Source organism: Micromonospora sp. NPDC005979 (genome assembly GCF_040614415.1).
Lineage (GTDB): Bacteria > Actinomycetota > Actinomycetes > Mycobacteriales > Micromonosporaceae > Micromonospora.
In genome coordinates, this window is sequence record NZ_JBEXUR010000024.1 from 1 (window position 1) to 57,520 (window position 57,520).

Genomic DNA, 57,520 nt, shown 5'->3' on the forward strand with positions numbered 1-57,520 from the left:
CTGGGCCCGGTCGGCCAGTTCTGCGCCCGCATCGGCCGCCACCTCGGGGACGAAACCGCGCCTTGCCGGATCGCCGCCCGGACTCCGCCTCGGCTCGACCGCCCTTATGAAACAGGGCCTAGCAGGTCGATCGGCCGGGTCAAGGTGAGGCACCGGCTGGCATGGTCGGAGAGCTTCGATGATCTCGCGAAGGGTCCAGCTGAGCGCCGGGCCGGGAGGTGCGCGAACGCCCGACGTGACCTGGGCCGATTCGCCGAGGAGGCGCGGCGGACAGTTCGTTCCGCGTGGATCCTTAGCTGAGGGTTAAGACGCGCTTACGGAAAACTGTCCTACCGACGGCGTGCCCTGGTCATCGATACGCTGCTCACGGTTATCGCAGCAGACACAGGGAGTTCTCCTTGACCAGGCACGGACTACACCGCATCACCCGGTTCCGCAACGGCCCCCGGCGCAAGGCGATCGCCATCGGCGTCGTCGGCGGCTCGGTGGTGGCCGGCATCGTGGCGACCATGATGCCCCTGTTGGCCAGCGACGACCTGTCGATCCGCGCGGTGGCGGACACCACCGCGACGATCGTCTCGCAGGACGGTGACAACTCCACCAAGGGGACCCTGGCGACCTGCCCGGCGCGCTGCGACGGCAACCCGCGCGGCGGCCGGGAGGCGGTCGTCGAGTTCGCGGTGACCAGGCTTCCCGCCGCCGCCGTCAACGTCCGGGCGACCCTGCGCATGCACGCCTGGCAGCAGTTCGCCGCCACGGTGACCGCGCACGCCTCGTCGGTGAGCGCCCGCGAGGCGCGGCCGGCCCCGGCGCAGGCGGGAACCGTGTTGGACTCGGTGACCGGTGTGGCCAAGGGCGTCAACGAGTGGGACGTCTCCAAGCTGGTCACCGGAAACGGCACCTGGACGGTGTCGCTGGCCCAGACCGGCCTGGAGACCCGCGTCTACTGGGCGTCGGTCGAGAACCGCAACGCCGACCTGCGGCCCAGCCTGGTGATCAGCTACGACCTGGGTAGCGGGCCGACGTCGGCGCCGACCACCCGACCCGCGCCGACGCCCACGGTCGCGCCGACCACCGCCGCGCCCCGGCCCACGCCGACGGTCGCGCCGACCCGTACGCCGACCCCGACCCAGAGCCCCACCCTCCCGTCCGGCAAGTGCGGCCAGGTGTCCGACACGCTGGTGCCCTCCTGCGGCGCCTGGTGGGGGATGTACTCACCCGCCAACGCCGGCAGCGGCTGGGACCACGGCAAGGCGATCACCGACGTGGAGGCCCAGGTCGGGCGCAAGTTCGACATCGTGCACCGCTACCACGACTTCTCCAACGCCGGCAGCAACGGCGCGTTCCCGGACGACTACGAGCAGGACCAGATGCGCCAGGGCCGGCTGATGTTCTTCGCCTGGGAGTCGCGCGACTTCTCCGCCGGTACGACGCTGAAGTGGTCCGACGTCTACAGCGGCCGGCAGGACGCCACCATCGATGCGGTCGCCGGTCGCATCCGGGCCGCCAAGGTGCCGGTGTTCATGGGCTTCGACCACGAGCCGGAGGACGAGCCGGGCAAGGGTAGCGACGCCGACTTCGTCCGCGCCTGGAAGTACGTGTACGAGCGGTTCGCCAAGGCGGGCGCGGACAACGCCGTCTGGGTCTGGACGATGATGGGCTGGTCCGGGCACTACTCGCGGTACGCCGGCCTCTACCCCGGCGACCGGTACGTCGACTGGGTCGCCTACGACCCGTACAACTTCCACGTCTGCAACGGCAGCACCGTGTGGAAGAGCCCGAGCACGACGATCGGCGGCTTCTACGACTGGCTCGACCAGAACGGCATCGGTGCGGGCAAGCCCCGGATGCTCGCCGAGTTCGGCACGAACTTCGACGCCAAGGACCCGGGCGCGAAGCAGCGCTGGTTCCAGGAGTTCCCGGCGGCCCTGAAGGCGCACCCGAAGATCAAGGCCGCCATCTACTTCAATTCGCCGGGCATGACGACCCGCACGGCGACCTGTGACATGACGATGAACCACGACGCCTCCGCCGTGGCCGGGTTCACCCAGGCCGGCAAGGACGCGTACCTGCGGCAACCCACCGGAGGGAGCCGCTGACACGTGTGACGACACTGTGAACACAGCCGCCGTTCATCGGAGATCCACCAGCTGATCTTCCGGCGTTCTGTCGGCTAGCAGATTCACGCACCGCCCAATCGGCGGATGCGCCTACCAGGCTGGGCGAGGCACGCTACCTCGGGTTCTCATCCATCTTGGAGGCGTAGCGTGCCCACACTCTCGCACTCATGGCGTTTGTCAGGACGACGTCGTACCCGGGCGGGGGTGATCGCGCTGGCGGTCCTCGCCGCGGTGCTCAGCGCCCCCACGGCCTCCTCGGCGGCGGTGGTGCCGGTCCCCGGGACCGCGACCCTGGTGTCCGCGAATCCCGCCGACCTCACCCCGCACGCCCGCGACGGTGAGACCCGCGCCTTCGCGCAGGTCGGCAACACCGTGTTCGTCGGCGGCAGCTTCACCCAGCTCCGGCAGACCGCCACGTCCGCGTGGGTCACCCAGCGCTACCTCTTCGCGTACGACCGCACCACGGGCGCGATGTCCACCAGCTTCCTGCCGGTGCTCGACGGCGCGGTCAACACGCTGCTGGCGGGCCCCGGCGGCACGCTGATCGTCGGCGGCGCCTTCAAGAACGTCAACGGGGTCTCCCGCAAGAACCTGGTCGCGTTGAACCCGAGTACCGGCGCGATCATCGACAGTTGGGTGGGGCGCTCCGACGGCGGCACCGTCCGGGATCTGGCGCTGTCGGGCAACTGGCTCTACGTGGCCGGCGCGTTCAACTGGCTCAACGGCACCGCGCACGCCGGTCTCGGCCGGCTGAACGCGACCACCGGGGCGATCGACCCGACCTTCTCCATCGACGCCACGGTCGGACGGCACGGCACCACCTCGTACGTGTGGACCATCGACGTCACTCCGGACGGCAACACCCTTGGCGTCGGCGGCAACTTCACGCTCCTCAACGACCTGCCGCGTAACCAGATCGCGCTCGTCGACGTGTCCGGCACCCCGGCGGTACTGGACTGGAGCAGCGAGAAGTACGTCGCGCCGTGCGCCGCCCCGACGACGTTCGTGCACTACGTGCAGGACCTCAAGTTCGGCGAGGACGGCACCTGGTTCGTGGTCGGCAGCAACGGCGGCGCCGGCTGGCCAAGCGCGTACTGCGACGCGCTGGTCCGGTTCGAGACCGCAGCCCGGGGCACCGGCCAGGTGGGCACCTGGGTCGACTTCACCGGCAACGACACCATCACCTCGGTCGAGGTGGCCGACAACGTCATCTACCTGGGCGGTCACTTCCGCTGGTTGAACAACCCGAACGCCAGCGACAACGCCGGCCCGGGCGCGATCGACCGACTCGGTATCGGCGCGGTCACCCCGGCCACGGGTCTGCCGGTGAACTGGAACCCGCGGCGCAGCGGCAGCGCCTCGATGCCGTCCGGCACCACCGCCTGGGGTTCGGCGGTGCCGGTGCTCTGGCGCGGCTCCGACGGTCTCTACTTCGGCCACAACTCCGACGGCATGGGCGAGGAGTACCACGGGCGGCTCGGTATGTTCCCGCTCGCCGGCGGTCGTACCTTCACGGCGAAGAACCCGCCGAGTGGCAGCAGCGGCAACCTCTACCTGGGCACCGGAGCGGGCGAGGTGTCCAAGGTGCCGTTCGACGGCGTGACGCTGGGTACCCCCACCACCGTCAGCCAGCCGGCCTACACCGCGTCCGGCGCGACCTGGCGGGTGGACGACCGGATCTACTGGTCGCACACGGTGGCGGGTACGCCCACCGGCAGCCGGATCGACGTCTCGCTGTTCAACGGCGGCGCGATCGGCTCGTCGTGGGAGGCGTCCGGCTACAACGACTGGTTCAACCCGGCGAGTCTCACCGGCGCCTTCTACCTCGACGGTCGGCTCTACTACACCCGTACCGGCGCCAACAGCCTCTACTACCGCTACTTCGAGATCGACGGCAACTACCTCGGCGCGACCGAGTTCGCGCTGCCGACGAGCGGTGTCACCTGGTCGAGCGTGCGTGGCATGGCCTGGGTGGACGGTCGGATCGTCTACGGTGCCACAGACGGCGGGTTGCGCAGCGTCCCGTTCGACCCGACGGCCGCGCCGACCGCGGTGGTCAACGGCATGGCGACGACGCTCATCGCCGCAGCGACGCCCGAGTTGTCGTGGTCTATCCCCTCAATGTTCTTCTCCGTGCAGTGATGGTCAACCGTTCGTAACGGAGGATCGGTAGATTGTTCACGTCGGGTCGGCGGCGGTACCACCGCCGCCGGCCCCGCGATGTGGGGAGGGGTCGTTGGTCGGCGGCGCTGGATTCCGCGCGAAACGCGCGGTCCACCTGGTCTTCGCGCTCAAACGTGCCTGGTACGGGTTGCGCTACCGGCGGCTGACCCTCGGACGGGACGTGCAGATCCGCGGCCGGATCCGGCTGCGTCGGGGCGTACGGGTCACCATCGGCGACCGCACCCGCATCAACAAGCTGGTCCGCTTCGCCGGCCCCGGCGAGGTACGCGTCGGCGCCGACTGTCTGCTCAACGCCACCTGGATCGGCACCTGGACGTCGGTGACGGTCGGCGACAGGTGCCTGTTGTCCGACTGCGAGCTGCTCGACAACGACTTCCACAACCTGCCGCCCGACCAACGGCACGCGCCGCCCGGCCCGGCCACCCGCGCGCCGATCGTGCTGGAGGACAACGTCTGGGTCGGCGCGCACGCCCTGGTGCTCAAGGGGGTCCGGGTCGGCCGGGACAGCGTCGTGGGCGCGGCCTCGGTGGTGCGTACCGACGTGCCGCCGGGCGTCGTCGTCGTGGGCAATCCTCAACAGACGGTGAAGAAGTTCCATGACTGATGCGACGCCCGCTCCCTGGCCACCCGACTCGTCGAGCTCCGGCGGCACCCGGGTGGTGACGCTCTCCGACCTGGTGCGGGTGCCGATGCACCGGCTGCGGCTGGTGGTCGCGGTCGCCCTGGTCGGCCTGCTCGCCGCCCTCGGTTACGTGCTGCTGGTCCCGGCGGCGGTGACCGCCCGCGCGGTCGTGGCGGTCCGGCCAGTCGTCACCGACGCCTTCACGCCCAGCGGCGCGGGCGCCGACCGCGCCGTCAACATGAACGTGGAGAGCGGCCTCGCCACCGGCACCGAGGTGGTTCAGCGGCTCGCCGACGCCGTCGGTGGCGAGCCGCGCGACGTCCGCAACGCCCTGGAGGTCGAGGTGCCGACCGGCGGGCAGATCCTGCGCTTCACCTACCAGACGCACGACGCGCAGCGGGCGGTGCAGGGCGCCAACCTCGCCGCGCGGGCCTACCTCGACGTGCGGCGGGCCATGTACGAGCAGCAGCGCGCCGAGATGCTGCGCTCCTACGACGCGAGCATCGCCAAGGTCGTCGCCCAGCAGACGGCGGTGCAGAAGCGCGCGAGCAGCGCCAAGGGCACCGCCGCCGGTGACGCCGCGCTGGCCGAGCTGTCCGGCATCAACAACCAGCTCACCCAGCTCAACACGGCCCGCACCGAGATCGCCGCGGTCGACGTCAACCCCGGCTGGGTCACCCAGACCGCCGAGCGGGCGCTGGTGACCTCCGCCGGGCACCGGCCGCTCTACCTGGTCGCCGGCCTGCTCGGCGGCGCGCTGATCGGCGTCGTGCTGGCGTACGCGTGGGAGTCGGCGGACCGGCGGGTCCGCTCGGTCAACGACGGCCGGGACGCCACCGGCCTGCCGCTGCTCGGCACGGTCCGTCGGCCGCCCTTGCGGGGCAGTCCACGGGCGGTCGACGCGGACATCCGCTACGTGGCGATGGCGGTCGCCGAGCGGGTACGCCAGCCGGCCCGGGTCGCGCTGGTCACCTCCCGCGAGGACGTCACGGCGCTCACCGCCGGGCTGGCCGTGGCGCTCGCCGCCGACGGTCGGGAGGTCTTCGTCGCCGACGACAGCGGCCGCGTCGAGCGCCTGCGTGCCGCCGTCCTCGCCGACCGGGGGCGGCTGCCCCTCGACCCGTCCCGCCCGCTGGTGCCCAAGCCGCGTCCGGCCGGCACGCCGACGGCGGGCGGTGCTCCCGCCGATACGCCGGCGACTCGTCGGCCGTCCCCGCACCCGCCCGGCAGCCGCCCGTCCACCGACCCGGACGCGACGCTCACCCTGCCCCGGGTGGCGTCCGCCCGGACCGACAACGGCCGTCCGGCGTCGGCGGACGAGGTGACCGTGGGGGTGGGCAGCGTCCGCTTCGGCACCTGGCGGCAGGGCGCCGACCACGGTCTGGTGCTGTTCAACGCGCCACCGGCCGAGTCCGACGAGCGCGGCGTCGCGGTCGCCCGACAGGGCAGCGCGGTGGTGGTCATCGAGCGGGACCGTAGCCGCCAGAGCGACCTGCGGCGGCTCGTGGAGCGGCTGCGCGCCGCCGGGGTCACCCCGCTGGGCTTCGTCCTCACCCGCAACGGCCGGGCCTGATCGGTGTCGGTCACCCGCGCCCCGGCGACCGAGCCGCCACCCGGTGACACACCGGCCGCCGTCGCGGTGACGCCGCCGACACCGCCACCCGCGCGGCTGCCGCTCTGGCCCCTGGCGGTGATGTTCGGCCTCGTGCCGCTCTGGTGGGCGCTCGGCGCGTTCTACCTGGGCTGGTCCCTGCTGGGCGCGCTGCTGCTGGCGGTGCTGCTCACCCGGGGGCGGGTGCCGCTGCCCCCGGTGGCCGGCATCTGGCTGCTGTTCCTGGCGATCGTGGTCGTCAGCGCCACCCAACTGTCCTCACCGGCGTCGCTGCTGACCTTCGCCCTGCGCCTCGCCTTCTACCTGACGGCGCTGGTGGTCGGCGTCTACGTCTACGCCGCCGCCCGGGAACGTGCCGACCTGGTGGCGGTGCTCACCCCGCTCTGCGCGTTCTGGTTCGCGCTGGTGGTGCTGGGCTGGCTCGGGGTGCTCGTGCCCCGGTTCGCGCTGGCCACCCCGATGGAGGTGCTGCTGCCCGCCGGCGTCGCCCGTACGCCGTTCATCCAGGACATGGTGCACCTGACCACCGCGGAGTACAGCCCGCGCTCGCTCAACCCGATCTATCGGCCCGCCGCGCCGTTCGCCTACACCAACAACTACGGCAGCGCGTACGCGATGACGTTGCCCTGCGTGGTGGCGTACACCATGTTGCGCCGTCGCGGGCTGCTGCGGTGGGCGCTGCTGGCGTCGCTGCCGCTGTCGCTGGCCCCCGCGTTCCTCACCCTGAACCGGGCGATGTTCCTGAGCCTCGGCGCGGGGCTCGCCGTGCTCGGAGTGCGGGCCAGCCTGCGGGGCAACGTCCGCGTCGCCGCGTCCATCGTCGGCGTGGTCGTGACCGGAGCGGTGGCCACGCTCTTCATCCCCATCACCGAGTTGATCAGCAATCGGGTCGACTCCAGCGACACCAACACCGACCGGTTGTCGCTCTACACGGAGGTGATCCGCCGCGTGCAGGACTCGCCGTGGCTTGGCTACGGCGCTCCGGTGAACGTGGACACCGTCTCCGCGGACGCGCCGATCGGCACGCAGGGGCAACTGTGGATGGTGCTGTTCAGTCACGGCGTACCGGCGCTGCTCTGCTTTCTGGGTTGGTTCGTGGCCGCCGCGGTGATCTGCGCGCGGGCGACGTCGGCGGCCGGTCAGTGGTTGGCCGTCGTGCCGGTGGTCTGCCTCGTGCAGATCCCGTTCTACGGCATGGCCAACCAGAACCTGACTGTCGCGTTCTTCGCGGTCGGCTTCGCCATGGCGCTCACCGAACGCGAACGCGCGCCCCGCCCGTACCGGTGGCATCCGCCGCTCGTCTCCACCACGGCGGTGCCGGCATGACCGCCGCCACCCGACCGCCGGCCGACGCCGGCCGGGACGGCCCGCCGAGCGCGGTGACGGACGCCGGCGCGGTCGAGACGCGCCGCAGCGCCCGCAGCGGGGTCGCCGGGTTGCTCGGCGCGGCCGTCAGCGGCCTGTTCGGGTTCGTGCTGGCCGTGGTGATAACCCGGGGGTACGGGACGGCCGGCGCGGGTGCGTTCTTCGCCGCGATCGGCGTGGTCACCGTGGCCACCGCGGTCTGCACGCTCGGCGCGGAGACCGGGCTCATGTGGGCCGTCCCCCGGCGGCGTCTCGGCGTCCGGGGTGACGCGGCCCGGGTGCTTCCGGTTGCGCTGATCCCACCGCTGCTGGCCGGCGTCGCCGTCGCCGTCGCGGGAGCGCTGAGCGCGGACGCGCTCGCCCCCCGCCTGCTGCGCGGCTCGGGCGACGCGGCCCACGGGTTGCTGACGCTGACCTTCGCCGCCGTGCCGGTGGTGGTGGCGATGACCCTGCTGCTGGCCGCGTTGCGCTGCGTACGGCCCATCCGCGCGTACGTCGGCGTCCAGTTCCTCCTGCTGCCGGTGGCCCGCCCGGCGCTGGTCGGCGCCGCCGCGCTGGCAAGTGGCGGGCTGCTCGCCGGCATGACCGGTTGGCTGGTGCCGGCGGCGCTGGCGTTGCTGGCCTGCCTGGTGCTGGTGGCCGGGCCGCTCGGGTTGGGCCGGGGCGCGGATCTCCGGCCGACCAGGTCCGACTGGTCGACGTTCTGGCGCTTCGCCCTGCCCCGGGCCGCCTCGGCAGCCATCGACGCGGGCAGCATGTGGGTGGGGGTGCTGCTGACGTCGGTGCTGGCCGGACCGGCCGACGCGGGCGTGTTCGGCGCGGTCGGCCGCTACGTGCTGGCCGGACAGCTCGCCATGCAGGGCCTGCGGGTCGCGGTGTCACCGCAGCTGTCCCGGCTGCTCGGGCGCGGTGAGCGGGCCGCCGCGGCGGCCGTGCACCGGCAGTTGACCATCTGGGGGCTGGTGCTGTCCTGGCCGGTGTACCTGCTGCTGGCGGTGTTCGCGCTCGCGTTCCTGCAGTTGTTCGGCCGGGAGTTCACCGCCGGCGTGCCGGCGATGACGGTGTTGGCGCTGGCGATGCTGGTGAACACCGGCGTGGGCAACGTGCAGAGTCTGCTGCTGATGGGCGGACGCAGCGGCCTGCACCTGGTCTCCACGCTGGCCGGGCTCACCGTGACCGTCTCGCTCGGACTCTGGCTGATCCCCGGTCACGGCGCGACGGGCGCGGCGCTGGCGTGGGCCGCCGGCATCGCCACCGAGAACCTCACCGCCGCCGGCTTCGCCCGGTCGGTGGTCGGCGAACCGCTCGTCGGCAGGGCGACGCTGCGCGCCGCGGCGGCCACCGTCGGCGGTGTGGGCGTCGCGGCGGCGGTCGGCGTGCTCGCCGGGGGGCGTGGCCTGCCCGGCCTGGCGGTGGCGCTCGCCGTGCTGGTGGCCGGCTGCGTCGGCTTGTTGACGTTGCCCCGGGTGCGCGCCGGCATCCGGGTGACCATGAGGCAGATCCGTGGGTCCGACGAGACGGCCACGGCCGCCGGGCCGGCCCCGGCATCGACGAGAGGTAGGTGAGGGCCGTCGTGGCGTCCATCCGTGACCGGGTCAAGCAGTTGGTGCCGACCCAGGTGACCACCCGGGTGAAGGATTCCCTGGTCGACTACGGGGTGCGCACCAGTGACCGGCGACCCCTGCCGGACTTCTTGATCATCGGCACCAAACGGGGTGGCACCACCTCGCTGTGGAACTACCTCATCCAGCATCCGCTGGTGCCCCGGCTCTTCCCCGCGTGGAACACCAAGTCCGCGCACTACTTCGAGGAGCACTGGGGTCGCGGCGAGGCGTGGTACCGCTCGCACTTCCCGACCGAACGGCAGCGCGGTGCCCTCGCGAAGCGGCACGGCGGGCCGGTCCGCGTCGGCGAGGCCGCGCCGCTGTACATGTTCCACCCGCTCGCCGCGCAGCGGGTCGCCGCGCTCATGCCGACCGTGAAGCTGATCGTGCTGCTGCGTGATCCGGTCGAGCGGGCGTACTCGCACTGGAAGGAACGTCGTACGCACGGCATCGAGCCGCTGGACTTCGCGGACGCGCTGGCCGCCGAGCCGGAGCGTACGGCGGGGGAGCGGGAGCGGCTCATCGCCGAGCCGGAGGCGTTCAGCGAGGCGTACGACTGGTACACGTACCGGGCGCGCGGGCGTTACCTGGAGCACCTGGAGCCGTGGCTGGACCGCTTCGACCCGGCCCAGATCCTCTTCCTGCCCAGCGAGGACCTGTACCGCGACTCGCGGGCCACCTACCGTCGCACCCTCGACTTCCTCGGGCTGCCCGGGTACGACCTGCCGAACTTCAAGGTCTACAACGACCGGCGCTCGGCCCCGCTGGAGCCGGCGGTCCGCGCCGAGCTGACCGACTACTACCGCCCGTACAACGACGCGCTGCGCGCGCGGCTCGGGTTGGACCTCGACTGGGCGGACCGGGCGGCGTGACGACCGGGGTCGCCCCGGCCACGGATCCCCGGTCCCGGGTGGATGGGCTGGGCTGGGTGAGTCGTGCGGTGTTCCCGGACGACCGGGTCCACCTGACGGTGGGCGGCGCGGTGCCGGCCGGGCAGCGGACGGTGGCGCGCTACGCCGTGGTGCCGTCGGTGGCGCGGGCGCGGTTCCTGGTGCCGCTGGGGGCACCCCGGGCCGGCGCGGCGTCGCTGCTGGCGTACAACGCGTTGCGGCCGCCGAAGGTGCGGGCGTTCCGGGCGGCGCTCGGTGGGCTGGCCCGACTGGGCGGGGCGGGCCTGGCGCCATTTCCGACGCTGACCGTGTCGGTGCCGGTGGGGGCGCCCGTGGTCGATCTGGTGCTGACCGAGCGGCTCGCCGCCGCCCTGGGCGGTACGCCCCTGCTGGCGGCGTGCGGCGTCCGGCCACCGGACCCGAACGCGAAGCCCACGCTGCAACTGTTCACCGTCGACGGTCGTCCCCGTGGCTACGCGAAGATCGGCTGGAACGACGCCACCCGAGCCCTGGTCACCGCCGAGGCCGCCGCGCTGCGGGCGCTGCGCGTCGTGGCCGGTGTGCCCGACCATCCGGCGCCGCCCGGGCTGCTCACCGAGACGGCGTGGGCCGGTCAGGCCGTCGCGGTGATCGAGCCGCTGCCGCCGGACGTACGTGGAGTGCCGGCCGACGACCCGCCGCGGATCGCGGCGTTGCTCGCGGTTGCCCGGCGGGGCGGCGAGCCCGGTGTGCCGCGCCCGTTGGCCTCGTCGACGTTCCTGGCTCGACTTGCCGCCCAGGCGGAGCGGGCCGCCATGGCGGGGTCCGCCGGGGCGCGGGCGGTGGCGGCGGTCGCCGCGCTGGCCCGCCGACACGGTGACACGGCCGTCGAGTTCGGTCACTGGCACGGCGACTGGGTGCCGTGGAACCTGGGCACGCACGACGGCCGCCTGGTCGCCTGGGACTGGGAGCACAGTGGCCCGGACGTGCCGGTCGGCTTCGACCTGGCGCACGACGCGTTCCAGCGGTCGCTGGTGCTGCGTGGCGAGTCGGCCGAGGTGGCCGCCGCGGCCGTGGACGCGTGCCTGGGGCGACACGGTGGGCGGCTCGGCCTCGACGCCGAGCGGTGCGCTCTGGTTGCCGACGGGTACCTGCTGGAGATGTGGCTACGTACGTGGCGGCTGGCCGACGCCGGCGCCGGGTGGAACCCGGCGCTGCATCCCGCACTGTTGGACGTCATCGAGAAACGACATAGCGAGTGAACAGGAGAATTCCCGACGCCGGGGACGCGTCGTAGAGTGACGACATAATGGCAGGTCGTGACGGTGGTCGATGGGCTGTGGGGTCGACAGTGGGCCTGAGCACGCCAAGGGGAGATCGTCGCCTCGTCCGGTCGCGCTATTCAACGACCGGAAAACCTGTGATCTGCTTCTGCCTTGCGTGAATCGGAATTCCAAGCGAACTTGTGGGGAGTCGCGTGGACACGAACATCGACGACGAGTCGCCGGTGCTGCTGCTGGTCGGATCCAGCGGCGGTCACCTGGCCCAACTTCTCGCGTTGCGGCCCTGGTACGAACGGTGGCGGCGCTGCTGGGTCACCTTCGACACCCCGGAGGCGGTGTCGCTGCTGACCGGTGAGGACCTGGTGCCGGCGCACCATCCGACCACCCGGAACGTACCGAATCTGCTGCGCAACGCGCGGCTGGCCTGGCGGGTGCTGCGGCGTCGGCGGATCGCCGCCGTGGTCACCACCGGCGCGGGCGTGGCCGTGCCGTTCGTGGTGCTGGCCCGCCTCCGTCGCATCCCGACGGTCTACATCGAGGTGTACGACCGGATCGACACCCCGACGTTGACCGCTCGGCTCTGCCGCCCGTTCCTGTCCGCGATGCTCGTGCAGTGGGACGAGCAGCGCCGGCAGTACCCGGAGGCAACCGTCGTGGGGACGCTGCTGTGAGCGGGGAGGCGGACACCGCGCGCCGCGCCCAGTCGCCCCGCCCCGACGCCGCCGCCGATCCGTCCCGGCTGCCGCGCCAGCGCGACACGACGCCCGTCGAGCGGCCCCTGCTGCTCGTCGCCGTCGGCACCGACAAGCACCCCTTCGACCGGCTCGTGGACTGGCTGGCGCAGTGGCACGCGCAGGCCGGCCCGGTCGGGCTGACCGTGCAGCACGGGCACACGGCCGCGCCGACCCTCCCCGGCGCGGTGCCGTTCCTCGGCCACGACGCCCTGCAACAGGCGATGGCCGACGCCGACCTGGTGGTGTGTCACGGCGGCCCGGCGACGATCCTGGAGGCCCGCCGGCACGGTCACCTGCCCATCGTGGTGCCCCGGGACCCGTCGCGCGGCGAGCACGTCGACGACCACCAGCAGCTCTTCGCGCGCCGCCTCGGCGCAGCGGGGCTGGTGGCGCTCTGCGAGACCCGCGAGGAGCTGCACGACGCGCTCGCCGCCGGCCAGGCCGACCCGTCCCGGTACGCGGTGCAGGCCGACCCGGCCGCGCACGAGGCCCGCCGCGCGGCCGTCGCCCGGGTCGGGCAGATCGTGGACGACCTGGTGGCCCGGTCGAGCCGGCGCCGACCCCGCTGGCGGACCTGGCCGCGCACCGGCCAGCCGACGAAGGAGACCCGATGACCAGGCAGCCGAGCGTCAGCGTGGTGGTGCCCACCCGGGACCGCCCCGAGCTGCTGCGCGCGGCCCTCGCCGCGATCCTCGCCCAGGAGTACCCGGGCACGATCGAGGCCGTGGTCGTGTTCGACCAGTCCACGCCGGACGAGTCGCTGACCGCCCTGGGCGGTCCGGGCCGGACGGTCCGGGTGATCGCGAACGGGCGCGCGCCCGGACTGGCCGGCGCGCGCAACAGCGGCACCCTCGCCGCCGAGGGTGAGCTGATCGCGTTCTGCGACGACGACGACGAGTGGTTGCCCGGCAAGCTGGCCGCCCAGGTCGAGGCGTTGGCCGCCGACCCGAGCGCGGAGTTCGTCTGCTGCGGCATCCGGGTCAGCTACGACGGGCACACCGTCGACCGGGTGCTCGACAAGGACCGGATCACCCTGGACGACCTCCTGCGGGACCGGATGACGGAGCTGCACCCGTCCACCTTCCTGATCCGGGCGACGGCGCTGCGCGACGGCTTCGGCCTGGTCGACGAGGAGATCCCGGGCAGCTACGCGGAGGACTACGAGTTCCTGCTGCGCGCCGCCCGCAGCGCGCCGCTGATCAACCTTCGGACGCCGTCGGTGCTGGTGCGCTGGCACAAGCGGTCGTACTTCGCGCAGCGCTGGGACACCATCTCCGAGGCGTTGCAGTGGCTGCTGCGGCGCTACCCGGAGTTCGCCGGGCAGCCGGCCGGCGAGGCCCGGGTCACCGGGCAGATCGCCTTCGCGCGGGCCGCCTCCGGCGACCGGCGCGGGGCCCTGCGCTGGGCCCGGCACACGCTGCGCCGCAATCCTCGCGAGCCACGCGCCTACCTGGCGCTGGCGGTCGCCGGCCGGGTGGTCCGGGCCGACTCGGTGCTGCGCACGCTGCACAAGCGCGGTCGGGGCATCTGATCCGTCGCGCCCTGCGGACGGTCCTCGCCGTCCGCAGGGCGGGACGCGACGGGCAGCGCGACGTGCCCGTCGCGCGCCGTGACAGACTGACCGCTGTGTTGCGCTGGTTGACTGCAGGTGAATCGCACGGTCCCGCCCTCGTCGCGCTGCTGGAGGGGGTGCCGGCCGGCATCGAGGTGAGCACCGCCGAGATCGCGGGCGAGCTGGCCCGTCGCCGGCTGGGCTATGGCCGTGGCGCCCGGATGTCGTTCGAGCAGGACGAGGTCGAGGTGATCGGCGGCCTGCGGCACGGCCTCACGCTGGGCAGCCCGGTGGCGATCCGGGTCGGCAACTCCGAGTGGCCCAAGTGGCAGACGGTGATGGCCGCCGACCCGGTCGATCCCGACGAGCTGGCCCGGCAGGCCCGCAACGCGCCGCTGACCCGCCCCCGGCCCGGCCACGCCGACCTGGCCGGCATGCAGAAGTACGGCCACACCGACGCGCGCCCGATCCTGGAGCGCGCCAGCGCCCGGGAGACCGCCGCCCGGGTGGCCGTCGGCACGGTCGCCAAGGCGTTGATCCGGCAGGCGCTCGGCATCGAGATCGTCTCGCACGTGGTCGAGTTGGGTCCGGTGGCCGCGAAGCCCGGGCTGCGTCCGACCCCGCAGGACGCCGACCGCATCGACGCCGACCCGCTGCGCTGCCTCGACCCGGACGCCAGCGCCCTGATGGTCGCCGAGGTCGACGCCGCGAAGAAGGCCGCCGACACGCTCGGCGGCGTGGTGGAGGTGCTGGCGTACGGGGTGCCGCCGGGCCTGGGCAGTCACGTGCAGTGGGACCGCAAGCTCGACGCCCGACTGGCCACCGCGCTGATGTCCATCCAGGCGATCAAGGGCGTCGAGATCGGCGACGGGTGGCAGCAGGCACGCTCCCGTGGCTCCGAGGCGCACGACGAGATCATCCCGTCGGCCACCGGCGTCCGTCGCGTCACCGACCGGGCCGGAGGGCTGGAGGGTGGCATCACCACCGGCGAGCCGCTGCGGGTGCGCGCCGCCATGAAGCCGATCTCGTCGCTCAACCGGGCGCTGGCCACCGTGGATGTCGTCACCGGCGAGCCGGCGACCGCCATCAACCAGCGCTCCGACGTCTGCGCCGTGCCCGCCGCCGCGGTCGTCGCCGAGGCGATGGTGGCCCTGGTGCTGGCCGAGGCGGCCACCGAGAAGTTCGGTGGCGACTCGGTCGTCGAGATCCGCCGCAACGTGGCCGGCTACCTCGACGCGCTGGTCATCCGCTGATGGCGCCGGTCGTCGTCCTGGTCGGGGTGCCCGGCTGTGGCAAGACCACCGTGGGGCAGGCGCTCGCCGCCTCCCTCGGCGTGGAGTTCCGGGACACCGACGCCGACATCGAACAGATGGCTGGCAAGAGCATCCCGGAGATCTTCATCGACGAGGGGGAGGAGCACTTCCGGGCCCTGGAGAGGGCGGCCGTGGCGGCGGCGCTGGCGTCCGGCACGGGTGTGCTCGCCCTGGGTGGCGGCGCCGTCCTGGCCGAGGAGAACCGGGCCGCCCTGGTGGGGCATCGGGTCGTCCACCTGTCGGTGGAACTGCCCGACGCGGTGAAGCGGGTGGGGCTCGGCGCGGGCCGACCGCTGCTGGCGATCAACCCGCGAGCCACCCTCAAGCACCTCATGGACCAGCGCAAGCCGCTGTACGCCGAGGTGGCGACCGACACGGTGGTCACCGACGGCCGCACCCCGGCGGCCGTCGTCGCCGAGGTCGCCGCCTTGCTGCCGCGCTGACCCCGCCCCGCCCCTCCGCGCGATCTTGCAGTTGCTGCGCCGACGTACCGGGGCATTTCCGGTATCTCGACAACCACAACCGCAAGATCGGCGCGTTGTCAGGCTCGGGCGACCAGGTCGAGGATGTCGGCCAGCGCCTTCGGCTCGCTGAGCATCGGCCAGTGCCCGGTGGGCAACTCGTACAGCGGGCCGTCGGCCAGTCCGGTGAAGAACGGGTGCCGTTGGGCGATCATCTCGCGCACCACGGTGAGCGGGAAGGTGCTCGCGACCAGCGCGGTCGGTGCCGTGCGGCCACCCGTGCGGCGTACCGGATCGGTCGCCGTCCGCAGCGGCTGTGCGGTGGAGCGCTCACGCAGGAGGGACAGCGTCGACTCGTCCAGGCCGGCCAGGTTCGACGGGTCGGCCGGCGGGTCCCAGGCCGGCGGCGGCAGCAGGTCACCGTCGCCGATCACGGCGCGCAGCCGTTGCTGTTCCTCCGGCGGCACGGTGTCGAACTGTGCGGTGCCGTCCGGCAACGGTCCACTCTCCACGTAGATCACCCGGGCGATCCGGTCCGGGATCCGGTCCGCCGCCTGGGCGACCGGCATGCCGCCGCCGGAGTGCCCCACCAGCAGGACGTCGTGCAGGTCTTCGACCTCGATCAGCCGGACGATGTCGGTGGTGTGCGTCTCCAGGCTCACCTGCGGGCCGGCCAAATGGGCACGCTCGGCCAAGCCGGTGAGCGTCATCGGGTACACCTCGTGGCCCTGCGCACGCAGGGTCGCGGTCACGTCCCGCCACGCCCAGGCGCCCAACCAGAACCCCGGCACCAGTACGAACGTCGCCATCTGTCACTCCTTTTCTCGATTACCGACCGACCGTACGATCGAAACCGGACAGGATCCGCCCGGTTTGAAGGAGTGGCCCGTGTCTCATCCCGCCGGTCGGGTGCTGGCCCTGCTCGAGCTGCTCCAGGCCCGGCACCGGGCGACGGCCGGCGACCTCGCGAGCCGGCTCGGTGTGGACGAACGGACCGTGCGCCGCTATGCGGCCACCCTGGTCGAGCTGGGCATTCCGGTGCTCGCCGACCGGGGCCGCCACGGCGGCTACCGGCTGCATCCCGGGTACAAGCTGCCGCCGCTGATGCTCACCGACGACGAGGCGGTGGCGGTGCTGCTCGGCCTGGTCGTCGCCGAACGGGTCGGGCTGGCCACCGAACTGCCGGCCACGGCGACCGCGCTGGCGAAGATCGACCGAGTGCTGCCGGCGGCGCTCGCCGACCGGCTGACCGCTGTGCGGGAGCACCTCGGCTTCACACTGCGGCGGCCCGAGCCCCAGGCGCGACCGGCGTCGGGCACCCTGCTGGCCCTGGCCGCGGCCGCCCGGCGGCGGCAGCGGGTGAGCCTGGACTACCGCTCGTGGCGCGGTGAGCGGTCGCATCGTGACCTCGACCCGTACGGGTTGGTCTTCCACGCCGGCCGCTGGTACGTCACCGGTCACGACCACCGGCGCGGCGAGGTGCGCACGTTTCGACTGGACCGGATCGGCGCCGTCACGCCCGGCGCGGCGACGTTCACGGTGCCGGACGGCTTCGACGCGGTGGCGTGGCTGACCCGGTCGCTGGCCGGTGTGCCGTATCGGCACGAGGTCGAGGTGCTGCTGGAGACCGATCTGGTCGCCGCCCGGCGGCGTATCCCGGGCAGTGTGGCCGAGCTGACCGCCACCGGCGACGGCGTGCTGCTGCGGGCCCGCGCCGAGAGCCTGCCCGGCATGGCCGCGCTGCTCGCCGGCCTGGGCTGCCCGTTCACCGTGCGCCACCCGGACGCGCTGCGAACCGCCGTGGCCGAGCACGCCCGCCTGCTGGCCGACTGGGCCGCCCGGCCAGCAGGTGGACAGACGCCCTCGCCACGCCGTCCGCTGGACTAGGCTGCCGGCGATGGACGAGGTGACCCGGATTCCGGTCGGCGGCGAACGACCGTACGACGTGCTGGTCGGACGCGACCTGCTGGGCGCGCTGCCGGGGCTGCTGCCCGGCGCGACCCGGGCGGCGGTGCTGCACACGCCCCCGCTCAAGGCCCTGGCCGACGCGATCGGCGAGCGGCTGCGCGCATCGGGCGTCGACCCGCTGCCGATCGAGGTGCCCGACGCCGAGTCGGGCAAGCAGATCGACGTGGCGGCCGTCTGTTGGGACCGGCTCGGCGCGGCCGGTTTCACCCGTACCGACGCGGTGGTCGGGGTCGGCGGCGGCGCGGTGACCGACCTGGCCGGGTTCGTCGCGGCCTGCTGGCTGCGCGGGGTGCGCTGGGTGCCGGTCGCCACCTCCCTGCTGGGCATGGTGGACGCGGCCGTGGGCGGCAAGACGGGGATCAACACCGCCGCCGGCAAGAACCTGGTGGGCGCGTTCCACCCCCCGGTCGGTGTGCTCGCCGACCTGGCCACCCTCGACAGCCTGCCCGCCGTCGACCTCGCGGCCGGGTTGGCCGAGGTGGTCAAGTGCGGGTTCATCGCCGACCCGGTGATCCTGGAACTCGTCGAGCGTGACCCGGCGGCGGCGACCGACCCGCGTGGGCCGGTGACCCGGGAGCTGATCGAGCGGGCCATCCGGGTCAAGGCCGACGTGGTCGCCGGTGACCTGCGCGAGTCGGGTCTGCGGGAGGTACTCAACTACGGCCACACACTGGCGCACGCGATCGAGCAGAACGAGGGCTACCGCTGGCGGCACGGCCACGCGGTCGCGGTCGGCCTGGTGTACGCCGCCACACTGGCCCGGCTCGCCGGCCGGCTGGACGCCCCGACCGCCGACCGGCACCGGAGCACCCTGACTGCGCTCGGCCTGCCGGTGAGCTACCCCGCCGAGGCCTGGCCGCGGCTGCTGGCCACGATGCGGGTCGACAAGAAGGCTCGGGGCGCCCGGCTGCGGTTCGTGGTGCTGGACGGGCTGGCCCGCCCGGCGATGCTGGAGGGCCCGGACGACGCCCTGCTCGAAGCGGCGTACCGGGAGGCGGTGGCCCGATGAGGGTGTACGTGCTGAACGGGCCGAACCTGGGTCGGCTGGGCACCCGGGAGCCCGCCGTGTACGGCTCGACGACCTACGCCGACCTGGTGGCGCTGTGCGAGGCCGCCGGTCGGGAGCTGGGACTCGACGTCACGGTCCGGCAGACCGACGCCGAGCACGAGCTGCTCGGCTGGCTGCACGACGCCGCCGACGAGGGCGCCGCCGTGGTGCTCAACCCGGCCGCCTGGTCGCACTACTCGTACGCGGTGCGCGACGCCTGCGCCATGCTGCGCGGGCCGTTGGTGGAGGTGCACATCTCGAACATCCACACCCGCGAGGAGTTCCGGCACCATTCGGTGATCTCCGCGGTGGCGACCGGGGTGATCTGCGGTCTCGGCATTGACGGCTATCGGCTGGCCCTGCACCACCTCGCCACCCGCACCCCCTGAACAACGTCTGCGTCTCCTGCCCCCGCCGCGTCGAGTCACGCTGCGTGATGCCGCTGCCTGACGTGGGCCGTCACTGGCTGTCGCTGGCTGTCGGCCGCGCTCCGGCGGTCGCCCCCGGTCCTCGTGTCCTTTGCTCTGCTTCAATCACGGAAACACCGGCCACGACCTGCGCATAGTCGGTTTCGAGGCTGGCCGACGCTCCCTGTCGAGTGCCACTCAGGGTGACTGTTGCCTGGGGTGAAGCAGAGCAAAGGCTGTCGGAAGGGTGGGGCCGGTGGCGGCCAGTCGGTAACGGCCTGTTACCAATCTCGGGGTGTTGGCGGCACGGCGGACGCGCACCGGTCGCTGTCGGGGCACCGTGGTCGCGGACGGCCGACCACGGCGGGTAACGCATCTCGGCGCAGCTTGTAGACTTGCCAGGTCTGTCCGCCAATTGATGATCAAGGCAGGAAATGGCCTCCACCAACGACCTCAAAAACGGCCTGGTACTCAACCTTGACGGCGAGCTCTGGTCCGTCGTCGAGTTCCAGCACGTCAAGCCCGGTAAGGGTGGTGCGTTCGTCCGCACCACGCTGAAGAACGTGCTGTCCGGGAAGGTGGTCGACAAGACCTTCAACGCGGGCACCAAGGTCGAGACCGCGACCGTGGACAAGCGCACGATGCAGTACCTGTACGCCGACGGTGAGGACTTCGTCTTCATGGATCTGGAGACCTTCGACCAGATCACCGTGCCCGGCGGCACCGTCGGGGAGGCAGCCAACTACCTGCTGCCCGAGGCGGAGGCGACCGTCGCCACCCACGAGGATGTGCCGCTCTACATCGAGCTGCCCACCAGCGTCGTGCTCGAGGTCACCTACACCGAGCCGGGTCTGCAGGGTGACCGCTCGACCGGTGGCACCAAGCCGGCGACCGTCGAGACCGGCGCCACCGTGCCGGTTCCGCTGTTCATCACCACCGGTGAGAAGATCAAGGTCGACACCCGCGACGGCCGTTACCTCGGCCGCGCCTGATGGCTGAGGGTCCCAAGCAGCAGATGCCGGCGCGCCGCAAGGCGCGCAAGCGGGCGCTGGACGTCCTGTACGAGGCCGATCTGCGGGATCGTCCGCCCGTCGAGGTCCTGGCCGGTTACCTCCAGCGCATCGAACAGCCCCGCCCGGAGCACCTCGGCTACACCGTGGGGCTGGTCGAGGGGGTCGCCGAGCACCTGGACCGGATCGACGAGCTGATCGCCAGCTACGCCGAGGGCTGGACCCTCGACCGGATGCCGGTGGTCGATCGCAACCTGGCCCGGATCGCCGTCTACGAGCTGCTCTACGTCGACGAGATCGACGACGCGGTGGCGATCAGCGAGGCGGTCGAGTTGGCCCGGCAAATGTCGACCGATGACTCGCCGCGCTTCCTCAACGGTGTGCTCGGCCGCATCGCCGAGTACGCCACCCGCTGAGCCGACGCGAGCACCGCGAACGAGAAGGGCCCGTGCCACCGGCACGGGCCCTTCTCGTCGAACGGCAGATCAGGTGAAGCGACAGCTCAGGAGGCGAAGAACGCCCGGGGGTCGGCCACCAGCACGCCGTGCTCGGTGAGCCGCTCGATCAGACCCGACGGTGAGGCGTCGTAGACGATGGCGAGCGCCCGGAGGTCGTCGGCGCGGATGGAGAGCACCCGGCCGTTGTAGTCACCGCGCTGCTGCTGGATCGCGCGGGCGTAGCGGGCGACGTAGGCCAGGTCCTCGGAGGCCTCGTCGTAGAGCCGCTCCAGGTCCAGGACGATCTTGCTGGTGGGCTCGTGCCGGACACCGCTGCCGTCGGGCAGCAGCTCCGAGACGGGGACACGGTAGAACTCGGCCAGCTCGGCCAGACGGGACACCGTCACGGCCCGGTCGCCACGCTCGTACGAGCCGACCACCACGGCCTTCCACCGCCCGTTCGACTTCTCCTCCACACCCTGCAGGGAGAGGCCCTGCTGCTGGCGGATGGAGCGCAGGCGGGCGCCCAGAGATTTGGCGTATTCAGAGGGCATTCGGACACTCCCAGTGCTGCTCGGGGTTCTCCCGTCGATCGCTACGGAGCGTGACGGTACGGGGAATGGGACACCTGGTCAAGTGGTCGTGACCTTACCGTTGGGGAGGGCCGAGGGGCTCATGGGTGTTTCGTGGATCTGATCCGGTGGTCAGCGGCCGCTGTCGGTCGGCGCGGTGACCACTGGTAACGTGGCGTGAAGCCCCGGCCAGGGCGGCTCGCGCTCCCCGGCCGGAGGTGCCCGACATCCTTTAACGACCCGTCCCGTGAGGCGGGGAAGGAGGTCCGCCGTGGCGTCCCCACCGGCTGCCCGCCCGTCACCACCGCGACAACCCTCGGTGAAGGTGATCCTCGCCAGCGCCGACGTGCAGCGGGTGGTCGACCGCATCGCCCACCAGATCCTGGAGAAGACCCAGGGCGCGGCCGACACCGTGCTGCTCGGGATTCCCACCCGCGGCGTCCCCCTCGCGCAGCGGCTCGCCGCCCGGATCAGCACCTTCGAGGACGTCGTCGTCCCGGTCGGTGTGCTCGACATCACGCTCTACCGCGACGACCTGCGCCGGCACGCCACCCGCGCGATCGGCCCGACCCAGGTGCCCAGCGGCGGCATCGACGGCAAGAGGGTGATCCTCGTCGACGACGTGCTCTTCTCCGGCCGGACCGTGCGGGCCGCGCTCGACGCGCTCAACGACGTCGGTCGCCCGGCGTCCGTGCAACTCGCCGTGCTGGTCGACCGCGGCCACCGCGAGCTGCCGATCCGCGCCGACTACGTCGGCAAGAACATCCCCACCGCGCTCGCCGAGAGCGTCAAGGTGACGCTCGCCGAGACCGACGGAACCGACGAGGTCAAGCTGTACGGGGGAGCTCACTCATGATCAGGCACCTGCTCTCCGGCGCGGACCTGGACGCCGACACCGCCACCGAGATCCTGGACACCGCCGCCGAGATGGCGACCGTCGCCGGGCGGGAGATCAAGAAGCTGCCCGCGCTGCGCGGCCGGACGGTGGTGAACCTCTTCTACGAGGACTCCACCCGGACCCGGATCTCGTTCGAGGCGGCGGCGAAGCGACTCAGCGCCGATGTGATCAACTTTTCCGCCAAGGGGTCCAGCGTCGCCAAGGGCGAGAGCCTGAAGGACACGGCGCTGACCCTGCAGGCGATGGGCGCGGACGCGGTCGTCGTACGGCACCCCGCCTCCGGCGCCCCGCACCGCCTGGCCAACTGGGTGGACGGGTCGGTCGTGAACGCCGGCGACGGCACGCACGAGCACCCGACCCAGGCGCTGCTCGACGCGTACACCATGCGGTCCCGGCTGGGCCGGCTCGCCGGCCTGTCGGTCGCGGTGGTCGGGGACGTGCTGCACTCCCGGGTGGCCCGCTCCAACGTGCTGCTCCTGTCGACCCTCGGCGCGAAGGTCACCCTGGTCGGCCCGCCCACCCTCATCCCCGTCGACATCGCCGGAGCGCTCGCCCCGGGCATCGACGTGTCGTACGACCTCGACGCGGTGCTGCCGAACGTGGACGCGGTGATGATGCTGCGGGTGCAGCGGGAGCGGATGCGGGACTCCTACTTCCCCTCCGCCCGCGAGTACGCCCGCCGCTACGGGCTGGACGGTCCCCGGATGCGTCGCCTGCCCGAGCACGCGATCGTCATGCACCCCGGTCCGATGAACCGCGGGATGGAGATCACCCCCGAGGTCGCCGACTCACCCCGCTCCACCATCGTCGAACAGGTCACCAACGGGGTCTCCGTCCGGATGGCTGTTCTGTACCTGCTGCTCGGAGGGAACAACCGGTGACCGCGTACCTCATCACCAGCGTGAGCATCGTCGGCGCCGCGCCGACCGACCTGCTGATCCGCGACGGCGTCGTCGCCGAGGTCGGTCCGGGGCTGTCCGCGCCGGACGCCACCGTCATCGACGGAACCGGCCTGGTGGCCCTGCCCGGCCTGGTCGACCTGCACACCCACCTGCGCGAACCCGGCCGGGAGGACGCCGAGACGGTCGAGTCCGGGTCCCGGGCGGCGGCGCTGGGCGGCTACACGGCGGTCTGCGCGATGGCCAACACGTCGCCGGTCGCGGACACCGCCGGCGTGGTCGAGCAGGTCTGGCGGCTCGGCCGGGAGGCCGGGATGGTCGACGTGCAGCCGATCGGGGCGGTCACCGTCGGGTTGGCCGGCGAGCGCCTCGCCGAGTTGGGGGCGATGGCCGACTCCGCCGCCCGGGTACGGATCTTCTCCGACGACGGGCACTGCGTCGCCGACCCGTTGCTGATGCGCCGGGCCCTGGAGTACGTCAAGGCGTTCGACGGGATCATCGCCCAGCACGCCGAGGAGCCCCGCCTCACCGAGGGCGCCCAGATGCACGAGGGTGAGGTCTCCACCCGGCTCGGGCTGATCGGCTGGCCGGCGGTCGCCGAGGAGGCGATCATCGCCCGGGACGTGCTGCTCGCCGAGCACGTGGGCAGCCGACTGCACGTCTGCCACGTCTCCACCGCCGGCAGCGTCGAGGTGCTGCGCCAGGCCAAGGCCCGTGGGGTACGCGTCACCGCCGAGGTCACCCCACACCACCTGCTGCTCACCGACGAGCGTGCGGAGAGCTACGACCCGGTCTTCAAGGTCAACCCGCCGTTGCGTACGGCCGCCGACGTCGCCGCGCTGCGCGCCGCGCTCGCCGACGGCGTGATCGACATCATCGCCACCGACCACGCCCCGCACGCCGTGGAGGACAAGGAGTGCGAGTGGGCGTACGCCCGGCCGGGGATGCTCGGCCTGGAGACGGCGCTGTCCATCGCGCTGGACGTGCTCGGTCCCGAGTGGGACCTGATCGCCGAACGGATGTCCCGCGTCCCGGCCCGGATCGCCGGACTGACCGGGCACGGCGTCGATCCCGCCCCGGGCGCCCCGGCCACCCTGACCCTGGTCGACCCGGCGGCCCGCCGCACCATCGAACCGGCGGAGCTGGCCAGCCGCAGTCGCAACACCCCGTACGCCCGCATGACGCTGCCAGGTCGCATCGTGGCGACCTTCCTGCGTGGCGAGCCGACGGTCCTGGACGGAAAGGCAATCAAGTGACGCGTAGACGTTCCGCGATCCTCGTGCTCGAGGACGGGCGCACGTTCCCCGGTGAGGCGTACGGCAGCGTCGGGGAGACCTTCGGCGAGGCGGTCTTCACCACCGGCATGACCGGTTACCAGGAGACGCTGACCGACCCGTCCTACCACCGTCAGGTGGTCGTGCAGACCGCCCCGCACATCGGCAACACCGGCGTCAACGGCGAGGACGACGAGTCCGGCCGGATCTGGGTGGCCGGGTACGTGGTGCGCGACCCGGCCCGGATCGGCTCGAACTGGCGGGCCACCGGCGGTCTCGAGGACCGCCTCGCCACCGAGGGTGTGGTGGGCATCAGCGGGGTGGACACCCGCGCGCTGACCCGGCACCTGCGCGATCGGGGCGCCATGCGGGTGGGCATCTCCAGCGTCGAGAAGGACCCCCAGAGCCTGCTGGCCCGGGTCCGGCAGTCACCGCAGATGGTCGGCGCGGACCTGTCCACCGAGGTGACCACTCCCGAGCCGTACGTCGTCGACGCGATCGGCGAGCACCGGTTCACGGTGGCCGCGCTCGACCTGGGCATCAAGCGCAACGTGCCGCGCCGACTCGCCGCGCGCGGGGTGAGGACCCACGTGCTGCCGGCCTCGTCGAGCATCGAGGACCTGCTCGCCACCAGCGCCGACGCGATCTTCCTGTCGCCCGGACCCGGCGACCCGGCCACGGCCGACGGTCCGGTGGCGGTGGCCCGGGAGGCGCTTCGGCGGCAGGTGCCGCTCTTCGGCATCTGCTTCGGCAGCCAGATCCTCGGTCGGGCGCTCGGTTTCGGCACCTACAAGCTGGGCTACGGCCACCGGGGAATCAACCAGCCGGTGCTCGACCGGGCCACCGGCAAGGTCGAGGTAACCAGCCACAACCACGGCTTCGCGGTCGAGGTGCCGGGTGCGGGTGTGGGTGCCGGCGCGGTGGTTCCCGACCAGGTGATCGACACCGACTTCGGTGGAGTGCGGGTGTCGCACGTCTGCCTCAACGACAACGTGGTCGAAGGGCTGCGGGCCGTGGACGTGCCCGCCTTCACCGTCCAGTACCACCCGGAGGCGGCGGCCGGTCCACACGACGCGGACTACCTCTTCGACCGCTTCGCCGAGTTGATCGGAAGCCGGAACCACAGCAAGGGGCGCAGCAATGCCTAAGCGGACCGATCTCAAGCACATCCTGGTGATCGGCTCCGGGCCGATCGTCATCGGGCAGGCCTGCGAGTTCGACTACTCCGGCACCCAGGCGTGCCGGGTGCTGCGCAGCGAGGGGATCCGGGTCAGCCTGGTCAACTCCAACCCGGCCACGATCATGACCGACCCGGAGTTCGCCGACGCGACCTACGTCGAGCCGATCACCCCGGAGTTCGTCGAGCTGGTCATCGCCAAGGAGCGCCCGGACGCGATCCTCGCGACCCTCGGCGGGCAGACCGCGCTGAACACCGCCGTCGCCCTGCACTCCAACGGCGTCCTGGAGAAGTACGGCGTCGAGCTGATCGGCGCGAACATCGACGCCATCAACCGGGGCGAGGACCGCCAGCTCTTCAAGGAGATCGTCGCGAAGGCCGGCGTACGCCTCGGCGTCGAGGACCCGGCCACGCTGGTGCCGCGCTCGCGGGTGTGCCACTCGATGGGCGAGGTCGAGGCGACCGTCGCCGAGCTGGGCCTGCCGGTGGTGATCCGGCCGTCGTTCACCATGGGCGGCCTGGGTTCCGGCATGGCGCACACCCCGGAGGACCTGGCCCGCATCGCCGGCGACGGCCTGGCGGCCAGCCCGGTGCACGAGGTCCTGATCGAGGAGAGCGTGCTCGGCTGGAAGGAGTACGAGCTGGAGCTGATGCGCGACCGGCACGACAACGTGGTGGTCGTCTGCTCCATCGAGAACATCGACCCGATGGGCGTGCACACCGGCGACAGCGTCACCGTGGCCCCGGCCATGACGCTCACCGACCGGGAGTACCAGCACCTTCGTGACCTGGGCATCGCCGTGCTGCGCGAGGTCGGGGTGGACACCGGCGGCTGCAACATCCAGTTCGCGGTCAACCCGGTCGACGGCCGGATCGTCGTGATCGAGATGAACCCCCGCGTGTCGCGCTCCTCGGCGCTGGCCTCCAAGGCGACGGGCTTCCCGATCGCGAAGATCGCCGCGAAGCTCGCCATCGGCTACACGCTCGACGAGATCCCCAACGACATCACGTTGAAGACCCCGGCGGCGTTCGAGCCGACCCTGGACTACGTGGTGGTGAAGATCCCCCGGTTCGCGTTCGAGAAGTTCCCCGGCGCGGACCCGGAGCTGACCACCACCATGAAGTCGGTGGGCGAGGCCATGAGTCTCGGGCGCAACTTCACCGAGGCGTTGAACAAGGCCATGCGCTCGATGGAAACGAAGGCGGTCGGGTTCTGGACCACTCCGGACCCGGCGGGCGTCACCCTGGCGGACACCCTCGCCGCGCTGCGCGTGCCACACGACGGCCGGCTCTACACGGTGGAGCGGGCGCTGCGTCTCGGCGCGTCGATCAGCGAGGTGAGCGAGGCGTCCGGCGGCATCGACCCCTGGTTCCTGGACCAGATCGCGGCGCTGATCGAGCTGCGGACCGAGATCGTCGACGCGCCGGTGCTCGACGCCGAGCTGCTGCGCCGTGCCAAGCGGGCCGGGCTCTCCGACCGGCAGCTCGCCGCGCTGCGTCCGGAGCTGGCGGCCGAGGACGGCGTACGCGCCCTGCGGCACCGCCTGGACGTCCGCCCGGTCTACAAGACCGTCGACACCTGCGCGGCCGAGTTCGAGGCCAGCACGCCCTACCACTACTCGTCGTACGACTCCGAGACCGAGGTCGTGCCGTCGGACCGGCCGAAGGTGCTGATCCTCGGCTCCGGCCCGAACCGGATCGGGCAGGGCATCGAGTTCGACTACTCGTGCGTGCACGCCGTGCAGGCGCTGCGGGCGGCCGGCTACGAGACCGTGATGGTCAACTGCAACCCGGAGACGGTGTCGACCGACTACGACACCGCGGACCGGCTCTACTTCGAGCCGCTGACCTTCGAGGACGTCCTGGAGGCCTGGCACGCGGAGGACTCCTCCGGGCGCGCGGCCGGCGGCCCGGGCGTGGTCGGTGTGGTCGTGCAGCTCGGCGGGCAGACCCCGCTGGGATTGGCGCAGCGGCTCAAGGACGCGGGCGTGCCGGTGGTCGGCACCTCGCCGGAGTCGATCCACCTGGCCGAGGAGCGGGGCGCGTTCGGCGCCGTCCTGGCCCGCGCCGGGCTGCGCGCGCCGGCACACGGCATGGCCACCTCGTACGACGAGGCCAAGACGATCGCCGACGAGATCGGCTATCCGGTGTTGGTCCGTCCGTCCTACGTGCTCGGTGGGCGCGGCATGGAGATCGTGTACGACGACCCGACGCTGCGTGACTACATCGGCCGGGCCACCGACATCTCCGGCGACCACCCGGTGCTGGTGGACCGGTTCCTCGACGACGCCATCGAGATCGACGTGGACGCCCTGTGCGACACCGACGGCGAGGTCTACATCGGCGGCGTGATGGAGCACATCGAAGAGGCCGGCATCCACTCCGGAGACTCGTCCTGCGCCTTGCCGCCGATCACCCTGGCGGGCTCGCACCTGGCCGAGGTCCGCCGCTACACCGAGGCCATCGCCCGGGGTGTCGGCGTGCGCGGTCTGCTCAACGTGCAGTACGCGCTCAAGGACGACGTGCTCTACGTGCTGGAGGCCAACCCGCGCGCGTCGCGGACGGTTCCGTTCGTCTCGAAGGCGACGGCGGTGCCGCTGGCCAAGGCGGCGGCCCGGATCGCGCTGGGTGCGACCATCGCCGAGCTGCGTGCCGAGGGTCTGCTCCCGGCGACGGGGGACGGTGGGACGATGCCCGCCGACGCGCCGATCGCGGTCAAGGAGGCGGTCCTGCCGTTCAAGCGCTTCCGTACCCGCGCGGGCAAGGGGATCGACTCGCTGCTCGGCCCGGAGATGAAGTCGACGGGTGAGGTGATGGGCATCGACACCAACTTCGGGCACGCCTTCGCCAAGAGCCAGTCGGCCGCGTACGGGTCGTTGCCGACCGCCGGGAAGATCTTCGTGTCGGTTGCCAACCGGGACAAGCGCGGCATGATCTTCCCGATCAAGCGGCTGGCCGACCTGGGCTTCGAGATCGTGGCGACGGCCGGTACCGCCGAGGTGCTGCGCCGGCACGGCATCGCCTGCGAGCAGATCCGCAAGCACTACCAGGCCGGCGAGGGCGACGACGCCGTGTCGCTGATCCTCGGCGGCCACGTGGCGCTGGTGATCAACACGCCGCAGGGCTCGGGCGCGAGTGCCCGCTCTGACGGTTACGAGATCCGCAGCGCCGCCGTCACCACCGACATCCCCTGCATCACCACGGTCCCCGGCGCGGCCGCGGCGGTGATGGGGATCGAGGCACGTATCCGGGGCGACATGCGGGTGCGACCGTTGCAGGATCTGCACGCCACCCTGCGGGCGGCGCAGTGACGCTGTTCGAGCGGGTCGTTCGGCCCGGGTTGTTCCGGCTCGGCGGCGGGGACGCCGAGACGGCGCACGAGTGGACGCTGCGGCGGTTGGCCGCACTGTCGCGGCGTCCCGCCGCCCTGGCCGCGCTGCGGGCCCGGTACGCCGTCGAGGCGCCGCGCACGGTCTTCGGCGTGCGGTTCCCCAACCCGGTCGGGCTGGCTGCCGGCATGGACAAGGACGGCGCCGCGCTGCCGGCCTGGCCGGCGCTCGGCTTCGGCTTCGTGGAGGTCGGCACGGTCACCGCGCACGCCCAGCCGGGCAATCCGCGGCCCCGGCTGTTCCGGCTCCCGGCCAGCGAGGCGGTGGTCAACCGGATGGGCTTCAACAACGCCGGCGCCGAGGCGTTGGCCGCCCGGCTGTCTGCGTTGCCCGGTCCACTCGGGGTGCCATTGGGCATCTCGCTGGGCAAGTCCAAGGTGACTCCGCTCGACGAGGCGGTCGAGGACTATCTGGCCTCGTACCGGGCGCTGCGTGGGCACGGCGACTACTTCGCGGTGAACGTGTCGTCGCCGAACACGCCAGGTCTGCGGTCGTTGCAGGACCGTGCCCACCTGGACGCGCTGCTCGGCGCGTTGGTGGGGGAGAAGCCGGTGCTGGTGAAGATCGCGCCGGACCTGACCGAGGCGGCGATCGCCGAGTTGTTGGAGGTCTGCCTGGCCCGGGGCGCCGCCGGGGTGATCGCCACCAACACCACCCTGGCCCGCGACGGGCTGGCCGCCGTGGACACCGACCGTGGCGCAGAGGCCGGCGGTCTGTCCGGTCGGCCGCTGACCGGCCGTGCCCGGGACGTGGTGGCCTTCGTGCATCGCGAGACCGGCGGCCGGCTGCCCATCGTCGGGGTCGGCGGCGTGCTCGACCCGGACGACGCCACCCGGATGTTCGATGCCGGCGCCGCCCTGGTGCAGCTCTACACGGGCTTCATCTACCGGGGCCCGGCCCTGGTCCGGGCGGCGGCCCGCGCGAGCGCCACGGCGGCGACGCCGGATCCGGTCGCCGGCCGGTGACGCTGACCGGCCCCCGGAGCGGCGTCACCGCCGACTCCGTGCGTCGGTCGGCCGGGGATCCCGACCGGTCCGTGCGTCGGTCGGCCGGGGATCCCGACCGGTCCGTGCGTCGGTCGGCCGGGGATCCCGACCGGTCCGTGCGTCCTTTGCTCTGCTTCAACCGAGGAAACAGTGGGCGTCCGATATCCGGACACCAGGTGTTGCCCCCGCTGAAGCAGAGCAAAGGACGCGGTTGGGGGGTGGTGCGGTCCGGCCGCGCGGCCTGCCGCCCGGACGCCGCCGCCGATCACCCCGGCCGGGCCGGTCGGCCCGGCCCGGTCCGGAAGGAGTACGCGTGACACCCGAGGAGATCCTGGCCGTCGACCGCGCGCACGTCTGGCATCCGTACGCCACGTTGCCGCCGGGGAACGCGCCGTTCGTGGTCCGCAGCGCCGAGGGGGTACGGCTGACCCTTTCCGACGGCCGGGAGTTGGTGGACGGGATGTCGTCCTGGTGGGCGGCGGTCCACGGCTACCGGCACCCGGTGCTGGACGCGGCCGTGACCGACCAGCTCGGGCGGATGAGCCACGTGATGTTCGGTGGGCTCACCCACGAGCCCGCCGTGCGGCTCGCGCGGACGCTTGTCGAGCTTGCCCCGGACGGGTTGGAGCACGTGTTCCTGGCCGACTCCGGGTCGGTCAGCGTCGAGGTGGCCGTGAAGATGTGCCTGCAGTACCAGCGGGCCGTCGGCCGGCCGGAGCGGCGTCGGCTGGCCACCTGGCGGGGCGGCTACCACGGGGACACCTTCCACCCGATGAGCGTCTGCGACCCCGAGGGCGGGATGCACCATCTCTGGGGTGACGTGCTGCCCCGGCAGGTCTTCGCTCCGGTGCCGCCGGGCGGGTTCGCCGATCCGCCGGACGAGGCGTACGTGGCGGCGTTGGTGGACGCCGTCGAGCGGCACGCCCACGAACTGGCCGCGGTCATCGTGGAACCGGTGGTGCAGGGCGCCGGTGGGATGCGCTTTCACCATCCGGGTTACCTGCGGGTGCTGCGCGAGGTGACCCGCGCGCACGGGGTGCTGCTGGTCTTCGACGAGATCGCGACCGGGTTCGGCCGTACCGGCACGATGTTCGCGGCCGAGCACGCCGGGGTGTCCCCGGACGTGATGTGCGTGGGCAAGGCGCTCACCGGCGGCTACCTGACCCTGGCCGCGGCGCTGTGCACCCCGGAGATCGCGCGTGGGATCTCTGCCGACGGCGTCCTGGCGCACGGTCCGACGTTCATGGGCAATCCGCTGGCCTGCGCGGTCGCCAACGCCTCCATCGGGCTGCTACAGGCGGGCGACTGGGCGGCGCAGGTGTCCAGGATCGGCGCGGGCCTGCGCGCCGGCCTGGAGCCGCTGCGCGCCCAGCCGGGCGTCGCCGACGTGCGGGTGCTCGGGGCGATCGGCGTGGTCCAGCTCGACCACGACGTCGACCTCGGCGCGGCCACCATGGCCGCCGCCGACCGGGGCGTCTGGCTGCGGCCCTTCCGCGACCTGATCTACACGATGCCGCCGTACGTGACGGACGACGCCGACCTGGCCCGGATCGCGGCCGGGGTGGCGGCGGCCGTGGCGGCCGGCTGAGCGGGAACCGACAAGCACCCCGGGAGGCGGCCCGCCGCCCGGGCGACAAGAGGGGAAGTAGTCCGATGGAGAGCTTCGGCACCCGGCTGCACCGGGCCGTCAACGAGCGCGGACCGCTCTGCGTGGGCATCGACCCGCATCCTGGGCTGCTGGCCCGCTGGGGCCTCGCCGACGACGTCGACGGTCTGGACCGGTTCACCCGAACCGTGGTGGATGCGCTCGGTGACCGGGTTGCGGTTGTCAAGCCTCAGTCGGCCTTTTTCGAGCGATTCGGATCCCGCGGTGTGGCGATTCTTGAGTCAACTATCCGACAGTTACGAGAAGCCGGATCGCTCGTTCTGCTCGACGTCAAGCGTGGGGACATCGGCTCAACGGTCAGTGCGTACGCCTCCGCGTACCTGGATCCATCCAGCCCTCTGTATGTCGACGCGGTCACGGCCAGTCCCTACCTGGGAGTAGGTTCGTTGGCGCCGATGTTCGAGTTGGCCGCCAAACACGGCGGCGGGGTCTTCGTGCTGGCCCTCACCTCGAACCCCGAGGGCGCGGCCGTGCAGCGGGCCCGGACGGCTGACGGACGCACCGTGGCGCAGACCGTGATCGACGAGATTTCCCAGCTCAACAGCGGTGCGGACCCCCTCGGCAGCTTCGGTCTGGTGGTCGGGGCCACCATCGGTGACACGGGTCATGACCTGTCCACCGTGGGTGGGCCGCTGCTCGCTCCGGGGCTCGGCGCGCAGGGTGCGGGCGCCGCCGATCTGCGTACCGTCTTCGGCTCCAGCCTCGCCGCGGTGCTCCCGTCTTACTCCCGTGAGGTCCTGTCGGCAGGACCGGACGCCGACGCGTTGCGGGCCGCCGCCGACCGCGTGCTGGGCGACTGCCGGGCTGTTCTGGCTGCCCGGTGACTGACTGACGGGTCGGTCACTTTGCGATGATCATCGCGCGCCCACGTTGCCGAAAGCTCCGTTGACCGCTAGTTTTCCCCGCGCTGGGAACCATGGACCCCTTGGTTCACAGCGACACCACGTTTCACAGATGCGGCGGTGCGCCCCGCCCGCCGCGATAGGGACCTGAGGAGAACTGGTGCCGCTCCCGTCACTGACCCCCGAACAGCGCGCTGCCGCGCTCGAGAAGGCCGCGGAGATCCGCAAGGCCCGTGCCGAGCTGAAGGAGCAGCTCAAGCAGGGCAAGACCACCCTTGGCGCCGTCCTCGAGCGCGCCGAGAGCGACGACGTCGTCGGCAAGCTCAAGGTTTCGGCTGTCCTGCAGGCGATGCCGGGCATTGGCAAGATCCGGGCTACCCAGATCATGGAGAAGCTCAAGATCGCCGACAGTCGTCGTCTGCGCGGCCTCGGCGAGCAGCAGCGCAAGGCACTGCTTGGAGAGTTCGCCGCCAACTGAACCTGGCAGCGTGTAGAAACAAGCAGTGAGCACGGATGACGAGGCGCGCCCGGCGGCTCGGCTCACTGTCCTGGCTGGACCTTCGGGTTCCGGCAGGGAGAGTGTCGTCGAGCTCGTCCGGGCGCGTTTCCCGTCCGTGTGGATCCCGGTGCCGGCAACGACCAGGCCGCGCCGGGAGCCGGAGGTGGACGGGGAGCAACGGGTGTTTCTCGCCCCGGCCGAGTTCGAGCGGCGGGCGGCCGCCGGCGAGCTGCTGGAGTGGTCCCGGATCGGCGCGTACCGCCGGGGGACCCTGCACCCGCCGCTGCGCGCCCGGCTCGACGCCGGGCAGCAGGTCCTGCTTCCGCTCGATGTGACCGGGGCCCGGCTGGTGCGGCAACGACTGCCCGACGCGCGTCTGGTGCTGCTGATCCCGCCCGGACGCCGGCCCGACGCGGCCGTCGCGGCCGCCTTCGCGGACACCCTCACGCACGACCTCACCGATCGGGTGGTGGACGAGCTGCTAGGCTTACTCGGTTCAACTTATCCGGATCCGGCCTGGTCGCGCCTGCGTGGCTGATGGTCGGCCGCCGTCGGGACTCAGCACCGCGTCCGCGCGGTTCGAAAGACGCAGAGGTTAATTCGTGGGATCCATCGCCAACCCCGAAGGCATCACCAACCCGCCGATCGACGAGCTCCTCGAGAAGACGACGTCGAAGTACGCGCTTGTCATCTTCGCCGCCAAGCGCGCGCGCCAGGTCAACGCCTACTACAGCCAGCTCGGTGAGGGCCTCCTGGAGTACGTCGGCCCGCTCGTCGAGACCACCCCGCAGGAGAAGCCGCTCTCCATCGCCATGCGCGAGATCAACGGCGGCCTACTCACCGCCGAGCCGACCGACCAGCCGTAGGCCCGTTACCGTCGATGTCCGCCTCGATCGTCCTCGGGGTCGGCGGCGGCATCGCTGCCTACAAGGCATGTGAGCTGCTGCGACTCTTCACCGAGTCGGGCCACCGCGTCCGTGTCGTGCCGACCGCGTCGGCGCTGAGATTCGTCGGCGCGCCGACCTGGGCGGCGCTCTCCGGCCAGCCGGTCGCCGACGACGTCTGGTCCGACGTGCACGAGGTGCCGCACGTCCGCCTCGGCAAGCAGGCCGACCTGGTGGTGGTCGCGCCGACCACGACCGACCTGCTCGCCAAGGCCGCCCACGGGCTCGCCGACGACCTGCTCACCAACACGTTGCTGACCGCCCGCTGCCCGGTGGTGCTGGCCCCGGCCATGCACACCGAGATGTGGGAGCACCCGGCCACCGTCGCGAACGTCGCCACGCTGCGCTCCCGGGGCGTCCGGGTGATCGAGCCGGCCGTCGGGCGGCTCACCGGCGCCGACACCGGCAAGGGCCGGCTGCCCGACCCGGCGGAGATCTTCGCGGTCGCCCGCCAGGTCCTCGCCCGGGGTGCCTCCGCCCCGGCGGACCTGACGGGTCGCCGCCTGGTGGTCACCGCCGGGGGTACCCGTGAGCCGCTGGACCCGGTCCGCTTCCTCGGCAACCGCTCCTCGGGCAAACAGGGCTACGCCTTCGCGCGTTCGGCGGTCGCCCGCGGCGCCCGGGTCACGCTGATCGCGGCCAACGTCTCGCTCGCCGACCCCGCCGGGGTCGACCTGATCCGGGTCGGCACGACCGCCGAGCTGCGCGAGGCGACCCTGAAGGCCGCCGGCGAGGCCGACGCGGTCGTGATGGCGGCGGCTCCGGCCGATTTCCGACCGGCGACGTACGCGCCTGGCAAAATCAAGAAGTCGGACGACGGTGTCGCTCCCACCATCGAGCTCGTCACGAATCCCGACATCGCGGCGGAGCTCGGCCAGCGCAAGCGACCGGGGCAGGTGCTGGTGGTGTTCGCCGCCGAGACTGGCGACGCGGAGGCCAACGGCCGGGCGAAGCTGGCCCGCAAGCGGGCCGACCTCATTGTGGTCAACGAGGTCGGTCCGGACCGGGTCTTCGGCGCCGACACCAACACGGTGACGGTCATCGGCGCGGACGGCTCGGTGAGTCGTCTGCCGGAGCAGGCCAAGGAGGCGGTGGCCGACACCGTGTGGGACCTCGTCGTGGCGCGGCTGGCCAACCGCTCCTGACGGGTGGAACAGGGCGCGACCGCCCCCGACACCGGCCGCAGCGGTGACTAGACTGCCGCGGAACGACCTCACACGCTTAGGAGTGCCGTGACACGCCGCCTCTTCACGTCCGAATCGGTCACGGAAGGCCACCCGGACAAGATCGCCGACCAGATCAGCGACGGCATCCTCGACGCGCTGCTCGCCGAGGACCCGCACAGCCGGGTCGCCGTCGAGACCATGATCACCACCGGCCAGGTGCACATCGCCGGCGAGGTCACCACCAAGGCGTACGCCGACATCCCCACCATCGTCCGCCGGACCATCCTCGACATCGGGTACGACTCGTCGAAGAAGGGTTTCGACGGCGCGTCCTGCGGGGTCAGCGTCTCGATCGGCGCGCAGTCCGAGGACATCGCGCAGGGCGTCGACAACGCCTTCGAGCTGCGGACCGGGGCGTCGGAGAGCGCGTTGGACGCGCAGGGCGCCGGCGACCAGGGCATGATGTTCGGCTTCGCCTGCTCGGAGACGCCGGAGCTGATGCCGCTGCCGATCGCGCTGGCCCACCGGCTGGCGCGTCGGCTCGCCGCGGTGCGCAAGGACGGCACGATCCCCTACCTGCGGCCGGACGGCAAGACCCAGGTCACCATCGAGTACGAGGGGCTGCGCCCGGTCCGGCTGAACACCGTCGTGGTGTCCAGCCAGCACGCCGCCGACATCTCGCTGGAGTCGCTGCTCACCCCCGACGTGCGCGACTCCGTCATCGCGCCCGAGCTGGAGAGCCTCGGCCTGGACACCGACGGCTACCGGCTGCTGGTCAACCCCACCGGCCGGTTCGAGATCGGCGGCCCGATGGGTGACGCCGGCCTGACCGGCCGCAAGATCATCGTCGACACGTACGGCGGGTACGCCCGGCACGGCGGCGGCGCGTTCTCCGGCAAGGACCCGTCCAAGGTGGACCGCTCGGCCGCGTACGCGATGCGGTGGGTGGCCAAGAACGTGGTCGCCGCCGGCCTGGCCGAGCGGTGCGAGGCGCAGGTCGCCTACGCCATCGGCAAGGCGCACCCGGTGAGCCTCTTCATCGAGACGTTCGGCACCGAGACCGTGCCGGTCGCCTCGATCGAGAGCGCGGTCGCCGAGGTGTTCGACCTGCGCCCCGCCGCGATCATCCGGGACCTCAACCTGCTCCGCCCGATCTACCAGCAGACCGCCGCGTACGGCCACTTCGGCCGGGAGCTGCCGGACCTGACCTGGGAGAGCACCGACCGGGCCGCCGACCTCAAGTCGGCCGCGGGAGCCTGACCGCCACCAGGCCTAGCGACCGGCGACCCGCACCGGGGTCGCCGGTCGCGCGCGTCTGCGTGGACGTGCCGCTGGCGCACCTGGACCGCCCGTTCGACTACCTCGTGCCGGCCGAGCTGGACGACGTGGCGGTGCCCGGCACCCGGGTCAAGGTGCGTTTCGCGGGGCAGTTGGTCGACGGTTGGCTGCTGTCCCGAGCGGACGACTCCGGGCACACCGGCCGCCTCGCCTACCTGGAGAAGGTCGTCTCGCCCGAGCCGGTGCTGACCCCCGAGGTCGCCCGTCTGGCCCGCGCGGTCGCCGACCGGTACGCCGGCAATCTCGCCGACGTCCTGCGGCTCGCCGTGCCACCCCGACACGCCCGTGTCGAGAAGGAGCCTCACGACGAGGAGTCCACGCCGGAGGCCGCGCCGGGGGAGCCGATCGACCCGAGGGGATGGCGGGACTATCCGGCCGGTCCGGCGCTGTTGCGAGCGCTCACCGACGGCCGGCCCGCCCGTGCGGTCTGGTCGGCGCTGCCCGGCGAGGACTGGGCCGCCCGCTACGCCGACGCCGTGGCCGCCACCGTCGCCGGTGGGCGCGGCGCGGTGGTCGTCGTACCGGACGCGCGCGACCTCGACCGTCTCGACGCGGCGCTGACCGACGTGCTGGGCCCGGGGCGGCACGTCGCTCTCTCCGCCGCCCTCGGGCCGGCCCGGCGCTACCGGGCGTTCCTCGCCGCCCGTCGCGGGCAGGTTCCGGTGGTCATCGGCACCCGGGCGGCGATGTTCGCCCCGGTGCGCCGGCTCGGTCTCGTCGCCGTCTGGGACGACGGGGACGACCTGCACTCCGAACCCCGCGCGCCCTATCCGCACGCCCGCGACGTGTTGCTCACCCGAGCGCGGCTCGGCGAGGCCGCAGCGCTGGTCGGCGGGTACGCGCGTACGGCCGAGGCGCAGTTGCTGCTGGAGACCGGCTGGGCCCGGGAGGTGGTCGCCGACCGGGCGACGGTACGGGCGCGGATACCGGCCATCGCGCCGACCGGGGACGACCCGCAGCTCGCCCGCGATCCCGGTGCGGCCACCGCCCGGCTGCCCAGCCTGGCCTGGACAGCCGCCCGCGACGCGCTCCGGGCGGACCTGCCGGTGCTCGTGCAGGTGCCCCGCCGCGGCTACCTGCCCTCGGTCTCCTGCGCCGACTGCCGCACCCCGGCCCGCTGCGCGCACTGCGCCGGCCCGCTCGCCCTGCCGTCGGCGGGCGGCACCCCCGTGTGCCGCTGGTGCGCCCGGGTCGCCGCCGCGTACGCCTGTCCCGAGTGTGGCGGGCGGCGGCTGCGGGCGGCGGTCACCGGCGCCCGGCGTACCGCCGAGGAGCTGGGCCGGGCGTTCCCCGACGTGCCGGTGCGGACCTCGGGGCGGGAGGAGGTGTTGACCGACGTGCCCGGCGCGGCCGCCCTGGTCGTCGCCACGCCCGGTGCCGAGCCGGTCGCGACGGGCGGCTACGGCGCGGTGCTGCTGCTCGACTCGTGGGCCCTGCTGACCCGGGCCGACCTGCGTGCCGGCGAGGAGGCGTTGCGCCGCTGGCTGGCCGCGGCGGCTCTGGCCCGCCCGGCGCCGGCCGGCCGCGTGGTGGTCGTCGCCGACGGCGCGCTCGCTCCGGTGCAGGCGCTGCTGCGCTGGGACGCCGCCTGGTTCGCCGGTCGGGAGCTGGTCGAGCGCCGCGAGCTGGGCTTCCCGCCGGCCGTCCGGATGGCGAGCGTCACCGGCCCGGCCGAGGCGGTGGCCGACCTGCTCGCCGAGGCCCGACTTCCCGCCGACGCCGAGGTGCTCGGGCCCGTGCCGGCCGAGGAGGGGCGCGAGCGGATGCTGCTGCGGGTGCCCCGGGCGCGGGCCGCCGCGCTCGCCGAGGCCCTGCACTCGGCCGCCGGGGTGCGCGCCGCCCGCAAGGCCGCCGAGCCGGTTCGTCTCCAGGTCGATCCGTTGAGCCTGTTCTGACCGTTTTGCAGGCGGCGGCAGGCGGGCGCGGCGACCGGTGCCCGCACACCGCGTCCGGCAGAACGCTGGTGACGAGGTGGTAGCATCGCCCGTCATGCTCGGGCTGTCGATGATGTCAGGAAGCCGGTTATCAGGGGTGGACCAGTCGTGACCGTTCGACAATCGATCGTCTTCAACGGCGACCTCGGCAGCGGCAAGAGCACGGTGTCGGTGGAGATCGCCAAGCGGCTCGGTATGCGCCGGGTCAGCGTGGGTGATCTCTATCGGGAGATGGCGCAGCAGCGGCAGATGACCGCCCTGCAACTCAACCTGCACGCGGAGCTGGACCAGGCCGTCGACGGGTACGTCGACCAGCTTCAGCGCGACATCGCCGCCTCCGGCGAACACCTGATCATGGATTCGCGGCTGGCCTGGCACTTCTTCACCGACGCGCTCAAGGTGCACATGATCACCGAGCCGGGTGAGGCGGCCCGCCGGGTGCTGGCCCGCCCGTCCGGCCCGGCGGAGAGCTACGCCTCGCACGAGGAGGCCAAGGCCAAGCTCCGCGAGCGCAGCGCCAGCGAGCGCAGCCGGTTCATCCTCCGCTACGGGGTGGACAAGGCTCGGTTGCGCAACTACGACCTGATCTGTGACACCACCCGGGCCTCCGCCGCCGAGGTGGTCGAGCACATCGTCGCCGCGTACGAGGGCACGCTCGGCGCCGAGGTGCTGCGCGACGGCCCGCCGCTGCTGCTGCTGGATCCGGCGCGGGTCTACCCGACCGAGGACATCGCCACCCTGCGTGGCCTCTGGGACAGCGAGTTCGTCGGCGACGTGGCCGAGGCCGGCGACGAGTCGTTGGAGCCGCTCAAGATCGGCTTTACGGGGGAGTACTTCTTCGTCGTCGACGGTCACCGGCGGCTCAGCGCCGCCCTGCAGAACGGCTTCACCCTGGTGCCGGCCCAGCTCGTCGCCGAGGTCGACGAGCCGGTGGTCGGCGGGATGAGCGCCGTGGACTACTTCGCCGCGCAGGTGCGGCCGGGCCTGGTCTACGACTGGGAGGCCGCCCACAAGATCCACCTGCCGTTGCCGGAGCCGGCGCTGCTCCGCGGCGACGCCGTGCTCGCAGCGGACACGGGCGTCGGCGCCTAGGCGCAGCCTGAGCGCGACGCCGGACCGGCGCGCGAGATGCGCGCCGGCCCGGGTGTCGGGTTGGACGATGGTCGTGCGGAGGCGTCAGCCCAGGACGACTCCGGAGGCGCCCACGCCGGCCATGCCGGAGAAGATGTCCTCGTAGTAGAACCGCCAGGCGCACACCCGGCCGGTGGGAACGTAGCCGGTGCACGCCGTCGACGTGTTGGTGTCGTCGATGGCGGTGTTGGTGCCGGTCGCCCAGACCTGGAGGGTGTTCGCCGCGTTCACGATCTCCACCGGGCCGCCGCTGTCACCCTGGCCGACCGCGTTGGTGTGGGCGGTGTTCTCGGCCTGCACCTGACCGCAGACCGTGCCGAAGTTCCGCACGTTGATGCACAGGTTGCGGGCCTTCACCTGGATCGAGCAGCGGGTGCCGGAGTACGCGCCCGAGCTGCACACCCAGTTGCCGACCTGGCTGGCCTGCGCGCCGATCACCTGGTTGCTGAACTCGCTGACCACCGCGCCGTTCGCGTCCGTGCTGTTGTTGAAGACCCGGCCGCCGCCGCTGCCCGCGATGAGCAGGGTGTCGCTGCTGACGTTGCGGCTGATGACGGTGCCGATGGTCTGCCCGGTCGGGTCGGCCGCCACGACGTTGAGGTTGGCGCAGTGCGCGGCGGAGAGCACCCGCGACACCCCGCCCGCAAAGACGCCGAAGCCGGTCGAGCAGCCGCCACCGGTGGAGGTGTTGCGCCACGCGGCGCCACCCCACCAGGGCGGACTGTCGTCCCACCGGGTGGCGGGAGCGGCGGCGACGCCGGTCTGGACGGTCACCGGCACGCCGGCGAGAGCCGTCGCCCCGAGCAGCCCGCTCTGCGTACCGACCAGCAGGCCCGCGCCGTCGGCGCGCGGCCCCACGGTGGTGATCTTGTCGCCGGCCGTGGCGCGCAGCTTGTCGGCCGCGACCATCAGTTCCCGCTGCGAGTACGCCGCGGGCAGCACTGTCGTCGCGACGGTGGCCCGGGCGTTGGCCACCAGTCGGGCCGGCGGCTCGCCCTTCCAGTAGACCTGGAGGTGACGGGTGGCGGGATCGGCGACGATGCCGGCGAAGCCGGAGTTCGCGCTGCGCTGCGCGGCGTTGGTGATCTGGGCGGCGGCGGTGTTCATCCGCTGCTGCAACTGGAGCAGCTCGGACCAGGAGGCGAAGCCGCCCGGCACCGCGGTGCTGTCGACGAACGATCCGGTGGTGGTGGCCTTGCCCTTCGGCGCGGCGGTGGCCGACGTGGCGGTCACGCCCGTGACGAGCAGCGTGAGGCCGCAGGCGGCCACGGCGATGCGACGCAGCATCGACGCGGACCGTCGGGCGTTCGGGTGTGGACGGATCATCTGTACCCCTTCCCCAGGGTTCGTGGCGCGGGCCGGGCCCGCACCAGGGACGGTGGCATGCGACGTCCGATCCGGACGGCGATCCTGGACGGGATTGGACACGGTCGGACAGCGTCGGACGGCGAAAGGTCCGATGTGAACTGTCAGACATCGGCGATCTCCTATCTCACTGCCGGTGGCCGCGTCTAGCCTGCCCGTGTCGGCATCCGGGGCGGCCGGGTGACCGGGAGGGGGTGGGGGCCGCATGTCCGACCAGTGGATTCCTCCCGGCGTTCGTGCCGGGGTGCAGGAATCGCCCGGGGCGTGCGACGTGGCACGTCGTGCCGTCGCGGCGCAGACCCTGCCGGATCTGGCCGGTCTGCTGCGCCAACTGCGCCGCCGTGAAGCACGGCAACAGGGCGAGACCCGGCTGACATACCGGCAGTTGGCGGCGAAGACCGGCTGGTCACGCGGCATCATCGGGGAGTACTTCGCCGGTAATGTCCTGCCCCCGCCGGAGCGGTTCGACGCGCTCATCAGGTTGCTCGGCGCGAGCCCCACCGAGCAGGGCGTGCTGGCCACCGCGCGGGACCGGATCGAGGAGCGACGCCGACGCCCGACCGGTGACCACGCGACCGACGTTCGGGCGGGCACCGGGGCGGCGCGTCCCCAGAGCGGCGGCGCACGGGTCGCCGCGATGTCGAACCGCCTCCCCGTACCCCGTCAACTGCCACCGGCACTGCCCGGATTCGTCGGACGTACCGCCCAGCTCGCACAGCTCGACGCCGCCTGTGCCGGCCCGGACGCCGCCGACGACGGCGGCCTGGCGCCGGCCGGGGTGGTGACCCTGTCCGGTACGGCCGGGGTCGGCAAGACCACCCTGGCGGTGCACTGGGCGCATCGGGTCGCCGACCGTTTCCCGGACGGTCAGCTCTACGTCGATCTGCGGGGATTCGACTCCACCGGCACGGTGGTGACTCCTGTCGAGGCGGTCCGGGGGTTTCTCGAGGCCCTCGAGGTGCCGCCCGAACGGATCCCCACCCATCTGAGCGCGCAGGTGGGCCTGTACCGCAGCCTGCTCGCGGGCCGTCGGATGCTGGTGCTGCTGGACAACGCCCGCGACGCCGAGCAGGTCCGGCCGCTGCTGGCCGGCAGCCCGACCTGCCTGGTCCTGGTCACCAGCCGCAATCGCCTGGCCGGTCTGGTCGCCGCCGAGGGCGCCCGGCCGCTGGGCGTGGAGCTGCTCAGCGCCGCCGAGGCGTGGCAGTTGCTGGCCCGCCGGCTCGGCGCGGACCGGCTGACCCTCGAGCCGGGGGCGGTGGACGAGATCATCGAGCGGTGCGCGCGGTTGCCGCTGGCGCTGGCGGTACTCGCCGCGCGGGGCGCGGCGAATCCCGGGTTCCCCCTGGCCAGCCTCGCGGCCGAGCTGCGCGAGGCGCCCCGCCCGTTGGAGTCGTTCGACGCCGGTGATGCCGGCACCGACGTGCAGGCCGTGTTCTCCTGGTCCTACCGGAGCCTGACGCCCCCGGCCGCACGGCTGTTCCGGCTGTTCGGCTGCCACCCGGGCCCGGACATCGGCGTGGCGGCGGCGGCCAGCCTGGCCGGGGTGCCCCGGGAGCAGGCGCCCCGACTGCTTGCGGAGCTGGCCCACGCGCACCTCGTCACCGAGCACGCCCCCGGGCGGTTCGGCGCGCACGACCTGCTCCGGGCGTACGCCGTCCAGCAGGCCGAACGGTTCGAGCCGGCCGGCGCCCGACGGGCCGCGATCCGGCGTGGGCTGGACCACTACCTGCACACCGCCCACGCGGCCGCGCTGCTGCTGCAACCGGGCCGGGATCCGGTCACCCTGGCCCCGGTCGCACCCGGTGTGCGGCCCGAGGAGATCGTCGACCACGGGCGGGCGCTCGCCTGGTTCACCACCGAGTACCCGGTGCTCCTGGCGGCGGTCGCGCACGCCCGGCACGTCGGGTTCGACGGCCACGCCTGGCAGCTGGCGTGGACGCTGGTGGACTTCCTGCAACGCCGGGGGCGGTGGCCGGACCTCGCCACCGCCCAGCGGACCGCCCTGGCCGGGGCCCGCCGGGCGGGCGACCGGCTCGGGCAGGCGAACGCCCACCGAGACCTCGCCCGGGTGCTGTCCCGGCTGGGTCGGGTGGACGAGGCGGCGACCAACTACCGGCACGCCCTGGCGATCTTCGGGGCGTTGGGTGACCACACCGGGCAGGCTCGTACCCACCGCGCGTTCGGGGCGATGCTCGACGGCCTCGGCCGGCACGCCGAGGCGCTGGAGCACGGGCAGCGGGCGCTGGCGCTGTACCGCGACGCCGGCCACCTCGCCGGGGAGGCGAGCGCCCGCAACGCGGTCGGCTGGGCGCACGCCCAGCTCGGGCAGTACGCCCCGGCGCTCACGCACTGCGGGCAGGCGCTGACGTTGCTGCGCCGTACCGGTGACCGGCACGGTGAGGCGAATACCTGGGACAGCCTCGGTTTCATCCACTCCCGCCTGGGTGACGACGCCGAGGCGATCCGCTGTTACGGGCGCGCGCTCCGGCTCTACCGGCGCATCAGCGACCGTTACGACGAGGCGGACACCCTGTCCCGGCTCGGCGAGAGCCGGCAGGCTGCCGGGGACACCGTCGGCGCCGTGCGGACCTGGCGGCGGGCCCTGCGCATCCTCGACGACCTCGGCCATCCCGACGCCGAGCGGGTCCGTGCCCTGCTGTCCGCGGCGGCGACCGCCCGGGGCTGACGAGCGCCGGGCAGGGGATGCCTTCCGGCGGCGGCACCGGGATGATGGAGCCTTCCACGCATCGACGGGGAGGCCGACCATGGAGGCTGCCGAGGCGCTCACACTGCTCATGTCGCCGCAGGGACGCGTCGATCCGTACCCGACGTACGAGCGGCTGCGCTCGCACGGTCCGGTGGTCGAGGCGTTGCCCGGCCTGTACGTGGTGACCGGCTACCCGGAGGTCGACGAGCTGCTGCGCGACCCCCGGCTCGTGGTGCTCGACGACGCGCTGCGGGACCAGGTGTGGCCGAACTGGCGGCAGAGCCCGGCGATGAAGTCGATCGCCCGGTCCATGCTGCGGACCAACCCGCCCGACCACAGCCGGATGCGTCGGCTCGCCGCCGGGGTGTTCAGTCCGCGCCGGATCGCCGGGATGCGTGACGTGGTGCGGGCGCAGGCCGAGGAGTTGCTCGACGCGATGATCGAGCGCGCCGAGGACGGCCGGCCGGTCGACGTGCTCGCCGACTTCGCGTACCCGCTCCCGGTCGGGGTGATCTGCGCGCTGCTCGGCGTGCCGGCGCAGGACCGACCGCTGTTCCGCCGCTGGGCCGGCGACATGACCGGGGTGCTGGAGCCGGAGATCACCACCGAGGAGCTGGCAGTCGCCGACGCGGGCGCAGCCGAGCTGCGCGACTACTTCGTCGAGCTGATCGTCGCCCGGCGCCGGGAACCGGCCGACGACCTGACCACTGCGCTGGTCCAGGTCCACGACGCCGATGGCGAGCGTCTCACCGTCGACGAACTGCTGGCCAACCTGGTGGTGCTGCTGGTGGCCGGCTTCGAGACCACCACCAATCTGCTCGGCAACGGCCTCGTCGTGCTGCTGCGCCACCCCGAGGACGCCGACGCGCTGCGCGCCGACCCCGGGCTCGTCCCGGCGTACGTCGAGGAGCTGCTGCGCTACGACTCCCCGGTGCAGCTGACCACCCGGACCAGCGCGGCGCCGGTGCGCTGCGGCGGGCTCGACCTGCCGGCGGGCAGCACGGCGCTGCTGCTGCTCGGCGCGGCCAACCGCGATCCCCGCCGCTTCACCGACCCGGAGCGTTTCGACCCCACCCGTGAGCAGGCGCACCCGCTGTCCTTCGGTGCTGGTCCGCACTACTGCCTCGGCGCCGGCCTTGCCCGGCTGGAGGCGCAGCTGGCGTTCCCGCTGCTGCTGCGCCGGTTGCCCGAGCTGGCACTGGCCGAGCCGCCCCGGCACCGGACCCGGCTGACCCTGCGCGGCTACGAGAGCCTGCTGGTGACGCTGGGCACACCGGCCCCGGCCGATCGAGGTACGCCGGCCGGCGCGCTGCCGGGCACTCCGTAGACTGGTACGGCACCGCTCGCCCGTCCGACGAAGGAGCCGTCCCGCGTGACCGTCCAGCCCATCCGTCTTTTTGGGGATCCGGTGCTGCGCACGCCGGCCGATCCGGTGGTCGACTTCGACGCCGAGCTACGTCGGCTCGTCGCCGACCTCACCGACACGATGCGGGAGCAGAACGGGGCCGGTCTGGCCGCGCCGCAGCTCGGCGTGAGCCTGCGGGTGTTCACCTTCGACGTCGACGACGTGCTCGGGCACCTGATCAACCCCGTGCTGGAGTTCCCCGACGAGGAGGAGCAGGACGGCCCGGAGGGCTGCCTGTCGATCCCCGGGCTCTACTTCGACACCAAGCGTCGGCAGAACGTCGTCGCCAAGGGCTTCAGCTCGTTCGGCGACCCGATGCAGATCGTCGGCAGCGGTCTGATGGCGCGCTGCGTGCAGCACGAGACCGACCACCTCGACGGGGTGCTCTTCCTGGACCGACTGGACGCGCAGGGGCGCAAGGAGGCCATGAAGGCGATCCGCCAGGCCGAGTGGTACGACGGTTCGGCTCCGCCCACGGTCAAGCTGAGCCCGCACATCAGCGACCCCTTCGGTCTGGGTCGGTGACCCGGATGCGTGTGATCTTCGCCGGCACTCCGGCGGTGGCCGTACCCGCCCTGGCCGCCGTCGCGGCCTCCCGGCACGAGCTGGTCGCCGTGGTCACCCGACCCGACGCGCCGGCCGGACGGGGGAGGGGCCTGTCCCGCTCCCCGGTCGGCGTGTGGGCCGACGAGCACGGCGTGGAGGTGCTCACGCCGGCCCGTCCCCGCGACCCGGAGTTCCTCGACCGGCTGCGCGCGCTCTCCCCGGACTGCGTACCGGTGGTGGCCTACGGCGCGCTGGTGCCGCCGTCCGCGCTGGAGATCCCCCGCCACGGTTGGATCAACCTGCACTTCTCGCTGCTGCCGGCCTGGCGGGGCGCCGCGCCGGTGCAGCACGCGGTGCTGCACGGCGACGAGCTGACCGGGGCCAGCGTCTTCGAACTGGAGCAGGGCCTGGACACCGGGCCCGTCTACGGCACCCTGACCGACGAGATCCGTCCCGGCGACACCTCCGGTGACCTGCTGGAACGCCTCGCCGACAGTGGCGCTGGGCTGCTTGTGGCCGTGCTCGACGCGATCGCCGACGGCACCGCCCGCGCCGAGCCGCAGCCGGCCGACGGGGTGTCCCTCGCGCCAAAGCTGACCGTGGAGGACGCCCGGGTCCGCTGGGCCGACCCGGCCTTCGCGGTGGACCGGCGCATCCGCGCCTGCACCCCGGCGCCCGGTGCGTGGACGACCTTCCGCGACGAGCGGGTGAAGCTCGGTCCGGTCGTCACGGTGGCCGACGGCCCGGACTTGAAACCGGGGGAGTTGCTGGTGGAGAAGACCCGCGTGCTGGCCGGCACGGCAACCGGGCCGGTGCGCCTCGGTGAGGTCCGCGCCGCGGGCAAGCGGGCCATGGCGGCCACCGACTGGGCGCGCGGCGTCCGCGTCGGCGCGGGCGAGGGACTAGCGTGACGGCCCCGGAGGGGACGCGTCCGTACCGGGGCGGGCCGTCGACCGGCCGTGGTGGCGACCGCCGGCCGGCGCGACCGCCGCTGGACCGGCCGCGCCGCGCGGCGTACGAGGCGGTGGCCGCCGTGCACCGCGACGACGCCTTCGCCAACCTGGTGCTGCCCATCATCCTGCGGGAGGAGGGGCTGTACGGCCGCGACGCCGCCTTCGCCACCGAGTTGACCTACGGCACGCTGCGTCACCTGGGCACGCTGGACGCGATCCTCAGCGACGCGGCCGGCCGGGACGTGGCCCGGATCGACCCGCCGGCACGCGACGCGCTGCGGATCGGGGCGTACCAGCTCCTGCACACGCGGGTGCCTCCACACGCGGCCGTGTCGTCGACCGTCGACCTGGTCCGCTCGGTCGCGCCGGGCGCGGCCGGGTTCGCCAACGCGGTGCTGCGCGAGGTGTCGACCCGTGACATCGACGGGTGGGTGGCCAAGCTCGCGCCGCCGATCGAGACCGACCCGGTCGGGCACCTGGCGCTGGCCTACAGCCACCCGCAGTGGATCGTGCGGGCCTTCTCCGAGGCGCTCGGCGGTGACCTGGGCGAGACGGCCCGCCTCCTGATCGAGGACAACGAGCGTCCCCCGGTGCACCTGTGCGCCCGACCCGGGTTGATCGACCCGGTCGAGCTGGCCGACGCGGTCGGCGGGGCGCCCGGCGCCTTCTCCCCGTACGCCGTCTATCTGCCGGGCGGCGCCCCGGGCGACGTGCCGGCGGTGGTCGACGGCCGCGCCCACGTCCAGGACGAGGGCTCCCAACTGGTGGCCGCCGCGCTCGCCGACGCGCCGCTGGACGGCCCGGACGGGCGCTGGCTGGACCTGTGCGCCGGCCCCGGCGGAAAGGCGGGGTTGCTCGGCGCGATCGCCGCGCAGCGGGGCGCCCGCCTGACCGCCGTGGAGGTGGCCGAGCACCGGGCCCGGCTGGTGTCCCAGGCGACCCGGGGCCTCCCGGTCACCGTGCTCGCGATGGACGGTCGTGAGGTCGGCGCGGACCCGAAGCTGCCGGAGGGCCACTTCGACCGGGTGCTGGTGGACGCGCCGTGCACCGGGCTGGGCTCGCTGCGTCGGCGTCCCGAGTCGCGCTGGCGGCGGCAGCCGTCGGACCTGCCGCCGCTGACCCGGCTGCAACGCGAGCTGCTGGGCGCGGCGCTGCGGGCGGTCCGGCCGGGCGGGTTGGTCGCCTACGTGACCTGCTCGCCGCACACCGTCGAGACCCACGTGACGGTCACCGAGGCGGCCCGCCGCAGCGGTGTGGCGGTGGACTTCGTCGACGCCCGACCGTTGCTGCCGGCCGGCATGCCCGGCCTGGGTGACGGCCCCACCGTGCAGCTGTGGCCGCACCGGCACGGCACCGACGCGATGTTCCTCGCCGTCCTGCGCAAGGGCTGAGCCCGCCCCGCTAACTGAGAGGAAGGGCCCCTTGTTATACGCCAGGCGTTAACAAGGGGCCCTTCCTTTTAGCTCAGGGGGTCAGGTGATTGGGAGGCCCTTGTCGCCGGCGTTGCGCATCGAGCGGGTCAGGTTCCGGTCGCTGATCCACAGGAAGCACTGCACCCCACGGTTGCCGTTCTTCCACTCCTGCTCGTACGGCTGGTAGTAGATCGTCCCGGCGCGGAAGTCGAGCTTGGAGTCGTCGGGCACCTTGGCGTACTTGGCGGTGACCGACTGGCACGCCCGGTGGGTGCGCTTGGTGGTGCGGTTGAACTCCGCGTAGCTGATGTCCGGGGCCCGCCAGATCCCGACGAACTCAGCGTGGTGCTTCGCCGTGCAGGACACCGGCACCATCGCCTCGATGTCGTCCTTGACCAGCTTCGGGTTGAAGCAGCGGTAGGCCAGCGGGGCCGCGCCGGCCAGCGCGCCGCGCAGACTGCCGGTGCGCAGGTCGACGGCGGTGTCGTCGATGCTGGCGATCTCGGTGACGTCGCAGCGGTACCAACGGGCACCGCCGGCCCAGGCGGGCGACGACGGCAGCACGACGGTCAGTCCCAGGCGCCCGGAGCGCCAGTCGCCGCCGACCGCCTTGGTGACCTCCTTCTCGCAGCCGGCCTGTGCGGCGCGCATGCCCTCGGAGCCGGCGGGCGGGGTGGTGCCGCGCTCCGCGCCGGGCCCGGTGAGCGTGCCGACGTGGATGGTCTCCACCCGGTGCGCCTCGCTGCACTCCATCGGGTTGTAGCCGCTGAGGAAGCCGACCTGCTGAAAGGAGTGGTGGCAGACACCGGCCGCGGGTACGAACTGCTTCGCCGCCACGGGCGCCGGCCAGTCGTCGGTGAGGTTCCGGTCAACGCCGGTGGGCGTGCCGCAGCCGGCGAGGGCCAGGGCCACCGCCGCGCCCCCGGCAATCGCCGTCAACCACCGTCGCATCTTCGACCTCCCGCCGCCGGTGACCTCCGGTCGACCTCCAGCCGGCCGGTAACGCCACGGCGCAGCAGCATACGGCACCGTAGCTCAGATCGCGGGTAGTCCCTCGGGGCCGGCGCCGCGCATGGAACGGGTGAGTTTCCGGTCGTCACTCCACAGAAAACAGCGCACCCCGCGGTCGCCCTCCTCCCACTCCCGTTGCGACGGTGGGTAGTAGATGGACCCGGCCCGGTACGGCAGCTCGCTGTTGTTGGGCACCGCCACGTACGCGGCGATCAGCGCCATGCAGCGCCGGTGCGCCTGCTCGCCGGAGCGGGTGAAGGCCGCCCAGCTCAGGTCCTTCTCCTCGTAGACGCCGACGAACTCGGCGCGGTGCGGCTCGGTGCAGAGCACCGGGGCCATGTAGTTGAGGTTGTCGCCGATCAGCTTGGGATCGAAACAGCGGTGGGTCAGTGGGCTGTCGCCGATCAGCGCGCCACGCAGGCTGCCGACGCGGTTCACCGGGCGGGTGTTGTCGATGCTGTCGGTCTCGCTGAGGTCGCAGCGGAACCAGCGTGCGCCGCCGGTCCACGCCGGCGCCGTGGGCAGCGACAGCGTCAGGGTGAGCCGGGCCGTGTGCCAGTCGCCGCCGAGCACGTCCCGGGCCCGCTGGTCGCACTCGGCGCGGGCCGCCCGCAGCGCGGTCGAACCCGGGCCCGGCCGGTCGCCGGCCCGCGCGGCCGGCCCGGTGAACGTGCCGACGTGGATCGCCTCAGCGAGGTGGCTGCGGGCGCAGTCGACGGTCTCGTACGTGCTGGCCTGCACGACCGCGGTGATCCGGGGCAGGCAGGTGTCGGTGGCCGGGGTGAACGGTCGGGGAACCCGCAGTTCCGGCCAGTCGTCGGTGAGATCACCGTCCGCGCCGCGTGCCGGCGCGCAGCCGGAGAGCAGCATCGTCGTGACGCCGACCAGCGCCAGCGCTGCAAGCCACCGTCGCATCGTCCGCCCTCCCGGGAGCTGGCGACCGGTCGCCGCGCCCCGTGGCGCGACCCCGGCGGGCGTGCAGCCTACGGCACCGTCCCGCTTGGAGTGTCGTCGCGTTTGGGTCGATCGGCCAGCCACTGATGTCTGTTCGTCCGGATTCGAGGATCCGGATCGGTTTATTCTGCACTACTGGTCACTGCTGGATCACAGCGTGTCGGAGTTGGTGCCGTGCTGCGGGCGGCGGGTGGCCGCGTTCGTACACTGGCCCCGTGACCGTACCGCCGCCAATCGTCGCGCCGAGCATCCTGGCCGCCGATTTCGCTCGCCTCGCCGAAGAGGTCCGTGCCGTCGAGGACGCCGCGGACTGGTTGCACGTGGACGTGATGGACAACCATTTCGTGCCCAACCTGACCATCGGGCTGCCCGTGGTGCAGAGCCTGCGGGCCGCCACCACGATGCCGTTCGACGTGCACCTGATGATCGACGATCCGCGTCGGTGGGCCCCGGGGTACGCCGACGCCGGGGCGTACAACGTCACGTTCCACGCCGAGGCGGCCGACGACCCGGTGGCCCTGGCCAAGGACCTGCGTTCGGCCGGCGCGAAGGCCGGACTGGCCATCGACCGGGACACCCCGATCGAGCCGTACCTGGACCTGCTGCCCAGCTTCGACACCCTGTTGATCATGACGATCAAGGCGGGTTTCGGCGGACAGCGGTTCGTCCCGCAGTTGTTGGACAAGGTCCGCGCCGCCCGCCGGCACGTGAACGCCGGGCACCTGGAGCTGCGCATCGAGGTGGACGGCGGGATCGCCGCCGACACCATCGAGCAGGCGGCGGCCGCCGGCGCCGACGCGTTCGTGGCCGGCACCGCCGTCTACGGCGCCGCCGACCCGGCGGAGGCGGTACGGCACCTGCGGGCGCTGGCGGAACGCGCGGCGCCCGAGGCCTGAGATGGAGCCCGAGGCCGACCGCAAGGACGTCATCCTCGTCGTCGACGACGACGAGGACATCGCCCGGTTCGTCGAGTTCAACCTGCGGTTGCACGGTTTCGACGTGATCCACGCCAGCGACGGCCAGGAGGCCCTGGAGGTCATCGAGCGTCAGCGGCCCGACCTCGCCGTGGTCGACCTCATGATGCCCCGCATCGACGGGCTGGAGCTGACCCGGCGGCTACGCGCCGATCCGATGACCTCCGCCCTGCCGGTGATCATGCTGACCGCCAAGGGGATGACCGTGGACAAGGTCCACGGGCTCAGCGCGGGCGCCGACGACTACCTGGTCAAACCGTTCGACACCGCCGAGCTGGTGGCCCGGGTCTCCTCGACGCTGCGGCGCAACAAGGAGTTCCGGGAGGTGTCCCCGCTCACCGGACTGCCCGGCAACAGCCGCATCCGGCGGGAGATCAGCGACCGGGTCCGGCAGGGGGTGGACTACGCGGTCGGCTACATCGACATCGACCGGTTCAAGAGCGTCAACGACCGGTACGGCTTCGTCCGGGGCGACGACTTCATCTCCGCCCTGGCCCGCAGCCTGCACCGGGCCGTGGTGGCGGTGGGGCTGCCCCCGGCCTTCCTCGGCCACGTCGGCGGCGACGACTTCGTGATCGTCTGCGCGCCCGACCAGGTCCGCCCGCTCACCTCCCGGGCGGTGGTCGACTTCGAGAAGTCCGCCGACACGCTCTACGACGCGAACGACCGTGAGCGCGGCTTCGTCGAGCTGAAGGACCGGCGCGGCAACATCCGCCGGGCGGCCCTGGTCACGCTCTCGATCGGCGTCTCGCTGTCCGACGCCGGCAAGCGGTTCACCGACCCGCTCGAAGCCATCGCGGTGGCCTCGGAGATGAAGACGGTCGCCAAGAGCCAACCGGGGTCGTACGTCGCCGTGGACCGGCGGCGCGGCGTCACCTGACGCGTGATCCCGCTGTGAAGTAGCTTGCCTGAATAACGACACGCCGGGTTCGCCGTGTAAGACTGCGAAGTACCCACCACGCGCTGGCGGGACTCGGTGAAATTCCGAACCGGCGGTGATCCACGGTCCAACCGTGGTCAGCCCGCGACCCGGACGGCTCTGCCGCCCGGTGGACCTGGTGAAAATCCGGGGCCGACGGTTGGGGGCGGCTCGTCCGCGCCCAGACAGTCCGGATGGGAGACAGCGCGCGGGACGGACGGGTCCGAGCCGGCCGCTGGCTTCAGCGTGCCGTGCCGCCCACCCGGGGCGGCTGTGCCGTACCCGGAATCCGCCCCCGCCTGCCCGCGGTCCATACCGCCTCCCTGACCGCCCGCGCGATGAGGCGAGTGAGAGGGCAGGACAGGGCGATGGCCAGCGTCTCCGTCGACGAGGCGATGCGGCGTGCGATCGAGCTGGCGGCGCGCGGGCTGGGCACCACCAGCCCCAACCCGGTGGTCGGGTGCGTGCTGCTCGACGCGGACGGCCAGGTCGTGGGCGAGGGCTTCCACGCGTACGCGGGCGGACCGCACGCCGAGATCGTCGCGCTGGCCCAGGCCGGCCGGCGGGCCAAGGGCGGCACGGCGATCGTCACTCTGGAACCCTGCGACCACACCGGCCGCACCGGCCCCTGTAGCACCGCGCTGGTCCAGGCCGGCGTGGCCCGGGTGGTCATCGCCGTACCCGATCCGAACCCGGTGGCCTCCGGCGGCGCCGCCACGTTGCGCTCCGCCGGGGTCCAAGTGGACCTGGGAGTACGCGGCGAGGAGGCCGAGGCCGGCAACGTGGCCTGGCTGACCTCGATGCGCCGGGGTTGGCCGTACGTCATCTGGAAGTACGCCGCCACCCTCGACGGCCGGTCCGCCGCCGCCGACGGCACCAGCATGTGGATCACCTCGGAGGCGGCCCGGATCGACGTGCACGCGCTGCGCGGCACCGTCGACGCGGTCATCGCCGGGGTGGGCACCGTGCTCGCCGACGATCCGCGCCTGACCGCCCGCAACCTACGCGACGGCAGCCTGGCCATCCGGCAGCCGCTGCGGGTCGTGGTGGACAGCTCGGGGCGTACCCCGGTGGACGCCCGGGTCCGCGACGGCGCCGCGCGGACGTGGATCGCGACCGCCGCCGAGGTCGGCGCGGGCAAGGACGGCCGGGTCGACCTGGCGGCGCTGCTCGCGGCGCTGCACCAGCGCGGCGTCCGGGCGGTGCTGCTGGAGGGTGGGCCCCGGCTGGCCGGCGCGTTCCTGGCCGCCGGCCTGGTGGACAAGATCGTCGGGTACGTCGCGCCGCGGCTGCTCGGCGCCGGCCCCACCGCCCTGGTCGACGCGGGAGTGACGACCATCGCTGAGGCCATCGATCTGGAGCTCGTCGACGTTACGCAGGTCGGTCCGGATCTCCGGATCACCGCTTTGCCCCGAAAGAGGGAGGGCTGACATGTTCACCGGCATTGTCGAGGAATTGGGCGAGATCGTGCGCGTCACGGCCACCGCGGGTGATTCCGCGCTGATCGCCGTGCGGGGCCCGCTCGTCACCTCCGACGCCCGCCACGGTGATTCCATCGCCGTCAACGGTGTCTGCCTGACCGTCGTGGACGCGGCGGACGGCGTCTTCACCGCCGACGTCATGGGTGAGACCCTGCGCCGCTCCGCGCTGGGCGCGCTGCACGCGGGCGACCCGGTCAACCTGGAACGAGCCGCCGCGCTGGGCAGCCGCCTCGGTGGGCACCTCGTGCAGGGTCACGTCGACGGTGTCGGCGAGCTGATCTCCCGCGAACCGGCCGAGCAGTGGGAGACCGTGCGGTTCCGGCTCCCCGCCGACCTGTCGCGGTACGTGGTGGAGAAGGGCTCGATCACGATCGACGGCGTGTCGCTGACCGTGGCAGCCGTCGGCGTCGACGAGTTCGCCGTCGGGCTCATCCCGACCACCCTCAAGCTGACCACCCTCGGCGCGAAGGGCGTCGGTGACCCGGTCAACCTCGAGGTCGACGTGGTGGCCAAGTACGTCGAGCGGCTGCTGGGCAGCCGGCTCACCGAGACCGGCGAGGTGGCCTGATGAGCGCCATCGGCTGGCTCCTCGACGCCCAGGTGCAGGTCGCCGGCTCGCCGGTGCTCGTCCGGGAGATCGTCGGCAACGCGTTCGGCCTGATCTCGGCGCTGCTCGGGCTGCGCCGGCTGGTCTGGGCCTGGCCGGTCGGCATGATCGGCAACGCGCTGCTGTTCACCGTCTTCCTCGGTGGTGTGTTCGCCACCCCGCAGGCCCACGACCTGTACGGGCAGGCCGGCCGGCAGGTCTTCTTCTTCACGGTGAGCGTCTACGGCTGGTGGCGCTGGCAGCGCAACCGTCGGGCCGACGCCCAGCACGCCGCGGTGCTGCCGCGCTGGGCCACCGGGCGGGAACGGCTCGCCCTGCTGCTGGCCGCCGTCGTCGGCACCGCCGCGGCGTACCCGCTGCTCAAGGCGCTGGGCTCCTGGGGCCCGCTGCCGGACGCCTGGATCCTCACCGGCAGCCTGCTCGCCACCTACGGCATGGCCCGCGGCTGGGTCGAGTTCTGGCTGGTATGGATCGCCGTGGACGCCGTCGGCGTGCCGCTGCTGCTGCGCGGCGGGTTCTACCCGTCGGCGGCCATGTACCTGATCTACGGCGCCCTCTGCGCCTGGGGCTTCGCCGCCTGGTGGCACACGTCGCGCGCCACCCGCCCGGCCACCGCGCTCCCGCCCACCTACACGGAGGCCGTCGCATGAGCGAGCGCAGCTTCGCTGACATCGAGCAGGCGATCGCCGAGATCGCGGCCGGACGGCCGGTCGTCGTGGTCGACGACGCCGACCGGGAGAACGAGGGCGACCTGATCTTCGCGGCCGAGCTGGCCACGCCGGAGCTGATGGCGTTCATGGTGCGCTACACCTCCGGGTACGTCTGCGTGCCGTTGACCGAGAGCGAGGCCGACCGGCTCGACCTGCCGCCCATGCACCACACCAACCAGGACCGGCGTGGCACCGCGTACACGGTGACCGTCGACGCCCGGGAGGGGGTCAGCACCGGCATCTCGGCGGCCGACCGCGCGCACACCATCCGACTGCTCGCCGACGCGGCCACCGACCCGACGGACCTGGCACGTCCCGGGCACGTGGTGCCGCTGCGCGCCCGCGAGGGTGGGGTGCTGCGCCGGCCCGGGCACACCGAGGCGGCGATCGACCTGACCCGGCTCGCCGGGCTGCGTCCGGCGGGTGTGCTCTGCGAGTTGGTCAACGACGACGGCACTATGATGCGGTTGCCGGACCTGGAGAAGTTCGCCGCCGAACACGGTCTCGTGCTGATCACCATCGCCGACCTGATCGCCTACCGGCGGCGGACCGAGAAGCAGGTCGAGATGGTGGCCGAGGCCCGGATGCCCACCCGGCACGGGGTGTTCCGCGCGCTGGGCTACCGCGCCGAGCACGACCCGGCCGAGCACGTCGCCCTGGTCATCGGAGACCTCGGTGACGGCCGGGACGTGCTGGTCCGGGTGCACTCCGAGTGCCTCACCGGGGACGTGTTCGGCTCGCTGCGCTGCGACTGCGGGCCGCAGTTGGACGCCGCGCTGGCCCGGGTCGCCCGCGAGGGCCGGGGTGTGCTGCTCTACATGCGCGGCCACGAGGGGCGTGGCATCGGGCTGCTGCACAAGCTCCAGGCGTACCAGTTGCAGGACCAGGGCCGCGACACCGTCGACGCCAACCTCGACCTGGGCCTGCCGGCCGACGCCCGCGACTACGGCACGGGCGCGCAGATCCTGTACGACCTGGGCGTGCGCTCGATGCGACTGCTCACCAACAACCCGGCCAAGCGGGCCGGGCTGGAGGGTTACGGGCTCACCATCACCGGCCGCGAGGGCCTGCCGGCCGGCGCGCACCCGGAGAACCTGCGCTACCTGCGCACCAAGCGGGACCGGATGGGTCACCTGCTGGACGAGTTGGACGAGGTGTCCGAGGCGCCGCTGGGGCGTCCGGTCGCCAACGACGAGATCGGAGCATGACGATGGCGGGTTTCGGTGAGCCGGGAGTCGACGCGGTGGATGCCGCGGGGCTGACCGTCGGCGTGGTGGCCGCGCGCTGGCACGGCGACCTGACCGACCACATGCTGGAGCGCGCGGTCGCCGCCGCCGAGGCGTGCGGCGCGCGATCCGTGGTCGCCCGCGTCGCCGGCTCGGTCGAGCTGCCCGTCGTCGCCCAGGCCCTCGCCCGCCGCTGCGACGTGGTGGTCGCGCTCGGCGTGGTCGTCCGGGGCGCGACCGCCCACTTCGACTACGTGTGCCGGTCGGTCACCGACGGGCTGACGCGGGTGGCGCTGGACGAGGGCAAGCCGGTCGCGCACGGTGTGCTCACCGTGGAGACCATCGAGCAGGCCCGGGACCGCGCCGGGCTGCCCGGCTCGGCGGAGGACAAGGGCTGGGCGGCGACCGTCGCGGCGCTCGACGCCGCGCTGGCCGTGCGGACGGTGGCGGCGGGCAACGCGCAGCGGGTCGGCTTCGCCGGCTGACCCGCTCGGCCGGCGGCCGGGCCGAGTGGCGGTCGGGCCCGGCGGCGGCCGTCCGGTCTCAGAGCCGGCCGGCCTCGATGATCCGGCGGAGGAACTGCCGGGTACGGGGCTGCGTCGGCTCGCCGAGCACCTGGTCCGGCGGGCCGCTCTCGACGACGCGCCCCGCGTCGAGGAAGCACACCTCGTCGGCGACCTCCCGGGCGAAGCCCATCTCGTGGGTGGCCAGCACCATGGTCATCCCGTCGGCCTTCAGATCCCGGATCATCGTCAGCACCTCGCCCACGAGTTCCGGGTCCAGCGCCGAGGTGACCTCGTCGAGCAGCATGAGCCGAGGCGAGTTCGCCAGCGCCCGCACGATCGCCACCCGCTGCTGCTGTCCGCCGGAGAGCCCGTCCGGGTAGGCGTGCGCCTTCGCGCCCAGCCCCACCCGGTCGAGCAGGTCGCGGGCCTGGGCCTCGGCCTCCGCACGGGCCCGCCGGTGTACGCGCCGGGGCGCGAGGGTGATGTTGTCCAACACGCTCAGGTGCGGAAACAGGTTGTACGCCTGGAACACCATGCCGATCCGCCGGCGTACCCGGTCGGCGTCGACCCGTGGGTCGGAGATGTCCTCCCCGTCCAGCTCGATCGTGCCGTCGTCCAGCTCGTCGAGGAGGTTCACGCACCGCAGGAGCGTGGACTTGCCCGACCCGGACGCCCCGATCAGCGCCACCACCCGGTGCTCGGCGACCGTCAGGTCGAGCCCGTCCAGCACGACGTGGCCGGCGAACTCCTTGCGCAGCCCCCGGCAGCGCAGCAGCGTCATGTTCAGCCTCCCGACTGGCGACGGGCCGAGCGCAGCGTCACCCAGTCGGTGACCGCGATCAGCGGGATCGCGAGCAGTACGAACAGCACGCCCGCCACGATGTACGGCGTGTAGTTGAACGTCTGGGCGGTGGCGATCTGGGCGGCCCGGACCGCGTCGATCGGACCGGCGAGCGACACCAGCCCGACATCCTTCTGCAGGGCCACCACGTCGTTGAGCAGCGGTGGCGCCACCCGGCGGACGGCCTGCGGCAGCACCACGTGCCGCATCGTCTGCCGGTAGGTCAGGCCGAGCGACCGCGCCGCCGCGAGTTGGCTGGGGTGCACCGACTCGATGCCGGCCCGGAACACCTCGGCGAGGTAGCCGCCGTAGGTGAGCACCAGCGCCAGCCCGCCCAGCACCAGCACCGACGGCATGCCCCGCAGCCGCAACCCGGGGACGCCGAGGGTGAGCAGGTAGAGCACGATGATCAGCGGTAGGCCGCGGAACGTGTACGTGTAGCCGGCGGCCAGCGCCCGTACCGGAAAGAAGATCGGGCCGCGCAGCGTCCGCAGCACGGCGATCACCAGCCCGAGCAGCAGGGCCCCGGCCGCGCAGCAGACCAGCAGCCGTACGTTGAGCCAGAGCCCGTCCAACACGGCCGGCAGCGCGTCGGC

At 72.8% G+C, this 57,520-nt stretch carries 52 protein-coding genes and 1 riboswitch (1 of these 53 cut by a window edge); of the genes, 45 read left to right on the forward strand and 7 right to left on the reverse strand.

Annotation, left to right across the window (positions count from 1 at the left end; all coding sequences use genetic code 11):
* Positions 1–398: 398 nt before the first annotated feature.
* The 13 genes from ABZ272_RS28745 (at position 399) to ABZ272_RS28805 (ending at position 15,701) form a co-directional block, all read left to right on the forward strand.
* Positions 399–2,099, forward strand: coding sequence for a glycosyl hydrolase (locus tag ABZ272_RS28745; protein ID WP_355053062.1), 1,701 nt, complete (start codon positions 399–401; stop codon positions 2,097–2,099).
* Positions 2,100–2,324: 225 nt separating this feature from the next.
* Positions 2,325–4,262, forward strand: coding sequence for a hypothetical protein (locus tag ABZ272_RS28750; RefSeq protein ID WP_355053063.1), 1,938 nt, complete (start codon positions 2,325–2,327; stop codon positions 4,260–4,262).
* A gap of 94 nt (positions 4,263–4,356) precedes the next feature.
* Positions 4,357–4,908, forward strand: coding sequence for an acyltransferase (locus tag ABZ272_RS28755; protein ID WP_355053064.1), 552 nt, complete (start codon positions 4,357–4,359; stop codon positions 4,906–4,908).
* Positions 4,901–6,499 carry a lipopolysaccharide biosynthesis protein gene (locus tag ABZ272_RS28760; RefSeq protein WP_355053065.1) on the forward strand — a complete coding sequence of 533 codons (1,599 nt, stop codon included), beginning with the start codon at positions 4,901–4,903 and terminating at the stop codon, positions 6,497–6,499. Before ABZ272_RS28755 ends, ABZ272_RS28760 begins: the two co-directional genes overlap by 8 nt.
* Before the next feature lie 66 nt (positions 6,500–6,565).
* Positions 6,566–7,864 (forward strand): O-antigen ligase family protein, encoded by a 1,299-nt coding sequence (locus ABZ272_RS28765; RefSeq protein WP_355053141.1) that lies wholly within the window; start codon positions 6,566–6,568, stop codon positions 7,862–7,864.
* Positions 7,861–9,468 carry a polysaccharide biosynthesis C-terminal domain-containing protein gene (locus ABZ272_RS28770; protein WP_355053066.1) on the forward strand — a complete coding sequence of 536 codons (1,608 nt, stop codon included), beginning with the start codon at positions 7,861–7,863 and terminating at the stop codon, positions 9,466–9,468. The genes ABZ272_RS28765 and ABZ272_RS28770 overlap by 4 nt, the downstream gene beginning before the upstream one ends.
* An 8-nt stretch (positions 9,469–9,476) precedes the next feature.
* Positions 9,477–10,379, forward strand: coding sequence for a sulfotransferase domain-containing protein (locus tag ABZ272_RS28775; RefSeq protein WP_355053142.1), 903 nt, complete (start codon positions 9,477–9,479; stop codon positions 10,377–10,379).
* Complete coding sequence (locus ABZ272_RS28780) at positions 10,376–11,638, forward strand: hypothetical protein (RefSeq protein ID WP_355053067.1); 1,263 nt, start codon at positions 10,376–10,378, stop codon at positions 11,636–11,638. Before ABZ272_RS28775 ends, ABZ272_RS28780 begins: the two co-directional genes overlap by 4 nt.
* A 215-nt stretch (positions 11,639–11,853) precedes the next feature.
* Positions 11,854–12,330, forward strand: a complete 477-nt coding sequence (locus ABZ272_RS28785) for a UDP-N-acetylglucosamine--LPS N-acetylglucosamine transferase (RefSeq protein WP_355053068.1) — start codon at positions 11,854–11,856, stop codon at positions 12,328–12,330.
* Positions 12,331–12,440: 110 nt separating this feature from the next.
* The gene (locus ABZ272_RS28790; RefSeq protein WP_355053143.1) at positions 12,441–13,007 is read left to right on the forward strand and encodes a glycosyltransferase; all 567 of its coding nucleotides are present in this window, start codon (positions 12,441–12,443) and stop codon (positions 13,005–13,007) included.
* Positions 13,004–13,924, forward strand: a complete 921-nt coding sequence (locus ABZ272_RS28795; protein WP_355053069.1) for a glycosyltransferase family 2 protein — start codon at positions 13,004–13,006, stop codon at positions 13,922–13,924. Before ABZ272_RS28790 ends, ABZ272_RS28795 begins: the two co-directional genes overlap by 4 nt.
* Before the next feature lie 95 nt (positions 13,925–14,019).
* The gene (gene aroC, locus ABZ272_RS28800) at positions 14,020–15,198 is read left to right on the forward strand and encodes a chorismate synthase (protein WP_355053070.1); all 1,179 of its coding nucleotides are present in this window, start codon (positions 14,020–14,022) and stop codon (positions 15,196–15,198) included.
* A complete protein-coding gene (locus tag ABZ272_RS28805; RefSeq protein ID WP_355053071.1) occupies positions 15,198–15,701 on the forward strand; it encodes a shikimate kinase in 504 nt (167 codons plus the stop codon). The genes aroC and ABZ272_RS28805 overlap by 1 nt, the downstream gene beginning before the upstream one ends.
* 98 nt (positions 15,702–15,799) lie before the next feature.
* On the opposite strand, the gene ABZ272_RS28810 is transcribed toward ABZ272_RS28805, so the two are convergent.
* Positions 15,800–16,528, reverse strand: a complete 729-nt coding sequence (locus tag ABZ272_RS28810) for an alpha/beta hydrolase (RefSeq protein ID WP_355053072.1) — start codon at positions 16,526–16,528, stop codon at positions 15,800–15,802.
* Between the two features lie 79 nt (positions 16,529–16,607).
* On the opposite strand from ABZ272_RS28810, the gene ABZ272_RS28815 reads away from it, so the two are divergent.
* From ABZ272_RS28815 to nusB, 5 genes are all read left to right on the forward strand, one after another.
* A complete protein-coding gene (locus ABZ272_RS28815) occupies positions 16,608–17,606 on the forward strand; it encodes a YafY family protein (protein ID WP_355053073.1) in 999 nt (332 codons plus the stop codon).
* A 10-nt stretch (positions 17,607–17,616) separates the two neighbouring features.
* Positions 17,617–18,696 carry a 3-dehydroquinate synthase gene (gene aroB, locus ABZ272_RS28820; RefSeq protein WP_355053074.1) on the forward strand — a complete coding sequence of 360 codons (1,080 nt, stop codon included), beginning with the start codon at positions 17,617–17,619 and terminating at the stop codon, positions 18,694–18,696.
* Positions 18,693–19,124 carry a type II 3-dehydroquinate dehydratase gene (gene aroQ / locus ABZ272_RS28825; RefSeq protein ID WP_355053075.1) on the forward strand — a complete coding sequence of 144 codons (432 nt, stop codon included), beginning with the start codon at positions 18,693–18,695 and terminating at the stop codon, positions 19,122–19,124. Before aroB ends, aroQ begins: the two co-directional genes overlap by 4 nt.
* 452 nt (positions 19,125–19,576) lie before the next feature.
* Entirely contained in the window at positions 19,577–20,134 is a 558-nt protein-coding gene (gene efp, locus ABZ272_RS28830; RefSeq protein ID WP_355053076.1) for an elongation factor P, read from the forward strand.
* A 23-nt stretch (positions 20,135–20,157) separates the two neighbouring features.
* A complete protein-coding gene (gene nusB, locus ABZ272_RS28835) occupies positions 20,158–20,568 on the forward strand; it encodes a transcription antitermination factor NusB (RefSeq protein ID WP_355053144.1) in 411 nt (136 codons plus the stop codon).
* Between the two features lie 86 nt (positions 20,569–20,654).
* Here nusB and ABZ272_RS28840 read toward each other — a convergent pair whose 3' ends face one another.
* Positions 20,655–21,143 carry a transcriptional regulator gene (locus tag ABZ272_RS28840; protein WP_007458348.1) on the reverse strand — a complete coding sequence of 163 codons (489 nt, stop codon included), beginning with the start codon at positions 21,141–21,143 and terminating at the stop codon, positions 20,655–20,657.
* Between the two features lie 289 nt (positions 21,144–21,432).
* On the opposite strand from ABZ272_RS28840, the gene pyrR reads away from it, so the two are divergent.
* The 15 genes from pyrR (at position 21,433) to ABZ272_RS28915 (ending at position 39,265) form a co-directional block, all read left to right on the forward strand.
* Positions 21,433–22,017, forward strand: coding sequence for a bifunctional pyr operon transcriptional regulator/uracil phosphoribosyltransferase PyrR (gene pyrR / locus ABZ272_RS28845; RefSeq protein ID WP_355053077.1), 585 nt, complete (start codon positions 21,433–21,435; stop codon positions 22,015–22,017).
* Positions 22,014–22,940 (forward strand): aspartate carbamoyltransferase catalytic subunit, encoded by a 927-nt coding sequence (locus ABZ272_RS28850; RefSeq protein WP_355053078.1) that lies wholly within the window; start codon positions 22,014–22,016, stop codon positions 22,938–22,940. Before pyrR ends, ABZ272_RS28850 begins: the two co-directional genes overlap by 4 nt.
* Positions 22,937–24,214, forward strand: coding sequence for a dihydroorotase (locus ABZ272_RS28855; RefSeq protein ID WP_355053079.1), 1,278 nt, complete (start codon positions 22,937–22,939; stop codon positions 24,212–24,214). Before ABZ272_RS28850 ends, ABZ272_RS28855 begins: the two co-directional genes overlap by 4 nt.
* Entirely contained in the window at positions 24,211–25,380 is a 1,170-nt protein-coding gene (carA, locus tag ABZ272_RS28860) for a glutamine-hydrolyzing carbamoyl-phosphate synthase small subunit (RefSeq protein WP_355053080.1), read from the forward strand. Before ABZ272_RS28855 ends, carA begins: the two co-directional genes overlap by 4 nt.
* Complete coding sequence (carB, locus tag ABZ272_RS28865) at positions 25,373–28,720, forward strand: carbamoyl-phosphate synthase large subunit (protein ID WP_355053081.1); 3,348 nt, start codon at positions 25,373–25,375, stop codon at positions 28,718–28,720. The genes carA and carB overlap by 8 nt, the downstream gene beginning before the upstream one ends.
* Entirely contained in the window at positions 28,717–29,763 is a 1,047-nt protein-coding gene (locus ABZ272_RS28870; RefSeq protein WP_355053082.1) for a quinone-dependent dihydroorotate dehydrogenase, read from the forward strand. Before carB ends, ABZ272_RS28870 begins: the two co-directional genes overlap by 4 nt.
* A 334-nt stretch (positions 29,764–30,097) precedes the next feature.
* A complete protein-coding gene (locus tag ABZ272_RS28875; RefSeq protein WP_355053083.1) occupies positions 30,098–31,372 on the forward strand; it encodes an adenosylmethionine--8-amino-7-oxononanoate transaminase in 1,275 nt (424 codons plus the stop codon).
* Positions 31,373–31,437: 65 nt separating this feature from the next.
* Positions 31,438–32,274, forward strand: a complete 837-nt coding sequence (gene pyrF, locus ABZ272_RS28880) for an orotidine-5'-phosphate decarboxylase (RefSeq protein ID WP_355053084.1) — start codon at positions 31,438–31,440, stop codon at positions 32,272–32,274.
* Positions 32,275–32,452: 178 nt separating this feature from the next.
* Positions 32,453–32,770, forward strand: a complete 318-nt coding sequence (gene mihF, locus ABZ272_RS28885; RefSeq protein ID WP_007458370.1) for an integration host factor, actinobacterial type — start codon at positions 32,453–32,455, stop codon at positions 32,768–32,770.
* Between the two features lie 25 nt (positions 32,771–32,795).
* A complete protein-coding gene (locus tag ABZ272_RS28890) occupies positions 32,796–33,329 on the forward strand; it encodes a guanylate kinase (protein ID WP_355053085.1) in 534 nt (177 codons plus the stop codon).
* A 64-nt stretch (positions 33,330–33,393) separates the two neighbouring features.
* Entirely contained in the window at positions 33,394–33,657 is a 264-nt protein-coding gene (gene rpoZ, locus ABZ272_RS28895; RefSeq protein WP_074318577.1) for a DNA-directed RNA polymerase subunit omega, read from the forward strand.
* Positions 33,658–33,671: 14 nt separating this feature from the next.
* A complete protein-coding gene (coaBC, locus tag ABZ272_RS28900) occupies positions 33,672–34,880 on the forward strand; it encodes a bifunctional phosphopantothenoylcysteine decarboxylase/phosphopantothenate--cysteine ligase CoaBC (protein ID WP_355053086.1) in 1,209 nt (402 codons plus the stop codon).
* Positions 34,881–34,967: 87 nt separating this feature from the next.
* The gene (metK, locus tag ABZ272_RS28905) at positions 34,968–36,161 is read left to right on the forward strand and encodes a methionine adenosyltransferase (RefSeq protein ID WP_355053087.1); all 1,194 of its coding nucleotides are present in this window, start codon (positions 34,968–34,970) and stop codon (positions 36,159–36,161) included.
* A 59-nt stretch (positions 36,162–36,220) separates the two neighbouring features.
* Complete coding sequence (locus tag ABZ272_RS28910; protein ID WP_355053088.1) at positions 36,221–38,134, forward strand: primosomal protein N'; 1,914 nt, start codon at positions 36,221–36,223, stop codon at positions 38,132–38,134.
* Between the two features lie 147 nt (positions 38,135–38,281).
* Positions 38,282–39,265: an AAA family ATPase gene (locus ABZ272_RS28915; RefSeq protein WP_355053089.1), complete on the forward strand. Its 984-nt coding sequence runs from the start codon at positions 38,282–38,284 to the stop codon at positions 39,263–39,265.
* A gap of 84 nt (positions 39,266–39,349) precedes the next feature.
* Here the strand turns inward: ABZ272_RS28915 and ABZ272_RS28920 are convergent, their stop codons facing one another.
* The gene (locus tag ABZ272_RS28920; RefSeq protein ID WP_355053090.1) at positions 39,350–40,630 is read right to left on the reverse strand and encodes a hypothetical protein; all 1,281 of its coding nucleotides are present in this window, start codon (positions 40,628–40,630) and stop codon (positions 39,350–39,352) included.
* A gap of 244 nt (positions 40,631–40,874) precedes the next feature.
* Between ABZ272_RS28920 and ABZ272_RS28925 the strand changes: the two genes are divergently transcribed.
* The 5 genes from ABZ272_RS28925 (at position 40,875) to ABZ272_RS28945 (ending at position 47,674) form a co-directional block, all read left to right on the forward strand.
* Complete coding sequence (locus tag ABZ272_RS28925) at positions 40,875–43,358, forward strand: tetratricopeptide repeat protein (protein ID WP_355053091.1); 2,484 nt, start codon at positions 40,875–40,877, stop codon at positions 43,356–43,358.
* A gap of 79 nt (positions 43,359–43,437) precedes the next feature.
* A complete protein-coding gene (locus tag ABZ272_RS28930; protein ID WP_355053092.1) occupies positions 43,438–44,706 on the forward strand; it encodes a cytochrome P450 in 1,269 nt (422 codons plus the stop codon).
* A 45-nt stretch (positions 44,707–44,751) separates the two neighbouring features.
* Positions 44,752–45,309, forward strand: a complete 558-nt coding sequence (gene def / locus ABZ272_RS28935) for a peptide deformylase (protein ID WP_355053093.1) — start codon at positions 44,752–44,754, stop codon at positions 45,307–45,309.
* Between the two features lie 5 nt (positions 45,310–45,314).
* Positions 45,315–46,241 carry a methionyl-tRNA formyltransferase gene (gene fmt / locus ABZ272_RS28940; protein ID WP_355053094.1) on the forward strand — a complete coding sequence of 309 codons (927 nt, stop codon included), beginning with the start codon at positions 45,315–45,317 and terminating at the stop codon, positions 46,239–46,241.
* A complete protein-coding gene (locus ABZ272_RS28945; RefSeq protein ID WP_355053095.1) occupies positions 46,238–47,674 on the forward strand; it encodes a transcription antitermination factor NusB in 1,437 nt (478 codons plus the stop codon). Before fmt ends, ABZ272_RS28945 begins: the two co-directional genes overlap by 4 nt.
* 81 nt (positions 47,675–47,755) lie before the next feature.
* Here ABZ272_RS28945 and ABZ272_RS28950 read toward each other — a convergent pair whose 3' ends face one another.
* Complete coding sequence (locus tag ABZ272_RS28950) at positions 47,756–48,646, reverse strand: septum formation family protein (protein WP_355053096.1); 891 nt, start codon at positions 48,644–48,646, stop codon at positions 47,756–47,758.
* Between the two features lie 84 nt (positions 48,647–48,730).
* Positions 48,731–49,621, reverse strand: coding sequence for a septum formation family protein (locus tag ABZ272_RS28955; RefSeq protein ID WP_355053097.1), 891 nt, complete (start codon positions 49,619–49,621; stop codon positions 48,731–48,733).
* A gap of 254 nt (positions 49,622–49,875) precedes the next feature.
* On the opposite strand from ABZ272_RS28955, the gene rpe reads away from it, so the two are divergent.
* The 7 genes from rpe to ribH all read left to right on the forward strand — a co-directional run bounded on the left by rpe (position 49,876) and on the right by ribH (position 56,062).
* Positions 49,876–50,556 (forward strand): ribulose-phosphate 3-epimerase, encoded by a 681-nt coding sequence (gene rpe, locus ABZ272_RS28960; protein WP_355053098.1) that lies wholly within the window; start codon positions 49,876–49,878, stop codon positions 50,554–50,556.
* Between the two features lies 1 nt (position 50,557).
* Positions 50,558–51,514, forward strand: a complete 957-nt coding sequence (locus ABZ272_RS28965) for a response regulator (RefSeq protein ID WP_355053099.1) — start codon at positions 50,558–50,560, stop codon at positions 51,512–51,514.
* A gap of 78 nt (positions 51,515–51,592) precedes the next feature.
* Positions 51,593–51,763: riboswitch (FMN riboswitch) on the forward strand.
* A 158-nt stretch (positions 51,764–51,921) separates the two neighbouring features.
* A complete protein-coding gene (gene ribD / locus ABZ272_RS28970) occupies positions 51,922–52,983 on the forward strand; it encodes a bifunctional diaminohydroxyphosphoribosylaminopyrimidine deaminase/5-amino-6-(5-phosphoribosylamino)uracil reductase RibD (RefSeq protein WP_355053100.1) in 1,062 nt (353 codons plus the stop codon).
* 1 nt (position 52,984) lies between these two features.
* Entirely contained in the window at positions 52,985–53,602 is a 618-nt protein-coding gene (locus tag ABZ272_RS28975; RefSeq protein WP_355053101.1) for a riboflavin synthase, read from the forward strand.
* Complete coding sequence (pnuC, locus tag ABZ272_RS28980) at positions 53,602–54,291, forward strand: nicotinamide riboside transporter PnuC (RefSeq protein ID WP_355053102.1); 690 nt, start codon at positions 53,602–53,604, stop codon at positions 54,289–54,291. The genes ABZ272_RS28975 and pnuC overlap by 1 nt, the downstream gene beginning before the upstream one ends.
* Positions 54,288–55,559 (forward strand): bifunctional 3,4-dihydroxy-2-butanone-4-phosphate synthase/GTP cyclohydrolase II, encoded by a 1,272-nt coding sequence (locus ABZ272_RS28985; RefSeq protein WP_355053103.1) that lies wholly within the window; start codon positions 54,288–54,290, stop codon positions 55,557–55,559. The genes pnuC and ABZ272_RS28985 overlap by 4 nt, the downstream gene beginning before the upstream one ends.
* Positions 55,560–55,561: 2 nt before the next feature.
* Positions 55,562–56,062, forward strand: a complete 501-nt coding sequence (ribH, locus tag ABZ272_RS28990; protein WP_355053145.1) for a 6,7-dimethyl-8-ribityllumazine synthase — start codon at positions 55,562–55,564, stop codon at positions 56,060–56,062.
* A 58-nt stretch (positions 56,063–56,120) separates the two neighbouring features.
* Here ribH and ABZ272_RS28995 read toward each other — a convergent pair whose 3' ends face one another.
* Together ABZ272_RS28995 and ABZ272_RS29000 are read right to left on the reverse strand one after the other, a co-directional pair.
* A complete protein-coding gene (locus ABZ272_RS28995) occupies positions 56,121–56,864 on the reverse strand; it encodes an amino acid ABC transporter ATP-binding protein (protein WP_355053104.1) in 744 nt (247 codons plus the stop codon).
* Between the two features lie 2 nt (positions 56,865–56,866).
* On the reverse strand, positions 56,867–57,520 hold the 3' portion of the coding sequence (locus ABZ272_RS29000) for an amino acid ABC transporter permease (protein WP_355053146.1). Its footprint extends 114 nt past the window's final position; the window shows 654 of its 768 coding nt (coding positions 115–768); its start codon lies beyond the right edge, outside the window; the stop codon is at positions 56,867–56,869.

Coding starts and splice junctions, on each gene's coding strand:
- ABZ272_RS28760 (WP_355053065.1), top strand. CDS start 4,901: ATGACTGATGCGACGCCCGCTCCCTGGCCACCCGACTCGTCGAGCTCC.
- ABZ272_RS28770 (WP_355053066.1), top strand. CDS start 7,861: ATGACCGCCGCCACCCGACCGCCGGCCGACGCCGGCCGGGACGGCCCG.
- ABZ272_RS28795 (WP_355053069.1), top strand. CDS start 13,004: ATGACCAGGCAGCCGAGCGTCAGCGTGGTGGTGCCCACCCGGGACCGC.
- ABZ272_RS28805 (WP_355053071.1), top strand. CDS start 15,198: ATGGCGCCGGTCGTCGTCCTGGTCGGGGTGCCCGGCTGTGGCAAGACC.
- ABZ272_RS28810 (WP_355053072.1), bottom strand. CDS start 16,528: ATGGCGACGTTCGTACTGGTGCCGGGGTTCTGGTTGGGCGCCTGGGCG.
- aroB (WP_355053074.1), top strand. CDS start 17,617: ATGGACGAGGTGACCCGGATTCCGGTCGGCGGCGAACGACCGTACGAC.
- aroQ (WP_355053075.1), top strand. CDS start 18,693: ATGAGGGTGTACGTGCTGAACGGGCCGAACCTGGGTCGGCTGGGCACC.
- efp (WP_355053076.1), top strand. CDS start 19,577: ATGGCCTCCACCAACGACCTCAAAAACGGCCTGGTACTCAACCTTGAC.
- nusB (WP_355053144.1), top strand. CDS start 20,158: ATGCCGGCGCGCCGCAAGGCGCGCAAGCGGGCGCTGGACGTCCTGTAC.
- ABZ272_RS28840 (WP_007458348.1), bottom strand. CDS start 21,143: ATGCCCTCTGAATACGCCAAATCTCTGGGCGCCCGCCTGCGCTCCATC.
- ABZ272_RS28850 (WP_355053078.1), top strand. CDS start 22,014: ATGATCAGGCACCTGCTCTCCGGCGCGGACCTGGACGCCGACACCGCC.
- carB (WP_355053081.1), top strand. CDS start 25,373: ATGCCTAAGCGGACCGATCTCAAGCACATCCTGGTGATCGGCTCCGGG.
- pyrF (WP_355053084.1), top strand. CDS start 31,438: ATGGAGAGCTTCGGCACCCGGCTGCACCGGGCCGTCAACGAGCGCGGA.
- coaBC (WP_355053086.1), top strand. CDS start 33,672: ATGTCCGCCTCGATCGTCCTCGGGGTCGGCGGCGGCATCGCTGCCTAC.
- ABZ272_RS28920 (WP_355053090.1), bottom strand. CDS start 40,630: ATGATCCGTCCACACCCGAACGCCCGACGGTCCGCGTCGATGCTGCGT.
- ABZ272_RS28925 (WP_355053091.1), top strand. CDS start 40,875: ATGTCCGACCAGTGGATTCCTCCCGGCGTTCGTGCCGGGGTGCAGGAA.
- ABZ272_RS28930 (WP_355053092.1), top strand. CDS start 43,438: ATGGAGGCTGCCGAGGCGCTCACACTGCTCATGTCGCCGCAGGGACGC.
- fmt (WP_355053094.1), top strand. CDS start 45,315: ATGCGTGTGATCTTCGCCGGCACTCCGGCGGTGGCCGTACCCGCCCTG.
- ABZ272_RS28950 (WP_355053096.1), bottom strand. CDS start 48,646: ATGCGACGGTGGTTGACGGCGATTGCCGGGGGCGCGGCGGTGGCCCTG.
- ABZ272_RS28955 (WP_355053097.1), bottom strand. CDS start 49,621: ATGCGACGGTGGCTTGCAGCGCTGGCGCTGGTCGGCGTCACGACGATG.
- ABZ272_RS28965 (WP_355053099.1), top strand. CDS start 50,558: ATGGAGCCCGAGGCCGACCGCAAGGACGTCATCCTCGTCGTCGACGAC.
- ribD (WP_355053100.1), top strand. CDS start 51,922: ATGGCCAGCGTCTCCGTCGACGAGGCGATGCGGCGTGCGATCGAGCTG.
- ABZ272_RS28975 (WP_355053101.1), top strand. CDS start 52,985: ATGTTCACCGGCATTGTCGAGGAATTGGGCGAGATCGTGCGCGTCACG.
- pnuC (WP_355053102.1), top strand. CDS start 53,602: ATGAGCGCCATCGGCTGGCTCCTCGACGCCCAGGTGCAGGTCGCCGGC.
- ABZ272_RS28985 (WP_355053103.1), top strand. CDS start 54,288: ATGAGCGAGCGCAGCTTCGCTGACATCGAGCAGGCGATCGCCGAGATC.
- ribH (WP_355053145.1), top strand. CDS start 55,562: ATGGCGGGTTTCGGTGAGCCGGGAGTCGACGCGGTGGATGCCGCGGGG.
- ABZ272_RS28995 (WP_355053104.1), bottom strand. CDS start 56,864: ATGACGCTGCTGCGCTGCCGGGGGCTGCGCAAGGAGTTCGCCGGCCAC.